The organism is Massilia putida (assembly GCF_001941825.1).
Lineage (GTDB): Bacteria > Pseudomonadota > Gammaproteobacteria > Burkholderiales > Burkholderiaceae_D > Telluria > Telluria putida.
Window position 1 is genome coordinate 4,742,884 of the sequence record NZ_CP019038.1, and the last position, 57,671, is coordinate 4,800,554.

38 protein-coding genes, 6 tRNA genes, 9 rRNA genes and 1 riboswitch (2 of these 54 only partly in view) are annotated in these 57,671 nt (G+C 62.9%); of the genes, 30 read left to right on the forward strand and 23 right to left on the reverse strand.

Annotated elements, in window-relative coordinates; all coding sequences use genetic code 11:
* The 3 genes from trpE to rpe all read right to left on the reverse strand — a co-directional run.
* Positions 1-497, reverse strand: the start of a protein-coding gene (gene trpE / locus BVG12_RS23310; protein ID WP_075794480.1) for an anthranilate synthase component I. It extends 1,000 nt beyond the left edge of the window; 497 of the gene's 1,497 nt are visible here — the first part of the coding sequence; the start codon lies at positions 495-497; its stop codon lies off the left edge, out of view.
* 206 nt (positions 498-703) lie between these two features.
* Positions 704-1,414 (reverse strand): phosphoglycolate phosphatase, encoded by a 711-nt coding sequence (locus tag BVG12_RS23315; RefSeq protein WP_179966238.1) that lies wholly within the window; start codon positions 1,412-1,414, stop codon positions 704-706.
* Entirely contained in the window at positions 1,411-2,094 is a 684-nt protein-coding gene (rpe, locus tag BVG12_RS23320) for a ribulose-phosphate 3-epimerase (protein WP_075794481.1), read from the reverse strand. Before rpe ends, BVG12_RS23315 begins: the two co-directional genes overlap by 4 nt.
* Before the next feature lie 115 nt (positions 2,095-2,209).
* On the opposite strand from rpe, the gene apaG reads away from it, so the two are divergent.
* Positions 2,210-2,584 carry a Co2+/Mg2+ efflux facilitator ApaG/CorD gene (gene apaG, locus BVG12_RS23325; RefSeq protein WP_056438113.1) on the forward strand — a complete coding sequence of 125 codons (375 nt, stop codon included), beginning with the start codon at positions 2,210-2,212 and terminating at the stop codon, positions 2,582-2,584.
* Between the two features lie 295 nt (positions 2,585-2,879).
* Positions 2,880-4,100: a murein transglycosylase A gene (gene mltA / locus BVG12_RS23330; protein ID WP_075794482.1), complete on the forward strand. Its 1,221-nt coding sequence runs from the start codon at positions 2,880-2,882 to the stop codon at positions 4,098-4,100.
* Positions 4,101-4,111: 11 nt separating this feature from the next.
* Here mltA and BVG12_RS23335 read toward each other — a convergent pair whose 3' ends face one another.
* Positions 4,112-5,374 (reverse strand): MFS transporter, encoded by a 1,263-nt coding sequence (locus tag BVG12_RS23335; protein ID WP_075794483.1) that lies wholly within the window; start codon positions 5,372-5,374, stop codon positions 4,112-4,114.
* A gap of 192 nt (positions 5,375-5,566) precedes the next feature.
* On the opposite strand from BVG12_RS23335, the gene BVG12_RS23340 reads away from it, so the two are divergent.
* The 6 genes from BVG12_RS23340 to rrf (BVG12_RS23365) all read left to right on the forward strand — a co-directional run bounded on the left by BVG12_RS23340 (position 5,567) and on the right by rrf (BVG12_RS23365) (position 11,837).
* Positions 5,567-6,343 carry an enoyl-CoA hydratase gene (locus BVG12_RS23340; RefSeq protein WP_075794484.1) on the forward strand — a complete coding sequence of 259 codons (777 nt, stop codon included), beginning with the start codon at positions 5,567-5,569 and terminating at the stop codon, positions 6,341-6,343.
* Between the two features lie 381 nt (positions 6,344-6,724).
* A 16S ribosomal RNA gene (locus BVG12_RS23345) occupies positions 6,725-8,253 on the forward strand.
* Between the two features lie 82 nt (positions 8,254-8,335).
* Positions 8,336-8,412 (forward strand) — tRNA-Ile (locus tag BVG12_RS23350).
* 11 nt (positions 8,413-8,423) lie between these two features.
* Positions 8,424-8,499, forward strand: a tRNA-Ala gene (locus tag BVG12_RS23355).
* A 225-nt stretch (positions 8,500-8,724) separates the two neighbouring features.
* Positions 8,725-11,601, forward strand: a 23S ribosomal RNA gene (locus BVG12_RS23360).
* 123 nt (positions 11,602-11,724) lie between these two features.
* Positions 11,725-11,837: ribosomal RNA gene (gene rrf / locus BVG12_RS23365) — 5S ribosomal RNA — on the forward strand.
* Together the 16S, 23S and 5S rRNA genes with 2 tRNA genes alongside form the textbook arrangement of a ribosomal RNA operon.
* Positions 11,838-12,001: 164 nt before the next feature.
* Here rrf (BVG12_RS23365) and BVG12_RS23370 read toward each other — a convergent pair.
* From BVG12_RS23370 to cobT, 13 genes are all read right to left on the reverse strand, one after another.
* Positions 12,002-13,459 carry a cobyric acid synthase gene (locus tag BVG12_RS23370; RefSeq protein ID WP_075794485.1) on the reverse strand — a complete coding sequence of 486 codons (1,458 nt, stop codon included), beginning with the start codon at positions 13,457-13,459 and terminating at the stop codon, positions 12,002-12,004.
* A complete protein-coding gene (locus tag BVG12_RS23375; protein ID WP_075794486.1) occupies positions 13,456-14,337 on the reverse strand; it encodes a cobalamin-binding protein in 882 nt (293 codons plus the stop codon). The genes BVG12_RS23370 and BVG12_RS23375 overlap by 4 nt, the downstream gene beginning before the upstream one ends.
* Positions 14,334-15,326: a threonine-phosphate decarboxylase CobD gene (gene cobD, locus BVG12_RS23380; protein ID WP_075794487.1), complete on the reverse strand. Its 993-nt coding sequence runs from the start codon at positions 15,324-15,326 to the stop codon at positions 14,334-14,336. The genes BVG12_RS23375 and cobD overlap by 4 nt, the downstream gene beginning before the upstream one ends.
* Entirely contained in the window at positions 15,319-16,260 is a 942-nt protein-coding gene (gene cbiB / locus BVG12_RS23385; RefSeq protein WP_075794488.1) for an adenosylcobinamide-phosphate synthase CbiB, read from the reverse strand. Before cbiB ends, cobD begins: the two co-directional genes overlap by 8 nt.
* A complete protein-coding gene (gene cobU, locus BVG12_RS23390; protein ID WP_075794489.1) occupies positions 16,254-16,814 on the reverse strand; it encodes a bifunctional adenosylcobinamide kinase/adenosylcobinamide-phosphate guanylyltransferase in 561 nt (186 codons plus the stop codon). Before cobU ends, cbiB begins: the two co-directional genes overlap by 7 nt.
* A complete protein-coding gene (locus BVG12_RS23395) occupies positions 16,811-18,109 on the reverse strand; it encodes a cobyrinic acid a,c-diamide synthase CobB (protein ID WP_075794490.1) in 1,299 nt (432 codons plus the stop codon). The genes cobU and BVG12_RS23395 overlap by 4 nt, the downstream gene beginning before the upstream one ends.
* Entirely contained in the window at positions 18,109-18,735 is a 627-nt protein-coding gene (cobO, locus tag BVG12_RS23400; RefSeq protein ID WP_075794491.1) for a cob(I)yrinic acid a,c-diamide adenosyltransferase, read from the reverse strand. The genes BVG12_RS23395 and cobO overlap by 1 nt, the downstream gene beginning before the upstream one ends.
* Positions 18,728-19,504, reverse strand: coding sequence for an ABC transporter ATP-binding protein (locus BVG12_RS23405; protein ID WP_075794492.1), 777 nt, complete (start codon positions 19,502-19,504; stop codon positions 18,728-18,730). The genes cobO and BVG12_RS23405 overlap by 8 nt, the downstream gene beginning before the upstream one ends.
* Positions 19,504-20,526 carry a FecCD family ABC transporter permease gene (locus tag BVG12_RS23410; protein ID WP_075794493.1) on the reverse strand — a complete coding sequence of 341 codons (1,023 nt, stop codon included), beginning with the start codon at positions 20,524-20,526 and terminating at the stop codon, positions 19,504-19,506. Before BVG12_RS23410 ends, BVG12_RS23405 begins: the two co-directional genes overlap by 1 nt.
* Positions 20,527-20,546: 20 nt before the next feature.
* Positions 20,547-22,388, reverse strand: a complete 1,842-nt coding sequence (locus tag BVG12_RS23415) for a TonB-dependent receptor domain-containing protein (RefSeq protein ID WP_075794494.1) — start codon at positions 22,386-22,388, stop codon at positions 20,547-20,549.
* A gap of 68 nt (positions 22,389-22,456) precedes the next feature.
* Positions 22,457-22,690, reverse strand: a riboswitch (cobalamin riboswitch).
* A complete protein-coding gene (locus BVG12_RS23420; protein ID WP_075794495.1) occupies positions 22,685-23,218 on the reverse strand; it encodes a histidine phosphatase family protein in 534 nt (177 codons plus the stop codon). (Overlaps the previous riboswitch by 6 nt.)
* Positions 23,215-24,000 carry an adenosylcobinamide-GDP ribazoletransferase gene (locus BVG12_RS23425; RefSeq protein ID WP_075794496.1) on the reverse strand — a complete coding sequence of 262 codons (786 nt, stop codon included), beginning with the start codon at positions 23,998-24,000 and terminating at the stop codon, positions 23,215-23,217. Before BVG12_RS23425 ends, BVG12_RS23420 begins: the two co-directional genes overlap by 4 nt.
* Entirely contained in the window at positions 24,000-25,034 is a 1,035-nt protein-coding gene (cobT, locus tag BVG12_RS23430) for a nicotinate-nucleotide--dimethylbenzimidazole phosphoribosyltransferase (protein ID WP_075794497.1), read from the reverse strand. The genes BVG12_RS23425 and cobT overlap by 1 nt, the downstream gene beginning before the upstream one ends.
* 439 nt (positions 25,035-25,473) lie before the next feature.
* Here cobT and BVG12_RS23435 point away from each other — a divergent pair.
* The 9 genes from BVG12_RS23435 to BVG12_RS23475 all read left to right on the forward strand — a co-directional run bounded on the left by BVG12_RS23435 (position 25,474) and on the right by BVG12_RS23475 (position 35,165).
* Positions 25,474-27,002: ribosomal RNA gene (locus tag BVG12_RS23435) — 16S ribosomal RNA — on the forward strand.
* A gap of 82 nt (positions 27,003-27,084) precedes the next feature.
* Positions 27,085-27,161, forward strand: a tRNA-Ile gene (locus BVG12_RS23440).
* Between the two features lie 11 nt (positions 27,162-27,172).
* A tRNA-Ala gene (locus BVG12_RS23445) sits at positions 27,173-27,248 on the forward strand.
* Positions 27,249-27,473: 225 nt separating this feature from the next.
* Positions 27,474-30,365 (forward strand): 23S ribosomal RNA (locus BVG12_RS23450).
* A gap of 122 nt (positions 30,366-30,487) precedes the next feature.
* Positions 30,488-30,600: ribosomal RNA gene (gene rrf / locus BVG12_RS23455) — 5S ribosomal RNA — on the forward strand.
* 170 nt (positions 30,601-30,770) lie between these two features.
* On the forward strand, positions 30,771-32,249 hold the full coding sequence (locus BVG12_RS23460) for a DUF2868 domain-containing protein (RefSeq protein WP_075794498.1): 1,479 nt from the start codon (positions 30,771-30,773) through the stop codon (positions 32,247-32,249).
* Positions 32,246-33,730 (forward strand): DUF3482 domain-containing protein, encoded by a 1,485-nt coding sequence (locus BVG12_RS23465; protein ID WP_075794499.1) that lies wholly within the window; start codon positions 32,246-32,248, stop codon positions 33,728-33,730. The genes BVG12_RS23460 and BVG12_RS23465 overlap by 4 nt, the downstream gene beginning before the upstream one ends.
* 114 nt (positions 33,731-33,844) lie before the next feature.
* Entirely contained in the window at positions 33,845-34,318 is a 474-nt protein-coding gene (gene pedF / locus BVG12_RS23470) for a cytochrome c-550 PedF (RefSeq protein ID WP_075794500.1), read from the forward strand.
* 7 nt (positions 34,319-34,325) lie between these two features.
* Entirely contained in the window at positions 34,326-35,165 is an 840-nt protein-coding gene (locus BVG12_RS23475; protein WP_075794501.1) for a substrate-binding periplasmic protein, read from the forward strand.
* 12 nt (positions 35,166-35,177) lie between these two features.
* On the opposite strand, the gene BVG12_RS23480 is transcribed toward BVG12_RS23475, so the two are convergent.
* The 3 genes from BVG12_RS23480 to BVG12_RS23490 form a co-directional block, all read right to left on the reverse strand.
* Entirely contained in the window at positions 35,178-35,363 is a 186-nt protein-coding gene (locus tag BVG12_RS23480) for a 4-oxalocrotonate tautomerase (protein ID WP_075794502.1), read from the reverse strand.
* Positions 35,364-35,373: 10 nt separating this feature from the next.
* Positions 35,374-36,099, reverse strand: coding sequence for a class II aldolase/adducin family protein (locus BVG12_RS23485; protein ID WP_229503694.1), 726 nt, complete (start codon positions 36,097-36,099; stop codon positions 35,374-35,376).
* Between the two features lie 87 nt (positions 36,100-36,186).
* Positions 36,187-38,298: a TonB-dependent receptor family protein gene (locus BVG12_RS23490; protein ID WP_075794504.1), complete on the reverse strand. Its 2,112-nt coding sequence runs from the start codon at positions 38,296-38,298 to the stop codon at positions 36,187-36,189.
* Between the two features lie 151 nt (positions 38,299-38,449).
* Here BVG12_RS23490 and BVG12_RS23495 point away from each other — a divergent pair, with 151 nt between their 5' ends.
* From BVG12_RS23495 to BVG12_RS23525, 7 genes are all read left to right on the forward strand, one after another.
* Positions 38,450-39,391 (forward strand): beta-propeller fold lactonase family protein, encoded by a 942-nt coding sequence (locus BVG12_RS23495; RefSeq protein ID WP_075794505.1) that lies wholly within the window; start codon positions 38,450-38,452, stop codon positions 39,389-39,391.
* Between the two features lie 168 nt (positions 39,392-39,559).
* The gene (adh, locus tag BVG12_RS23500; RefSeq protein WP_075794506.1) at positions 39,560-41,080 is read left to right on the forward strand and encodes an aldehyde dehydrogenase; all 1,521 of its coding nucleotides are present in this window, start codon (positions 39,560-39,562) and stop codon (positions 41,078-41,080) included.
* Positions 41,081-41,142: 62 nt separating this feature from the next.
* Positions 41,143-41,523, forward strand: a complete 381-nt coding sequence (locus tag BVG12_RS23505) for a DUF779 domain-containing protein (protein ID WP_075794507.1) — start codon at positions 41,143-41,145, stop codon at positions 41,521-41,523.
* Positions 41,524-41,550: 27 nt separating this feature from the next.
* Positions 41,551-43,296: a PQQ-dependent methanol/ethanol family dehydrogenase gene (locus BVG12_RS23510; RefSeq protein ID WP_075794508.1), complete on the forward strand. Its 1,746-nt coding sequence runs from the start codon at positions 41,551-41,553 to the stop codon at positions 43,294-43,296.
* A 286-nt stretch (positions 43,297-43,582) separates the two neighbouring features.
* Complete coding sequence (locus BVG12_RS23515; RefSeq protein ID WP_075794509.1) at positions 43,583-44,740, forward strand: porin; 1,158 nt, start codon at positions 43,583-43,585, stop codon at positions 44,738-44,740.
* Between the two features lie 8 nt (positions 44,741-44,748).
* A complete protein-coding gene (locus BVG12_RS23520; protein WP_075794510.1) occupies positions 44,749-46,812 on the forward strand; it encodes a 4Fe-4S binding protein in 2,064 nt (687 codons plus the stop codon).
* A complete protein-coding gene (locus BVG12_RS23525) occupies positions 46,809-47,783 on the forward strand; it encodes an FAD:protein FMN transferase (RefSeq protein WP_307189083.1) in 975 nt (324 codons plus the stop codon). Before BVG12_RS23520 ends, BVG12_RS23525 begins: the two co-directional genes overlap by 4 nt.
* On the opposite strand, the gene BVG12_RS23530 is transcribed toward BVG12_RS23525, so the two are convergent.
* On the reverse strand, positions 47,780-49,714 hold the full coding sequence (locus tag BVG12_RS23530) for a sigma-54-dependent Fis family transcriptional regulator (RefSeq protein WP_075794512.1): 1,935 nt from the start codon (positions 49,712-49,714) through the stop codon (positions 47,780-47,782). The genes BVG12_RS23525 and BVG12_RS23530 overlap by 4 nt on opposite strands.
* A gap of 586 nt (positions 49,715-50,300) precedes the next feature.
* Between BVG12_RS23530 and BVG12_RS23535 the strand changes: the two genes are divergently transcribed.
* The 5 genes from BVG12_RS23535 (at position 50,301) to rrf (BVG12_RS23555) (ending at position 55,507) form a co-directional block, all read left to right on the forward strand.
* Positions 50,301-51,829, forward strand: a 16S ribosomal RNA gene (locus BVG12_RS23535).
* An 82-nt stretch (positions 51,830-51,911) separates the two neighbouring features.
* Positions 51,912-51,988 (forward strand) — tRNA-Ile (locus BVG12_RS23540).
* Between the two features lie 104 nt (positions 51,989-52,092).
* Positions 52,093-52,168 (forward strand) — tRNA-Ala (locus tag BVG12_RS23545).
* Positions 52,169-52,394: 226 nt separating this feature from the next.
* A 23S ribosomal RNA gene (locus BVG12_RS23550) occupies positions 52,395-55,271 on the forward strand.
* Between the two features lie 123 nt (positions 55,272-55,394).
* Positions 55,395-55,507: ribosomal RNA gene (gene rrf / locus BVG12_RS23555) — 5S ribosomal RNA — on the forward strand.
* Positions 55,508-55,559: 52 nt separating this feature from the next.
* On the opposite strand, the gene BVG12_RS23560 is transcribed toward rrf (BVG12_RS23555), so the two are convergent.
* Both BVG12_RS23560 and BVG12_RS23565 read right to left on the reverse strand, forming a co-directional pair.
* On the reverse strand, positions 55,560-55,985 hold the full coding sequence (locus BVG12_RS23560) for a VOC family protein (RefSeq protein WP_075794513.1): 426 nt from the start codon (positions 55,983-55,985) through the stop codon (positions 55,560-55,562).
* A gap of 37 nt (positions 55,986-56,022) precedes the next feature.
* Positions 56,023-57,030: a YeiH family protein gene (locus tag BVG12_RS23565; RefSeq protein ID WP_075794514.1), complete on the reverse strand. Its 1,008-nt coding sequence runs from the start codon at positions 57,028-57,030 to the stop codon at positions 56,023-56,025.
* Positions 57,031-57,123: 93 nt separating this feature from the next.
* Here BVG12_RS23565 and BVG12_RS23570 point away from each other — a divergent pair, with 93 nt between their 5' ends.
* Positions 57,124-57,671, forward strand: the 5' portion of a protein-coding gene (locus BVG12_RS23570; RefSeq protein ID WP_075794515.1) for a LysR family transcriptional regulator. The gene runs 343 nt beyond the window's last position; the window shows 548 of its 891 coding nt (coding positions 1-548); the start codon lies at positions 57,124-57,126; the stop codon falls past the right edge of the window.

The following is a 57,671-nucleotide window of genomic DNA, read 5'->3' on the forward strand; positions in this document are numbered from 1 at the left end:
AGGTTGTCGATGACGGCCAGTTCCTCCGTCACCAGCAGCTGGATTTCCGGCAGGCCCAGGTCGTCCTTCGGTGCGCTGTGCGCCAGCTTCTTCTCGATGTGGCGCACGGTGTCGTAGCCGAAGTAGCCGGCCAGGCCGCCGCAGAAGCGCGGCATGCCGGGGCGCAGCGCGACCTTGAAGCGCGCTTGATAGGCCTCGACGAAGTCGAGCGGATTGCCTTCGTGCGTCTCGATGACTTCCCCGTTCTTCTCGACCGTCGTGACGTTGCCGCGCGTGCGCAGCAGCGTCTTGGCCGGCAGGCCGATGAAGGAGTAGCGACCGAAGCGTTCGCCGCCGACCACGGACTCGAGCAGGAACGTGTTCTTGCCGGCGTCCTGGCTCTGGGCCAGCTTCAGGTACAGCGTGAGCGGGGTTTCGAGATCGGCAAATGCTTCCGCGATCAGGGGGATACGGTTATAGCCTTGCGTGGCGAGCGATTTGAATTCGAGTTCGGTCATGCTTTTCTCCGGGCCGCCCGCAGGGAGGGGAACGGGCGGCGATTTCTTCAAAAAAACCTGCCGGTTTCAGTGTGCACGAGGCGTGCACCGGCAGCAATCAGCTTGGGTCAGATGGACCAGGATTGCCAGCGTCGCCACAGCCAGGCCTCATGGGCACCGGTTGGGTTGACGATGTGTTTTTTGGCGAAAAACATGGAGTAGATGGTTTAGGAGTTGGCCACGTTATGGGCGCTGATCAGTTTAGCCGCTTCGAGCAGCGAATCAACTATACCATCGGAATTAATACTTTGCACAGGTTTTCCGTGGTTGTAGCCATACGGGACCGACAACACGAAGCAACCGGCCGCGCGCGCGGCCTCGGCGTCGTTGCTGGAGTCGCCGATCGCGACCACGCGCGCCGGCTCCACGTCGAAGTCGCGGCACACCTGCAGCAGCGGCATCGGATGGGGTTTCTTGCGCGGGAACGAGTCGCCGCCGTACACCAGTTCGAAGTAGGGTGCGAGACCCTTCTTCGCCAGCAGAGGTAACGTGAACGCGACGGGTTTGTTCGTCACGCATGCGAGGCGCAGGCCCAGGTCCTTCAGGGCCTGCAAGCCTTCGATCACGTGCGGGTACAAGGTCGCGCGTTCGCCGTTGATGGCCAGGTAGTGGCGCTGGTACGCGGCCATCGCGTCGCCGAACACGGCGTCGATGCGGGCCGGGTCGAAGTCGAGGGCCAGTACGTCACGGATCAGCTTTTCCGATCCCTTGCCGACCATCGGTTCGATGATCTGCTGGGTGATCGGCGCCAGGCCGAATTGAGCGCGCATGCCGTTCAGCGCAAGCTCGAAATCCGGCACGGTGTGCAGCATCGTGCCGTCCAGGTCGATGATGGCGGCCCGGATCGCCGCCGCATTTGCCAACCCTTCGGCTTTCATCGGGCGGCCTTCTGCGCGACGGTCGCCAGCTCGGCGCGCATGGCGTCGATGACGGCCTTGTAGTCCGGCTTGCCGAAGATGGCGGAACCGGCCACGAACGTGTCGGCGCCCGCTGCGGCGGCGGCCGCGATGTTGTCGGCCTTGATGCCGCCGTCGACCTCCAGCATGATGTCGCGGCCCGACTCATCGATCATGCGGCGCGCGAGCGCGATCTTTTTCAGCGCTTCCGGAATGAACGACTGGCCGCCGAAGCCCGGATTGACGGACATAATCAGGATCATGTCGATCTTGTCCATCACGTGTTCCAGGTGGTGCAGCGGGGTGCCCGGGTTGAACACGAGGCCGGCCTTGCAGCCGTTGTCGCGGATGAGCTGCAGGGTGCGGTCGATGTGTTCCGACGCTTCCGGGTGGAACGTGATGATGTCGGCGCCGGCCTTGGCGAAATCGGGGATGATGCGGTCGACCGGCTTGACCATCAGGTGGACGTCGATCGGCACCTGCACGTGCGGACGGATGGCCTGGCACACCAGCGGGCCGATGGTCAGGTTGGGAACATAATGGTTGTCCATCACGTCGAAGTGGATGATGTCGGCGCCGGCGGCGACGACGTTGCGCACTTCCTCGCCGAGGCGGGCGAAGTCTGCGGACAGGATGCTGGGAGCGATGCGGTAGGTAGTCATGGTCAAGCTGGGGTTGCTTTGGACAAAGCCAGCATTGTACGCCGACACCGTGCTTTCGGCCGGCGTTGTATCATGTCGACCACGCGCTCTTTTGCCAATACAACAAGGAATACCCATGCCCGTCTACGATTTCGCGATCACCGTCAGGACCCAATACCTGCCGGAGCAATCCCACCCGGACCGGACGCAGCATGTGTTTACCTACACCATCACGATCAAGAACACGGGCACCGTCGCGGCCCAGCTGATCTCGCGCCATTGGGTGATCACGGACGCCAACAACCAGGTGCAGGAGGTGCGGGGCCTGGGCGTCGTCGGCCACCAGCCGCTGCTGCAGCCGGGCGAACAGTTCGAATACACGAGTGGTACCCAGATGGAAACGCCGCAGGGGTCGATGGTCGGCGAGTATTTCTTCGTGGCCGAGGACGGACACCGCTTCGAGGTCAAGATCCCGGAGTTCGTGCTGTCGCTGCCGCACGCCCTGCATTAAGCGCTTGAGCTGATCAAGCGTCGGGCGTATCGTTTTTCCTGGCCGGGGGCGGTTGCTCGGGCTTGCGGCCGGAGAACATCGTCCACCACACGATGAAGACCAGCAAGAACAGGGCCGTACCGGCTTCCAACATCAGTATCCACATCTCGCATTCCTTATGGGCACGTCGAAGAACCTGCTGCGCGTTGTCTCTTTGGTCTGCGATGCTCCGCTTCGGCGGACCGGCTGTACTCGCGTACAGCTGCGCTTCTCAACCAAATATGCTGCCGCTCGCGACGGTTTTTCAAGGTGCCCTATGTTTTCGACACGCCGCAGTGTACCCGCTTTATTGACCGTCGTCGCCTTGCTGGCCGCCTGCACCACGGCGCCGCCGCAACAGCCGCCGCAGCCGAAACCGCCGATCAAGCTGCCGCCGCCCGTCGGACCCGTGACCGTGCCGCCGACGCAGCCCGCGCCACCGCCGGCGCCTTTGTTCACGCCCGTGACGTTCGACGCGCTGCCCGGCTGGCAGCAGGACGACCTGCGCCAAGCCTGGCCCGCGTTCCAGGCATCGTGCCGCGCGCTGGGCGCGAAGCCGGACTGGAAGGTGCCGTGCGCCGCCGGCAAGCTGGTCGACCCGGACGACGGTGCGGCCATCCGCCAGTATTTCGAGACGTATTTCGTGCCGAACCTCGTGCGTGCGCCCGACGGCGCGGACGCGGGCCTGATCACCGGTTACTACGAACCGATGCTGCACGGCGCGCGCCGGCGCGGCGGGCCATACCAGACGCCGCTCTATAAAGTGCCGGACGATCTGATCACCGTGGACCTGGCCAGCGTCTACCCGAGCCTGAAAGGCATGCGGCTGCGCGGGCGCCTCGTCGGCAAGACCGTCGTCCCGTACGGCACGCGCGCCGAGATCGAACGCACGCGCATCCCGGGCAAGGAACTGGTGTGGGTCGACGACCCGGTGGAGGCGTTCTTCCTCGAAGTGCAGGGCTCGGGCCGCGTACAGCTGGACGACGGCGAGACCGTGCGCATCGCCTACGCCGACCAGAACGGCCATCCGTACAAGGCGATCGGCCGCTGGCTGATCGACCAGCACGAGCTGGCGCCCGGAGAGGCGACGGCGCAGGGTATCAAGGCGTGGATCGCCGCGCATCCGGAACGGCGCCAGGAACTCCTCGACGTCAACCCGAGCTACGTCTTCTTCCGCGAAGAGCGCCTGCTTGACCCGACCGTCGGCCCGAAAGGCGCGCTGGGCGTGCCGCTGACGCCTACGCGCTCCGTCGCCGTCGACCCGGCTTTCTTGCCGCTGGGCGCGCCGCTGTTCCTGGCGACGACGGAGCCGGCCGGCGACGCACCGATGCGGCGCCTCGTGATGGCGCAGGACACGGGCGGCGCCATCAAGGGCGCCGTGCGCGCGGACTTCTTCTTCGGCTTCGGCGGCCAGGCTGCCGACAACGCGGGCCGCATGAAGCAGCGGGGCCAGATCTGGGCGCTGTTGCCCCGGCCGGCCGAGGTGGCGACCCGCTGATCACTGCCTGCTCATTGCCGTATCCTGTGCAAGCGGGTGCCGAACAGCGTCGTCACCGTCAGCATGAAGGCGCCCGCCGCCACGACGGTCAGGCCGCCGCGTACGCCGAGCCGCTCCGCCAGCGCACCGGCGCCGGCCGCGCCGATGGGCGCCGTCGCCACCGTCATGAAGCGCATCGTCGACGTCATCCGGCCCAGCAGCGCATCGGGGGTGACGCGCTGGCGCAGCGCGAGATAGGGCAGGAAGAACAAGGTGCCGCCGCAATCGAGGCAGAACACGACGGCGGCGTAGGCGGCCGCGGTGGCGCCGCGGGTGCCGAGCAGGTCGCGCTGGATCGTCGGCATCAGCATGAAGCCCAGGCACGAGATGCACAGGCCCGTCGCGATGGCGCCGCCGGAGCCGAAGCGCCGCGTCAGGGGTTTCAACAGCAGGGAGCTCAATAGGACGCCGGCGCCACCCAGCATCTGGGAGGTGCCCATCAGGCCCGGCGACATCCCCAGCACGCGCGTGGCGAACAGCACGTACAGCGCCGTGTAGCCATAGAACAGCATGTGCCAGCAGGCCGACGTCCACGCCAGCAGGCGCAGGACCGGCTGGCCCCAGACGAACTTCAGGCCTTCCACGACGTCGCGCACGACATGCGATTGCGCCGGCTGCGGTTGCGGCTCGCGCGTGCGGATCCGGCGCAGATTCCACAGCGAGATGGAAAAGCCGGCCACATTGCACAGGATCGCGGCGGGCGCCCCCAGCGCCTGCACCAGCAGGCCGGCGATGCCGGGGCCGAGCAGGCGCGATGCGGATTCCGTCGCTCCCAGCTTCGATTGCGCATCGATCAGGCCATCGCGGCCGACGAGGAAGGTCAGGAAGATCTGCTCCGCGCTGCCGCCCACGACGAACCCGGTCCCCAGCATGAACTGCACGGCATACAACCAGTGCACGCTGAGCCATCCTTGCCACCACGCGAACGGCACGCTGGCGAGGCTCAGCGCGACCATCGCATCGCTGCCCAGCATGACCGGCAGGCGCCGGCTGCGGTCGAGCAGCACGCCTGTCGGAAGCGAGAACAACAGAAAGGGCAGCGACCCGAAGGCGGCCAGGGTGCCCATCTGGGCGGGCGTCGCGTGCAGCAGCAGGGCCGCGCAGATCGGGAGGGCCAGCAGGGTGATCTGGGCGCCGAAATTGGTGAGGACGCTGCTGAACCAGAAACGGCGAAAGTCGACGTTGCGCAGCTGCCGGTCGGCGGCAAAGCTGCGGAGGAGGGCGATGGGGGACACGGGCGGGTGGTCGGCGATGGGTTCGGGTATCGATGATAGCAAAGAGGACCTTGGAAAACCGTCGCGCGCATCCCAAAGCAACAGTGCAACGCGCAGCGGGTTTTTCAACGTCCTCAAAGGCATGATTGCCGTATACGTCATATCCGTCGTTCAGGCGCTACAATCCGGGTTCATCTTACTAAGGGGTGTCCCATGGAATATGCTGACCTGCTGATCGAACACCACGGCAAAGTGGTCGTGATTCGCCTGAACCGTCCGAAGGCGATGAACGCCCTCAACGACAACATGATGAACGAGCTGGGCGACGCGCTGTACAAGTTCGACGCCGACCCGGCCGTCAACGTGATCATCCTGACCGGCAGCGAGAAGGTGTTCGCCGCGGGCGCCGACATCGCCGCGATGGCCAATTACACGTATGCCGATACATATCCCGGCAATTACATCGGCCGCAACTGGGAGCACATCCTCAATGTGCGCAAGCCGGTGATCGGTGTCGTCTCCGGCTATGCGCTGGGCGGCGGCTGCGAACTGGCGATGATGTGCGACTTCCTGATCGCCTCCGACACGGCCAAGTTCGGCCAGCCGGAAATCAAGGTCGGCGTGACCCCGGGCGCCGGCGGCACGCAACGCCTGCCGCGCGCGATCGGCAAATCGAAGGCGATGGACATGCTGCTGACGGCACGCATGATCGACGCGGCGGAAGCGGAGCGCACGGGGCTCGTGTCGCGCGTCGTCCCGGCCGACCTCGTGATGACCGTGGCCCTGGAAGTGGCGGAGACGATCGCGGCGATGCCGGTATCGGTGGCCATGCAGATCAAGGATTCGGTCAACCGCGCGTTCGAGACGACGCTGACCGAGGGCGTCCGCTACGAGCGCCGCTACTTCCATGCCGGGTTCGGTACGCCGGCGCAAAAGGAAGGGATGGCCGCGTTCCTGGAGAAGCGCAAGCCGAATTTCGAGGGGATGTAATTTCTCCACAGTCCTTGCAAGGGCGCGGGCAGGTTTGCTATAGTTCGCGTCCTGCTTCTGCAGCGCACGAAATCGAAGAGATAGTGTGCACTGCAGGAAACGAAGAAGTTGACGAGTTAAGCGAACTGATGCATAATCTCACTTCTCTGCTGCTGACGAACACAACGATTCGCAAGCGCAGCAAGGCAGTACCGAACACGAAGTTCTTTAACAATCAACAGTCGATAAGTGTGGGCGTTTGATGAGGTGCCAGTATCGCTTCGGCGATACTGAATACTTAAATTATCAAATGTTCACGCAAAAGAAATACGTTGCTCAGCAATGAGTAACGGTCAGTATTTTGAGTGAGCGACATGACACGAAAGTGTCAAAACAGAGATTAAACTGAAGAGTTTGATCCTGGCTCAGATTGAACGCTGGCGGCATGCTTTACACATGCAAGTCGAACGGCAGCGCGGGGCAACCTGGCGGCGAGTGGCGAACGGGTGAGTAATATATCGGAACGTACCCAAGAGTGGGGGATAACGTAGCGAAAGTTACGCTAATACCGCATACGATCTACGGATGAAAGTGGGGGATCTTCGGACCTCATGCTCCTGGAGCGGCCGATATCTGATTAGCTAGTTGGTGAGGTAAAGGCTCACCAAGGCGACGATCAGTAGCTGGTCTGAGAGGACGACCAGCCACACTGGGACTGAGACACGGCCCAGACTCCTACGGGAGGCAGCAGTGGGGAATTTTGGACAATGGGCGCAAGCCTGATCCAGCAATGCCGCGTGAGTGAAGAAGGCCTTCGGGTTGTAAAGCTCTTTTGTCAGGGAAGAAACGGGGTCGGCTAATATCCGACTCTAATGACGGTACCTGAAGAATAAGCACCGGCTAACTACGTGCCAGCAGCCGCGGTAATACGTAGGGTGCAAGCGTTAATCGGAATTACTGGGCGTAAAGCGTGCGCAGGCGGTTTTGTAAGTCTGACGTGAAATCCCCGGGCTTAACCTGGGAATTGCGTTGGAGACTGCAAGGCTGGAGTCTGGCAGAGGGGGGTAGAATTCCACGTGTAGCAGTGAAATGCGTAGAGATGTGGAGGAACACCGATGGCGAAGGCAGCCCCCTGGGTCAAGACTGACGCTCATGCACGAAAGCGTGGGGAGCAAACAGGATTAGATACCCTGGTAGTCCACGCCCTAAACGATGTCTACTAGTTGTCGGGTCTTAATTGACTTGGTAACGCAGCTAACGCGTGAAGTAGACCGCCTGGGGAGTACGGTCGCAAGATTAAAACTCAAAGGAATTGACGGGGACCCGCACAAGCGGTGGATGATGTGGATTAATTCGATGCAACGCGAAAAACCTTACCTACCCTTGACATGTCAGGAACCTCCGAGAGATTGGAGGGTGCCCGAAAGGGAGCCTGAACACAGGTGCTGCATGGCTGTCGTCAGCTCGTGTCGTGAGATGTTGGGTTAAGTCCCGCAACGAGCGCAACCCTTGTCATTAGTTGCTACGAAAGGGCACTCTAATGAGACTGCCGGTGACAAACCGGAGGAAGGTGGGGATGACGTCAAGTCCTCATGGCCCTTATGGGTAGGGCTTCACACGTCATACAATGGTACATACAGAGGGCCGCCAACCCGCGAGGGGGAGCTAATCCCAGAAAGTGTATCGTAGTCCGGATCGCAGTCTGCAACTCGACTGCGTGAAGTTGGAATCGCTAGTAATCGCGGATCAGCATGCCGCGGTGAATACGTTCCCGGGTCTTGTACACACCGCCCGTCACACCATGGGAGCGGGTTTTACCAGAAGTAGGTAGCTTAACCGCAAGGAGGGCGCTTACCACGGTAGGATTCGTGACTGGGGTGAAGTCGTAACAAGGTAGCCGTATCGGAAGGTGCGGCTGGATCACCTCCTTTCTAGAGTGGCACTGCGAGCGCAAGCTCGGTCATCAAGCGCCTACGCTTATCGGCTGTTAATAAAGTTAAACGAGAACAGTTCGGGTCTGTAGCTCAGTCGGTTAGAGCACCGTGTTGATAACGCGGGGGTCGTTGGTTCGAATCCAACCAGACCCACCAGTTACCAAAATGGGGGATTAGCTCAGCTGGGAGAGCACCTGCTTTGCAAGCAGGGGGTCGTCGGTTCGATCCCGTCATCCTCCACCAACTCTCTGTTCACTGCATTTATCCAAGCTTGGCAACACTGAGTTTCGATAAGTGTAGTTCTCGTTCTTTAACAATCTGGAAGAAGTAAAGTTTTCTTTAAGCGTGTAGCTAACGAAAGTTAGATGCACACTTAGGGTAGTAATCTGTATGTATCAACAAACAAAGTAAGCTGAATCCTTGTCGATATGACGTTCCCTGACACTCATGCAGGGGCCAACGTTATAGGGACAAGCGAATAAGTGCACATGGTGGATGCCTTGGCGATTACAGGCGATGAAGGACGTAGTAGCTTGCGATAAGCTGCGGGGAGTGAGCAAACACACTTTGATCCGCAGATTTCCGAATGGGGAAACCCGGCCTTTTAGGTCATCGCATACTGAATACATAGGTATGCGAAGCGAACGCGGCGAACTGAAACATCTAAGTAGCTGCAGGAAAAGAAATCAACCGAGATTCCCAAAGTAGTGGCGAGCGAAATGGGATGAGCCTTGTACGTGATAGTCGATCGGATAGTGGAAGTCTTTGGAAACAGACGCCATAGCGGGTGATAGCCCCGTACACGAAATCCGAACGGTGGTACTAAGCGTACGACAAGTAGGGCGGGACACGAGAAATCCTGTCTGAAGATGGGGGGACCATCCTCCAAGGCTAAATACTCGTAATCGACCGATAGTGAACCAGTACCGTGAGGGAAAGGCGAAAAGAACCCCGGGAGGGGAGTGAAATAGATCCTGAAACCGTGTGCATACAAACAGTCGGAGCCTCTTCGTGGGGTGACGGCGTACCTTTTGTATAATGGGTCAGCGACTTACATTCAGTGGCGAGGTTAACCGAATAGGGGAGCCGTAGAGAAATCGAGTCCGAACAGGGCGACAGTCGCTGGGTGTAGACCCGAAACCAGGTGATCTACCCATGGCCAGGATGAAGGTGCGGTAACACGCCCTGGAGGTCCGAACCCACTAATGTTGAAAAATTAGGGGATGAGCTGTGGGTAGGGGTGAAAGGCTAAACAAACCTGGAAATAGCTGGTTCTCTCCGAAAACTATTTAGGTAGTGCCTCAAGTATCACCATCGGGGGTAGAGCACTGTTATGGCTAGGGGGTCATTGCGACTTACCAAACCATTGCAAACTCCGAATACCGATGAGTGCGAGCTTGGGAGACAGACGTCGGGTGCTAACGTCCGGCGTCAAGAGGGAAACAACCCAGACCGCCAGCTAAGGTCCCAAAGATTGGCTAAGTGGAAAACGAAGTGGGAAGGCTAAAACAGTCAGGATGTTGGCTTAGAAGCAGCCATCATTTAAAGAAAGCGTAATAGCTCACTGATCGAGTCGTCCTGCGCGGAAGATGTAACGGGGCTAAGCCAGTCACCGAAGCTGCGGATATGCGCTTGCGCATATGGTAGGAGAGCGTTCCGTAAGCCTGAGAAGGTGTCTTGTAAAGGATGCTGGAGGTATCGGAAGTGCGAATGCTGACATGAGTAGCGATAAAGAGGGTGAAAAGCCCTCTCGCCGAAAGCCCAAGGTTTCCTGTTCAACGTTCATCGGAGCAGGGTGAGTCGGCCCCTAAGGCGAGGCAGAGATGCGTAGCTGATGGGAAGCAGGTTAATATTCCTGCACCGTCGTATGATGCGATGGGGGGACGGATCGCGGAAGGTTGTCCAGCTGTTGGAATAGCTGGTTTTTGACTCATAGAAGGCGCTTAGGCAAATCCGGGCGCGTAATTCAAGGGGTCGAGACGGGTGTCCTTGTGACACGAAGCAATCGGAAGTGGTTCCAAGAAAAGCCTCTAAGCTTCAGTCATACGAGACCGTACCGCAAACCGACACAGGTGGGCGAGATGAGTATTCTAAGGCGCTTGAGAGAACTCGGGAGAAGGAACTCGGCAAATTGGTACCGTAACTTCGGGATAAGGTACGCCCCGGTAGCTTGAATGGTTTACTCCATGAGGGTGAAAGGGTTGCAATAAACTGGTGGCTGCGACTGTTTAATAAAAACACAGCACTCTGCAAACACGAAAGTGGACGTATAGGGTGTGACGCCTGCCCGGTGCTGGAAGATTAAATGATGGGGTGCAAGCTCTTGATTGAAGTCCCAGTAAACGGCGGCCGTAACTATAACGGTCCTAAGGTAGCGAAATTCCTTGTCGGGTAAGTTCCGACCTGCACGAATGGCGTAACGATGGCCACACTGTCTCCTCCCGAGACTCAGCGAAGTTGAAATGTTTGTGATGATGCAATCTACCCGCGGCTAGACGGAAAGACCCCATGAACCTTTACTGTAGCTTTGCATTGGACTTTGAACCAATCTGTGTAGGATAGGTGGGAGGCTTTGAAGCGGGGACGCCAGTTCTCGTGGAGCCAACCTTGAAATACCACCCTGGTTCGTTTGAGGTTCTAACCTTGGCCCGTGATCCGGGTCGGGGACAGTGCATGGTAGGCAGTTTGACTGGGGCGGTCTCCTCCTAAAGTGTAACGGAGGAGTTCGAAGGTACGCTAGGTACGGTCGGACATCGTGCTAATAGTGCAATGGCATAAGCGTGCTTAACTGCGAGACCGACAAGTCGAGCAGGTACGAAAGTAGGACATAGTGATCCGGTGGTTCTGTATGGAAGGGCCATCGCTCAACGGATAAAAGGTACTCTGGGGATAACAGGCTGATTCCTCCCAAGAGTTCATATCGACGGGGGAGTTTGGCACCTCGATGTCGGCTCATCACATCCTGGGGCTGTAGCCGGTCCCAAGGGTATGGCTGTTCGCCATTTAAAGTGGTACGTGAGCTGGGTTTAAAACGTCGTGAGACAGTTTGGTCCCTATCTGCCGTGGGCGTTGGAAATTTGAAGGGGGCTGCTCCTAGTACGAGAGGACCGGAGTGGACGAACCTCTGGTGTACCGGTTGTCACGCCAGTGGCATTGCCGGGTAGCTAAGTTCGGAAGAGATAACCGCTGAAAGCATCTAAGCGGGAAACTCGCCTTGAGATGAGATTTCCCGGAGCCTTGAGCTCCTTGAAGGGTCGTTCGAGACCAGGACGTTGATAGGTCGGGTGTGGAAGTGCAGTAATGCATTAAGCTAACCGATACTAATTGCCCGTACGGCTTGTCCCTATAACCTTGGCAGTCATTGCCAATACAAGGGTTCGGCTGTTTGTTGACACAACAGATTAAAACCACTTCTTCCAGATTCAGAGTGACGCATGCATTCAAGCTGCGGCGCTCGTACAAGTTATGCCTGATGACCATAGCAAGTCGGTACCACCCCTTCCCATCCCGAACAGGACCGTGAAACGACTTTGCGCCGATGATAGTGCTGCAACCAGTGTGAAAGTAGGTTATCGTCAGGCTAGTTATTCCGCAGAAGCCCGCCCAGTTCAATCTGAGCGGGCTTTTTGCTTTCGGTAACACGAAGCCCGCCCGGCCGGATCGGCACCACCCATCCTTGCCTGAGCGGGCTTTGTGCTTTTCCAGCTCCGCTGGACAGCCAGTTCGCGAAGCGCGAAACCGGCAGTCAGACGAGCGCCACCAACCGGTCGAGCAGCGGCTCGGCCGCATCCGCGATCCGATCCAGACTGGCCTCGCGCAGCGCGGCCGTGTCGACCACGTGCTCGCTGTGCAGCCCGGCCCAGCGCAACAGCGCCGCGCAGGCGCCCGCATGGTCGAACAGTCCGTGCAGATACGTACCCAGCACCTGGCCGTCGGCCGAGCAGGCACCTTCCGGCCGCCCGTCGATCTCGAACACGGGCCGCGACAGCGCGCCGCCGGTCGATACGCCCATATGGATTTCGTAACCGGCAACCGCCGCATCGGGCGCGTCGGGCGCGAACACGCAGCGGCCGCTCACCTGCGCGAGGCGCTTCTCGCGTGTCAGCGTCGTGCCGAGGTCCAGCAGGCCCAGTCCCTGCGAGTGTCCGGGCACGCCTTCCACGCCATGCGGATCGTCGACGCAGGCCCCCAGCATCTGGAAGCCGCCGCAGATGCCGATCACCTTGCCGCCGTAGCGGAGGTGGCGGCGGATGCGGTCCGGCCAGCCCTGTGCGTGCAGCCACGCGAGGTCGCCACGGGTGTTCTTGCTGCCGGGGAGGATGATGAGGTCACCGTCCGGAATCGGTTCGCCTTCGCGCACGAAGCGCAGGTCGACGTCGGGATGCACGCGCAGCGCATCGAAGTCCGTGTGATTGCTCATGCGTGGATAGCTCGGCACGATGACCCGGAAGCTGCCCGCGCCCGGCGTCACGGCCTGCACGGCGTCTTCCGCATCGAGATACAGTCCGTGCAGATAGGGCAGCACCGCCAGCACCGGCTTGCCCGTCTGCCGTTCCAGCCACTCGAGACCGGGTTCGAGCAGCTTGATGTCGCCGCGGAAGCGGTTGATGACGAAGCCGATGGTGCGCGCCCGTTCGCTGTCCGACAGGCAGGACAGCGTGCCGACGATGTGGGCGAACACGCCGCCGCGGTCGATGTCCGCGACGAGGATCACGGGACAGTCGACCGCTTCGGCGAACCCCATGTTGGCGATGTCGCGGTCGCGCAGGTTGATCTCGGCCGGACTGCCGGCGCCTTCGACGATGACGGCGTCGTACTGCGCGCTGAGGCGCGCATGCGATTCCAGCACAGCCTGCATCGCCACCGTCTTGTACCGGTGGTAGTCGCGCGCATCCATCTCGGCGCGCACGCGGCCGTGAATGATGACTTGCGCGCCGATGTCGCTCGATGGCTTCAGCAGCACCGGGTTCATGTCCGTGTGCGGGGCGACGCCCGCGGCGACGGCCTGCAGCGCCTGGGCGCGGCCGATCTCACCGCCGTCGCTCGTGACGGCACTGTTCAGCGCCATGTTCTGCGGCTTGAACGGCGCCACGCACACGCCGCGGCGGTACAACAGGCGGCATAGCGCGGCGACGAGCGTGCTCTTGCCGGCGTCCGACGTCGTGCCCTGCACCATCAGCGTGGAATAAGGAAAGCGCCTCATTTGCTGCGATGACAGCGTGCCAGTTCGAGCTTCTCGCACAACTGCGCGGCGCCGGCGATCATGCGCGGACCGGAGCGATTGAGGAGATTACCATCGATCGTGAACAGGTTGTCGTTGCGGACCGCCGTCAGGGTACCGTAGGGCTTCCACAGGCTCACGCCGCCGTAGTTCTTTTCGGCGGTCGCAAAGATCGCTTCCGGATTTTCCTGCAGCACGGCTTCGATCGACACGACCGGCGCCGTCACGGGCAGCTTGTCGAAGATGTTCTCGCCGCCGCACAGGCGCAGCGCGTCGCTGACGATGTGGCGGCCGCTCAGCGTGTACAGCGGTTTGTCCCACACCTGATAAAAGCTGCGCACGACGGGGCGCTTCGCATAACGGCTGCGCAGGCTGGCGATCTGGCTGCGCAGGCTTGTCGCAGCCGGACCGGCCACGGCATCGGTGCCCATCAGCTGCCCGAGCTTCTGCACATTGTCCGCGATGTCTTCCAGCTTTTGCGGCTCGCTGTGGAACATCGGGATGCCGAGCTTTTGCAGCATGTCGATCTGGCGCTCCGAACTGCCGTGCCGCCAGACGACGATCAGGTCGGGCTTCATGGCCATGATGCGTTCCAGGTCGACTTCGCGGTTCGAGCCGATCTCCGGGATGTTCTTCGCTTCGGGCGGAAAGTCGCTGTACGAGACGACGCCCACGACGTGGCTGCCGCCGCCGGCCGCGAACAGCAGTTCAGTCACGTGCGGCGCCAGCGAGATCACGCGCTGCGCCGGCTTCGCCACGGTGACGGTGGCGCCGGCGTCGTCCTTGACGCTGATGACGGCGTGCGCCTGCAGGCTCGCTGCGAGCAGGCTGAGTCCTGCGATGATGATCGATCGTTTCATGTGTCGTTCCATTCCCGGAGTGCTTGTTCGATGCGTTTCCATGCCGTGTCGTGCGCGGGCAGGCCGATGCGGATGCCGCGCGCCGCGCCCGGGAACAGCCGCACCCAGATCGCGCGCCGCGCCATGTGTTCATGAAAGGCCTCGGCGCGCGGCTCGGGCCACCAGTGGAACAGCGGGGTGCCATGCGCCTCGATGCCGTGGTGGGCCAGCAGCGCGTGCATGCGTGCGCCGTCGCGCGCCAGGCGGGTTTGCGTGGCCTGTTGCCAGCCGCGGTCGCGCAAGGCGGCGATGGCGACCTCCTGCGCCGGGCCGCTGACGGCCCACGGCCCGAGCAGGTCGTCCAGCGCGGCCAGCAGGGAAGTGTCCGCGCCGACGAAGCCGAGCCGCAATCCGGCCAGGCCGAAGAATTTGCCGACGGAGCGCAGCACGACGAGCCCGCGCCGGCCGGCGTGGCCCGCCACGCTGAGCGTCCGCGCCGTGTCGCCGAACGCTTCGTCGATGACGAGCCAGCCGCCGCGCGCAGCAAGCTGCTCCGCCCAGTCCAGCAGCCTTTCCGGCGCGATCGTCGCGCCGGTCGGATTGTTCGGGTTGACGACGACGACCACGTCGCTGCCGGCCACCGCGTCGTCGAGCGCACCGTATGCGACCTGGCGCATGACGTGGCCGTGCCGGCTCCAGTGATGCGCGTGTTCCGCATACGAGGGCGCGGCCACCGTCACGCTCGCCGGTCCGGCCACCTCGAGCCGCAAACGCGGCAGGGCCTGGATGGCCGCCTGCGAGCCCGCCACCGGCAGCAACTGCGGCGCGCCGTAAAAGTCGCACGCCGCGCGCACCAGGGCCGGGTCCCGCTCGGGCAGGCGGTGCCATGCATCCGGCGAGGGTGCCGGCGCAGGATAGCCATGCGGGTTGATGCCGGTGGAGAGGTCGATCCAATCCGTGCCACCGTAGCGCTGCTGCGCCGCACGTAGATTGCCGCCGTGATCAAGCATGGATCGCTCCATCGAACAGCAACAGCGCGCCGCCGGCGACGGCGACCCACAGCAACGTCGTGCGCCACACGAGGCGCCAGGCGCGCAGGATGTCGCCCGCGCTGGCGTCGGGACCGTTGCCGAGCGGGGGGCGCTGTTCCGTCACGCCGTCGTACACGGCCGCGCCGCCCAGTTGCACGCCGAGCGCGCCGGCACCGCTTGCCATCACGGGACCCGCGTTCGGGCTGCTCCACGCAGGCGCCTGGGCGCGCCAGCAGCGCCAGGCACGCAACCGTCCCCGCGTTGCCAGCAGCACGTAGGACAGGGCAGTGAAGCGCGCCGGCACATAATTCAACACGTCGTCCACACGCGCGGCCACGCGGCCGAACAGGTTGAATCTCTCGTTGCGATAGCCCCACATGGCATCCAGCGTGTTGGCGAGCCGGAACAACACGACACCCGCACCGCCGCCGACGAGGAACCAGAACAACGTGCCGAACACGGCATCGTTGCCGTTTTCGAGCAGCGATTCGGCGCCGGCCTTGGCGAGGTCCGATTCGCTGGCGTGCATCGTATCGCGGCTGACGATGCGCGCCGTGAGGCTGCGTGCCGCGTCGAGGTCGCCGCCGATCAGTGCCGCATGGATCGGCAAGGTGTGGTCGCGCAGGCTGCGCAGCCCGAGGCCCAGGTAGAGCAGCAGCGCGTGGACGGCCGCGCCGGCGTACGCGCACGCGAACCAGGCGAGCAGCGACAATGGCAGCACGGCGAGCATCCAGGCAAGCAATCCGCGCGCGACGCGAGAGGCGCCCTTGTTCAGCCGGCGTTCCAGCGCGGACGCCAGCCGGCCGAAGCCGACGAGCGGATGCCAGCGCCGCGCTTCTCCCAGCCACAGGTCCAGCAGCACGCCGGCGACGAGGGCCAGCGCGAGAGTCGTCGGTGCCAGTCCGCTCAGCATGGCGCGCCTTTCAATGCGAGCGGCAGGCCGGCGGCGACGAACAGCACGCGGCCGCAGCGCGCCGCCACGTCCTGGTTCAGGCGTCCCGCCTCGTCCACGAAGGCGCGCGACACGGCGCCGTACGGCACGATGCCCATGCCGACTTCGTTGGAGACGAATACGACGTCGCCGTGCGCTTCCTCGTCGAGCCAGTCGAGCAACGCAGCCCGCTCGCCGGTGAACAGCGGCGGCAGATCGACGGGGCCGACCTCCGGATAATCCTGGTGCGGTGCGAACATCAGGTTCGTGAGCCACAACGTCAGACAGTCGACGAGCACGATGCGCCCGGGCGCGCACAGCGTGCGCAGCATCTGCGCGAGCGCGGTCGGCTCTTCCACCGTTTGCCATTCCGCCGGCCGGCGCGCGCGATGGTGGGCGATGCGCGCTGCCATCTCGGCGTCGCCCGCATGCGACGTCGCAAGGTAGACGACCTCCTTGCCGGATTCGCGCGCGAGCCGCTCGGCCAGCGCGCTCTTGCCGGACCGTGCGCCGCCGAGGACGAGGGTGCGGGTCATGCCGGGTCTTTCCGCAGCAGGCTCGCGGCGGCCGCCGGGTTCGATGCGAAGAAGGCGTGGAAGTACGACGCCGTCAGCGAGCCGACACGGTACACCGCTTCGCCCCGGGCGCCGGACGAATGCTTCGCCGTCCAGGCGGCGGGCGCGAGCGGCGTGTCGAAGCGCGAGTAGTGGAAGGCGTGGCCGCGCAGCTCGCCGGCCTTCGTCGCCATCGCTTGCCCGCCCAGTCCGGCCAGGCGCGGCTGCATCTGCACGCGGCCCGGCAGCAGTCCCGCCATCGGCCAGCTGCGGCCTTCGACGTCGGCGATCGCTTCGGCCAGCACCATCATGCCGCCGCATTCGGCCAGGATCGTCACGCCGGCGGCATGCGCCGCCCGGATCGAGTCCTGCCAGCGCCGCGCCTGCGCCAGCGTTTCGCCATGCAGCTCCGGATAGCCGCCCGTGAGGTAGACGGCATCGGCATCTTCCGGCACCGGCTCGTCCGCGAGCGGCGAGAAAAAGCGCACCCGCGCGCCCAGCGCTTCCAACGTGTCGACGTTGGCGGGGTACAGGAAGCAGAACGCGGCGTCGCGCGCGATCGCCACCGTTTTCCCGGCCAGCAGCGGCCGGACCGGTTCTTCCGGCAAGGCCTCAGCGGGCAGTTGCGGCGCCAGCGCGCTCCACGCCGCCTCGTCCAGTTTGAGTTGGTCGGCCAGTTCGTCGAGGATGAGGTCGATGTCGTCGACTTCGCCCGGCACGACGAGGCCGAGATGGCGTTCCGGCAGCTGGCGTGTCTGTTTGGGCAGAGTCGCGAGCAGCGGGATGTCGCGCAGCGACGCCGCGACCATGCGGGCGTGGCCTTCGCTCGCGACGCGGTTGGCGACGACGCCGGCCATCCGCACGGGCCCGTAGTCGCGCAGACCCATGACGACGGCGCCGGCGGTCTGCGCCATCGCGGACGCGTCGATCACGGCCAGCACGGGCAGGTCGAATGCGCGCGCGAGGTCGGCGGCGGACGGATCGCCGTCGTACAGGCCCATCACGCCTTCGACCAGCACGACGTCCGCGTCGCGCGCGGCGCGGGCCAGGCGTTGGCGGCTTTGCTCCAGTCCCACCATCCACAGGTCGAGCGTGTGGACTTTCGCGCGGCTCGCGTGTTCGAGGACCATCGGGTCGATGAAGTCGGGGCCGCATTTGAACACGTGCACCCGCTGGCCCATGCGGCGCAGCCGGCGCGCCAGCGCGGCCGTCACCGTCGTCTTGCCCTGGCCGGACGCGATGGCCGCGACCAGCAGCATGCGTGCGCCGGCGGCCATCACCACTCCGTCCCGGCCTGCGCCGTGATGCCCGCCCGGAAGGCGTGCTTGACGTCCTTCATTTCCGAGACCGTGTCCGCGATGGCGATCAGTTCCGGCGGCGCCGCGCGGCCCGTCACCACGACGTGCTGCATCTCGGGCCGGTCGAGCAGGTCGGCGATCACCGTGTGCACGTCGAGGTAGCGGTATTTGAGCGCGATGTTCAATTCGTCCAGCACGACGAGGCCGTAGGCCGGATCGGTCAGGAAGCGGCGCGCCTGTTCCCAGGCTTGTTCCGCCTTGGCGATGTCGCGCTCGCGGTTCTGCGTCTCCCACGTATAGCCTTCGCCCATCGCGTGGAAGCTGACCTCGTCGGGAAAGCGGCGCAGGAACAGTTCGTCGCCGGTGGACATCGCGCCCTTGATGAACTGGACGACGCCGACCTTCATACCGTGGCCGAGCGCGCGCCCGACCATGCCGAACGCGCTCGAGCTCTTGCCCTTGCCGTTGCCGGTGTTGACGATGATGATGCCGATCTTCTTGTCGGCCGCGGCGATCTTGGCGTCGATGATCGCCTTCTTGCGTTCCATGCGCGCGCGATGGCGCTCGTTCAGTTCCGCCGTCTGTTCCGGCGTCAGGTTAGTCATGGGATGCCTCCAAAGGGATGAAGAGTCGCCGGCCCTTGTTCTCGATCGCGTCGATCGGGTGGCCGAGATAGCTGCTCAGCAGCGGGGCCTGCATCGCGTCGTCGACGGTGCCCGCATGCCAGCGGCCGTCGCCCATCAGCAGCAGGGCATGTGTGGAAATACTGTGCGCCAGATTCAGGTCGTGGCCGATCATGACGACCGTCTTGCCGCTTTGGCGGCACAGGCGCGACAGCAGCGACATCGTGCGCACCTGGTGCGCCAGGTCGAGCGCATTGGCCGGTTCGTCGAGCAGCAGCAACGGCGTGTCCTGGGCCAGCAGCGCGGCGATGGCCACGCGCTGGCGCTCGCCGCCGGACAAGGTGCGCACGTCGCGCCCGGCGAGGTGGTCGACTTCCATCGCGGCCAGTGACGCTGTCGCCGCGCGATGGTCGTCGCTCTGTTCCCAGTAATGGTTCGCGTGGTACGGGTGGCGCGCCGACAGCACGGTCTCCATCACGCTGTAGGCGAAGGCGTCGCTGCGCGCCTGCGGCAGGTAAGCCCGTTCGCGCGCCAGCGCTTCCAGCGGCCAATCTCCTAGCTGCCGTCCGTGCAGCTCGACGGTGCCGGCGTCGGGTGCGCGCAGGCCGGCCACGGTGCGCAGCAGCGTGCTCTTGCCGGCGCCGTTGCGGCCGATGATCGACCAGCATTCGCCGGCTTTTACGATCCAGTCGAGATCACGCACCAGCGTGCACCCGCCGGCCCGCAGTGCCAATTGTCGGGTCGCGATCATCATTTGTGCAGGCGGTGCAGCTGATAAAGGAAGACGGGCGCGCCGATCAGCGCCGTGATGGCGCCGACGGGCAGCTGCGTCGGCGCGACCACGGTGCGCGCGACGGTATCGCACAGCACGAGCAGGCTGCCGCCGCCCAGCACGGCGGCCGGCACCAGCACGCGGTGGTCCGGGCCGAACGCGAAGCGGCAGGCGTGCGGCACGATCAGGCCGACGAAGCCGATGGCCCCGCCGCTCGTCACGGCGCTGGCCGTCAGCACGGCCGACACGAAGAACAGACCCTTGCGCACGGCGCCGACGCGCACGCCCAGCGTGGCGGCGGCTTCCGCATGCAGCGCGAGCATGTTCATGGCGCGCGCACTGCGCAGCGCGTACGCGAGCGCCGCGCCCAGCACGAGCCAGGGCAGGATGCGCAGCGGCGCGCCGGCCAGGTCGCCGATCATCCAGAACACCATGCTGCGCAGCCGGCCTTCCGGCGCGATCGACAGCATCAGCGTGACGAGCGCCATGCTGGCCGACGCCATGATCACGCCGGTCAGCAGCAGCATCGACGTGCCGCCTTCCGCCGCGGCGCCACTGCGCATGTCGCGCCGCGCCAGCACATACAGCAGCAGCGCGACCGTTACCGCGCCGCCCATCGCCGCGACGTCGACGGTGGCGGCCGCGCACATCATCAACAGCGCGAACAGCGCGCCGACCGACGCGCCGGCCGAGATGCCGAGCACGTACGGATCGGCCAGCGGATTGCGCAGCAGCGCCTGCATCATGACGCCGGCCAGCGCGAGCGCGCCGCCGGTGACGAAGGCCATCAGCGCGCGGCCGGCGCGCAGCTCGACGAGCGATGCGGCCAGCGATTCCGGCCGACCGCGCAGCACCTGCGCCACCGCGTCCGGCAGGTCGGACGGCGCGACGGCGATCGATCCGGTCATGCCGGCGATGAGCAGGCAGGCGATCGCAACGCACAGCAGCGCTGCGATGATCGGAACGGCGCGCTGGCGCAGGGGCGGTGGAACAGGTTGCATGGCTCGTCGGTACATGGTGTTTAGCGGAGACCGTAGCGGATGCCCGCGAACCAGGTGCGCCCGGCCGTGCCGTAGTTGCGCGCCAGCTCGTAGTGCTTGTCGGCCGCGTTGTCGACGCGGACCAGCAGCGACCAGTCGCGCGTCATGTGCCAGGTAGTGTACAGGTTCAGCAAACCGTAGCCGCCAAGGACGTTCTTGTTCGCGGCGTCGTCGAAGCGGCGGCCGGACGCCTGCAGCTCGACGCCGGCGTCCACCTGGCCCAGGTTGTAGTCGGCAGTGACGCTGGCATGGCGGCGCGCGCGGCGGGCCAGCTGCTTGCCCGTCGTCTCGTCGCGCGGATCCTGCAGGTCGGCGCTGGCGCGCAGATCGAGGTTGCCGAGGCGCGTGTCCGCGGCCAGGGTCAAGCCCTCCAGCAGCGCGTGATTGACGTTATAGGCGCAGCTGCCGGTGCGGGTCGGGCATGGGGTGACGGTCACGATCATGTCGGTCAGGCGGTTGCGGTAGTAATTCGCCTGCAGGTCGACGCCGGCCACGCGATACTGCACGCCCGCTTCCGCGTTGCGGCCCCGTTCCGGCTGATTCGATACCAGCCCGTAGCCCGGATAGAACAGTTCGTTGAACGTGGGCGCGCGGAAGCTCGTACCGAAGCTGGCCGTGGCGCGCAGGTCCTTCGTGAACTCGTAGCCGTAGCCGGCGGCGCCCGTCGTCTTCGACCCGTATTCGGAACGGTCGTTGCGCGCGCTGATGTCCAGCAGGTGGCTGCCGCGGCGCAGGTCGTACGCGGCCGCGACGGCATTCGTGATGCGCGTGCGGTTGACCTCCTTGACGGAGCTGGACAGGACCTGCTCCTTGCGGTGGCCGGCCAGCACCTGCAGCGTGTCGCCGTTCAGGTCGAACGTGTTCTGCCACGTGAACTCGTCCTGGCGCGTGTTTAGCTGGGCGTTGCCGGACGGCGCCGTGCTCGTGAAGCTCCCCAGTTTATCTTCCGAGCGCGCCACCTGGACGCTGCTGCGCCACATGGGGAGGATGCGGTCGTTCAGGAACACGGCATAGCTGTCGACTTCCTGGATGTTGTGGGCGTCGAAGGCCGAGCTGCCGTTGTCGTATTGCGCATTCAACCGGCTCTGCAGGAATTGCGCCCCGATCTCGTGGCCCTCCGCCAGGCGCAGCGCGACGCGGCCATTGACGCTGTTGCGCGTGTAGCCGTCGTCGTCGCCGTTGTAGCCGAACGCGCCGGGACGCGTGGCCGAGAAGCCGTCCGATTCTTCGTGCGCACCGGAAAGCGCATACGTCACGCTGTGCTCACCGCCCGTCGAGCCGCGCACGCTGGCGTCGTACTGGTTCGTGCCATACGTGCCGCCGCCCGCGCCGGCGCTGAAGGCGGGACGGCCTGCGCTCTTTTTCGTGAAGATCTGCACGACGCCGCCGATGGCGTCCGCGCCGTACAGGGAGCTCAGGGGACCGTAGACGATCTCGATGTGGTCGACGGACGACAGCGGAATCGCGTTCCAGGCGGCCGCGCCGGTGGTCGCGGAACCGATGCGCACGCCGTCGACGAGCACGACGACCTGATTGCTGTTGGCGCCGCGCAGGAAGACGGAGGTGTTGGTGCCGGCGCCGCCGTTGCGTGCGATTTCGATGCCGCGCTGGCGGCGCAGCACGTCGGCGACGGAACCCGCGCCGGCGCGGGCGATTTCCTCGCTGCTGATGACGACGGTGTCGGGGATTACCTCATCGGCGCGTTGCGGCGTGCGGTTGGCGGTGACGACCACGGTATCGGGAACGGGGGCGGCGTGGACGGAAGTGGAAGCGGCAAGGACGAGCGAAAGCGCGGCGGCCTGCCGGGAAACGGAAACTGACATGATGTGTTCGTAATGGGCAACCGGCCGACGTCCCCGTCAGCCAGGTGAACAGAAGCGCGTGACGAATCGCGCGCTTCCACCTTTTGGCCGGTATCCGGGCTGGCAAGTATGGCCGTCCGACCTTCCCATGCGGATGCACAGTGGTATGTGGAGACGGTTGCCGCGCGTGCGTCGAACGCGGGCGGCACTTGCTTACCGTTGCGGGGGCAGCACACGTTGGCGCTTGTTCGTAAAGCGCTTCGTGTTTCCCGTTTAACTGCGCCCGAGAGACGGGCGCGAGCACCAAAACGCAGACATTATACGCCCAGCACGACGAGTTGCCCGTAGTCGATGCGATGCGGCGTCTGCGCCGCCTGCAGCGCGGCCTGTTCGAGCGGCGTCCCGTCGTGCAGCGCTGTCAGCAGGCGGATGGTGCCGGCGTGGCAGACGATCAGCGCGGACGGTTGCCGCAGGTCGTCGACGAACGACTGCACGCGGCGCGCGACGTCGAGCACGTTCTCCGCGCCGCCGGGGCGGTAGTGGAGGAGATCGGCGGCCCAGGCGTCGACGTCGCTGCGCGGGATCGCGGACCACGGACGCAGTTCCCACGCGCCGAAATCCATCTCGGCCAGGCGCGCATCGAGCGTCACGCGGCCCGGGGCCAGGCGTTCGGCCAGCAGGGCACAGCGTTGCAACGGGCTTGCGTAGACGGGCAGGTGAGGTATGTCTTGCTTCGCCAGCGCCGCGTGCACGCGGGCGAGTTCCGCGTCAGGCACCGGGACGTCGCTGGCGCCATAACACAGGCCAGGTGCCACGTCCGGTCGCGGATGGCGCACCAGGTACAGCGTCATGCCGCAGTCCAGGCGGCGTGGCCGAGCGTGGCGAGCACGGCGACGTAGGCCAGCGCTTCCGCCAGTTGCTGCACGGCGCCGAGGCAGTCGCCCGTGTAGCCGCCGAGGCGGCGCACGAAGAGGCGGCCCAGCCACAGCGCGGCGGCTGTCGACGCAAGCACCGCGGCCAGCATCGCGGCCGGGGTGATCCAGCCGGCGGCGAGCATGCACGCGGCCGGCACCGCGCACGTGAGCGCCGCGATCGCGAATTCGTGATTCGTCATCTGCTGCGCCAGCGGCTTGGCCTTGCCCTCGCCGCGCACATAGTCCAGTTTCCAGATCAGCGCCGTCGCGGCGAGACGCGAGACAGGATGCGCGACGAACAGCGCAGCCACGGCCACGCGCGGCGGCAGCAGCGCCAGCGCGGACAGCTTGGTCGCGAGCATGCATACGATGCCGATCGCGCCGTAGGCACCGACGCGCGAATCCTTCATGATCTCGAGCGCCCGCTCCTTCGTCATGCCGCCGCCCAGGCCGTCGCACGTGTCGGCAAAGCCGTCTTCGTGAAAGGCGCCCGTGATATAGATCGACGTCGCGGTCGACAACACCGCCGCCATGGGCGCGGGCAGTACGTGCGCGGCCGCGTAATAGATGCCGGCCGCGATCGCCGCGACCACGCAGCCAACGAGCGGGAAGTAGCGCGACGCGTGCTGCAGCCAGCTGGCTTCGAAGCCGACCCAGGCCGGGACCGGCAGCCGCGTGAAGAACTGCAGGGCGATGAAGAACAGTCTGATTTGATGCATCAAGCCGACTTTTCGCTGACGCTGGCCGACTCGAACGTGGCCATCTCGTTCAGGAAGTTTACGGCCGCGTGCAGCAGCGGCAGGGCCAGCGCGGCGCCCGTGCCTTCGCCCAGGCGCAGATTCAGCTGCAGCAGCGGCTCGGCGCCGAGCGCGTCGAGCATGCGGCGGTGACCGGATTCGTCGGAACAGTGCGCGAACACGCAGTAATCCAGAATCGCGGGCTCGATACCCACCGCCACCAGCAGGGCGCTCGTCACGATGAATCCGTCGATCAGCAGCACCTTGCGCAGCGCGGCCGCCTTGAGCATGGCGCCGGCCATCATCGCGATCTCGAAGCCGCCGAACGTGGCCAGCACCGCAAGGGTATCGTCGACGCCGGCGTGGTGCAGCGCGGCTGCTTCGATCACGCGCCGTTTGCGCAGTACGCCTTCCGGCGACAGGCCCGTGCCGGCGCCGACGCACTCGGCGACGGGGATGCCGGTCAGCTTGTGCATCAGGCTTGCTGCCGCCGTCGTGTTCCCGATGCCCATCTCGCCGAAGCCGACGACGTTGCCGGGCAGGTTGGCCGCGAGGGCGGCGCCGTGTTCCAGCGCGGCCGCGCACTGCTCGGGCGTCATCGCCGGCTCGAGCGCGAAGTTGCGCGTGCCGTACGCCACCTTGCGGTCGATGAGACCCGCGCGGACGCCGAAATCGTGATTGACGCCGGCATCCACCACATGCAGATCGATATCGTTCTGGCGCGCGAACACATTGATGGCGGCGCCCTGGGCCAGGAAGTTTTCGACCATCTGCCACGTGACGTCCTGGGGATAGGCGGACACGCCTTCCGCGACGATGCCGTGGTCGCCCGCAAACACAAGGATGGCCGGCTGCCGGATCGTGGGCGCGACGGTCTCCTGGATCAGGCCAAGGCGGTTGGCCAGCCGTTCGAGCGCGCCGAGACTGCCGAGCGGTTTTGTTTTGTTATTGATGGCGGCAGACAACAGCGAGGTGAGATCGGGATTGGCCGTGGGGGCGATGTGCGGGAGGCGCATGAGAGCTCCATGGGTGATGAAGGCGGGAACGATAGCACACAAGCAACTGGAGAATTCTTACCATAGCCCCCCTTGCGCACCTCCGATGCGATTTGCTATAGTTCGCCTCCTGTTTTGCAGCGCATGAAATGAGTCGGAAACGACGGCGCGACAAAACAGACGAGGGGTTGACGAGTTAAGCGAAACACTGCATAATCTCATTCCTCTGCTGCTGACGAACAAAACGATTCGCAAGCGCAGCAAGGCAGTACCGAACACGAAGTTCTTTAACAATCAACAGTCGATAAGTGTGGGCGTTTGATGAGGTGCCAGTATCGCTTCGGCGATATTGAATACTTAAATTATCAAATGTTCACGCAAAAAAATACGTTGCTCAGCAATGAGTAACGGTCAGTATTTTGAGTGAGCGACATGACACGAAAGTGTCAAAACAGAGATTAAACTGAAGAGTTTGATCCTGGCTCAGATTGAACGCTGGCGGCATGCTTTACACATGCAAGTCGAACGGCAGCGCGGGGCAACCTGGCGGCGAGTGGCGAACGGGTGAGTAATATATCGGAACGTACCCAAGAGTGGGGGATAACGTAGCGAAAGTTACGCTAATACCGCATACGATCTACGGATGAAAGTGGGGGATCTTCGGACCTCATGCTCCTGGAGCGGCCGATATCTGATTAGCTAGTTGGTGAGGTAAAGGCTCACCAAGGCGACGATCAGTAGCTGGTCTGAGAGGACGACCAGCCACACTGGGACTGAGACACGGCCCAGACTCCTACGGGAGGCAGCAGTGGGGAATTTTGGACAATGGGCGCAAGCCTGATCCAGCAATGCCGCGTGAGTGAAGAAGGCCTTCGGGTTGTAAAGCTCTTTTGTCAGGGAAGAAACGGGGTTGGCTAATATCCGACTCTAATGACGGTACCTGAAGAATAAGCACCGGCTAACTACGTGCCAGCAGCCGCGGTAATACGTAGGGTGCAAGCGTTAATCGGAATTACTGGGCGTAAAGCGTGCGCAGGCGGTTTTGTAAGTCTGACGTGAAATCCCCGGGCTTAACCTGGGAATTGCGTTGGAGACTGCAAGGCTGGAGTCTGGCAGAGGGGGGTAGAATTCCACGTGTAGCAGTGAAATGCGTAGAGATGTGGAGGAACACCGATGGCGAAGGCAGCCCCCTGGGTCAAGACTGACGCTCATGCACGAAAGCGTGGGGAGCAAACAGGATTAGATACCCTGGTAGTCCACGCCCTAAACGATGTCTACTAGTTGTCGGGTCTTAATTGACTTGGTAACGCAGCTAACGCGTGAAGTAGACCGCCTGGGGAGTACGGTCGCAAGATTAAAACTCAAAGGAATTGACGGGGACCCGCACAAGCGGTGGATGATGTGGATTAATTCGATGCAACGCGAAAAACCTTACCTACCCTTGACATGTCAGGAACCCTCGAGAGATTGAGGGGTGCCCGAAAGGGAGCCTGAACACAGGTGCTGCATGGCTGTCGTCAGCTCGTGTCGTGAGATGTTGGGTTAAGTCCCGCAACGAGCGCAACCCTTGTCATTAGTTGCTACGAAAGGGCACTCTAATGAGACTGCCGGTGACAAACCGGAGGAAGGTGGGGATGACGTCAAGTCCTCATGGCCCTTATGGGTAGGGCTTCACACGTCATACAATGGTACATACAGAGGGCCGCCAACCCGCGAGGGGGAGCTAATCCCAGAAAGTGTATCGTAGTCCGGATCGCAGTCTGCAACTCGACTGCGTGAAGTTGGAATCGCTAGTAATCGCGGATCAGCATGCCGCGGTGAATACGTTCCCGGGTCTTGTACACACCGCCCGTCACACCATGGGAGCGGGTTTTACCAGAAGTAGGTAGCTTAACCGCAAGGAGGGCGCTTACCACGGTAGGATTCGTGACTGGGGTGAAGTCGTAACAAGGTAGCCGTATCGGAAGGTGCGGCTGGATCACCTCCTTTCTAGAGTGGCACCACGAGCGCAAGCTCGGTCATCAAGCGCCTACGCTTATCGGCTGTTAATAAAGTTAAACGAGAACAGTTCGGGTCTGTAGCTCAGTCGGTTAGAGCACCGTGTTGATAACGCGGGGGTCGTTGGTTCGAATCCAACCAGACCCACCAGTTACCAAAATGGGGGATTAGCTCAGCTGGGAGAGCACCTGCTTTGCAAGCAGGGGGTCGTCGGTTCGATCCCGTCATCCTCCACCAACTCTCTGTTCACTGCATTTATCCAAGCTTGGCAACACTGAGTTTCGATAAGTGTAGTTCTCGTTCTTTAACAATCTGGAAGAAGTAAAGTTTTCTTTAAGCGTGTAGCTAACGAAAGTTAGATGCACACTTAGGGTAGTAATCTGTATGTATCAACAAACAAAGTAAGCTGAATCCTTGTCGATATGACGTTCCCTGACACTCATGCAGGGGCCAACGTTATAGGGACAAGCGAATAAGTGCACATGGTGGATGCCTTGGCGATTACAGGCGATGAAGGACGTAGTAGCTTGCGATAAGCTGCGGGGAGTGAGCAAACACACTTTGATCCGCAGATTTCCGAATGGGGAAACCCGGCCTTTTAGGTCATCGCATACTGAATACATAGGTATGCGAAGCGAACGCGGCGAACTGAAACATCTAAGTAGCTGCAGGAAAAGAAATCAACCGAGATTCCCAAAGTAGTGGCGAGCGAAATGGGATGAGCCTTGTACGTGATAGTCGATCGGATAGTGGAAGTCTTTGGAAACAGACGCCATAGCGGGTGATAGCCCCGTACACGAAATCCGAACGGTGGTACTAAGCGTACGACAAGTAGGGCGGGACACGAGAAATCCTGTCTGAAGATGGGGGACCATCCTCCAAGGCTAAATACTCGTAATCGACCGATAGTGAACCAGTACCGTGAGGGAAAGGCGAAAAGAACCCCGGGAGGGGAGTGAAATAGATCCTGAAACCGTGTGCATACAAACAGTCGGAGCCTCTTCGTGGGGTGACGGCGTACCTTTTGTATAATGGGTCAGCGACTTACATTCAGTGGCGAGGTTAACCGAATAGGGGAGCCGTAGAGAAATCGAGTCCGAACAGGGCGACAGTCGCTGGGTGTAGACCCGAAACCAGGTGATCTACCCATGGCCAGGATGAAGGTGCGGTAACACGCCCTGGAGGTCCGAACCCACTAATGTTGAAAAATTAGGGGATGAGCTGTGGGTAGGGGTGAAAGGCTAAACAAACCTGGAAATAGCTGGTTCTCTCCGAAAACTATTTAGGTAGTGCCTCAAGTATCACCATCGGGGGTAGAGCACTGTTATGGCTAGGGGGTCATTGCGACTTACCAAACCATTGCAAACTCCGAATACCGATGAGTGCGAGCTTGGGAGACAGACGTCGGGTGCTAACGTCCGGCGTCAAGAGGGAAACAACCCAGACCGCCAGCTAAGGTCCCAAAGATTGGCTAAGTGGAAAACGAAGTGGGAAGGCTAAAACAGTCAGGATGTTGGCTTAGAAGCAGCCATCATTTAAAGAAAGCGTAATAGCTCACTGATCGAGTCGTCCTGCGCGGAAGATGTAACGGGGCTAAGCCAGTCACCGAAGCTGCGGATATGTTTCTTAGTATTTATACTTTGATCCATATGGTAGGAGAGCGTTCCGTAAGCCTGAGAAGGTGTCTTGTAAAGGATGCTGGAGGTATCGGAAGTGCGAATGCTGACATGAGTAGCGATAAAGAGGGTGAAAAGCCCTCTCGCCGAAAGCCCAAGGTTTCCTGTTCAACGTTCATCGGAGCAGGGTGAGTCGGCCCCTAAGGCGAGGCAGAGATGCGTAGCTGATGGGAAGCAGGTTAATATTCCTGCACCGTCGTATGATGCGATGGGGGGACGGATCGCGGAAGGTTGTCCAGCTGTTGGAATAGCTGGTTTTTGACTCATAGAAGGCGCTTAGGCAAATCCGGGCGCGTAATTCAAGGGGTCGAGACGGGTGTCCTTGCGACACGAAGCAATCGGAAGTGGTTCCAAGAAAAGCCTCTAAGCTTCAGTCATACGAGACCGTACCGCAAACCGACACAGGTGGGCGAGATGAGTATTCTAAGGCGCTTGAGAGAACTCGGGAGAAGGAACTCGGCAAATTGGTACCGTAACTTCGGGATAAGGTACGCCCCGGTAGCTTGAATGGTTTACTCCATGAGGGTGAAAGGGTTGCAATAAACTGGTGGCTGCGACTGTTTAATAAAAACACAGCACTCTGCAAACACGAAAGTGGACGTATAGGGTGTGACGCCTGCCCGGTGCTGGAAGATTAAATGATGGGGTGCAAGCTCTTGATTGAAGTCCCAGTAAACGGCGGCCGTAACTATAACGGTCCTAAGGTAGCGAAATTCCTTGTCGGGTAAGTTCCGACCTGCACGAATGGCGTAACGATGGCCACACTGTCTCCTCCCGAGACTCAGCGAAGTTGAAATGTTTGTGATGATGCAATCTACCCGCGGCTAGACGGAAAGACCCCATGAACCTTTACTGTAGCTTTGCATTGGACTTTGAACCAATCTGTGTAGGATAGGTGGGAGGCTTTGAAGCGGGGACGCCAGTTCTCGTGGAGCCAACCTTGAAATACCACCCTGGTTCGTTTGAGGTTCTAACCTTGGCCCGTGATCCGGGTCGGGGACAGTGCATGGTAGGCAGTTTGACTGGGGCGGTCTCCTCCTAAAGTGTAACGGAGGAGTTCGAAGGTACGCTAGGTACGGTCGGACATCGTGCTAATAGTGCAATGGCATAAGCGTGCTTAACTGCGAGACCGACAAGTCGAGCAGGTACGAAAGTAGGACATAGTGATCCGGTGGTTCTGTATGGAAGGGCCATCGCTCAACGGATAAAAGGTACTCTGGGGATAACAGGCTGATTCCTCCCAAGAGTTCATATCGACGGGGGAGTTTGGCACCTCGATGTCGGCTCATCACATCCTGGGGCTGTAGCCGGTCCCAAGGGTATGGCTGTTCGCCATTTAAAGTGGTACGTGAGCTGGGTTTAAAACGTCGTGAGACAGTTTGGTCCCTATCTGCCGTGGGCGTTGGAAATTTGAAGGGGGCTGCTCCTAGTACGAGAGGACCGGAGTGGACGAACCTCTGGTGTACCGGTTGTCACGCCAGTGGCATTGCCGGGTAGCTAAGTTCGGAAGAGATAACCGCTGAAAGCATCTAAGCGGGAAACTCGCCTTGAGATGAGATTTCCCGGAGCCTTGAGCTCCTTGAAGGGTCGTTCGAGACCAGGACGTTGATAGGTCGGGTGTGGAAGTGCAGTAATGCATTAAGCTAACCGATACTAATTGCCCGTACGGCTTGTCCCTATAACCTTGGCAGTCATTGCCAATGCAAGGGTTCGGCTGTTTGTTGACACAACAGATAAAACCACTTCTTCCAGATTCAGAGTGACGCATGCATTCAAGCTGCGGCGCTCGTACAAGTTATGCCTGATGACCATAGCAAGTCGGTACCACCCCTTCCCATCCCGAACAGGACCGTGAAACGACTTTGCGCCGATGATAGTGCTGCAACCAGTGTGAAAGTAGGTTATCGTCAGGCTAGTTATTCCGCAGAAGCCCGCTCAGTTCAATCTGAGCGGGCTTTTTGCTTTCGGTAACACGAAGCCCGCCCGGCCGGATCGGCACCACCCATCCTTGCCTGAGCGGGCTTTGTGCTTTTTCAGGCACAATGCCCCTGCAAGCTTGTTAAATCAACCAGACAGGGGACCCATGAACGAGCGGACCGCACGCGATGTCGTCCTGATGCGCGCTATCGAAACCGCCGACGCCAAGCGCGAGATCCTTTCCGAAGACGACCGCGTGTACGCCAGCCGCAGCGCGCGCGAGCTGGCGCATTGGCAGGCCGCCGAAGGCAAGAGCGAGCCCAGGCTCGATCATTTCCTCGGCCAACGCGCGGAACTCATCCTCAAACGTCTGGCCGAGCGCACGCCGGCCTTTGCCGCCTTCCGCCAGCGGCGCAGCGTGCTGCCCCTGCTGGCGGTGCTGCTGCCCATCGTCGGTTTCGTGGCCGGGGCGGGGCTCGACCGCATCGGCAATCCGCACCGCGTCGACCTGTTGTCGGCGCCGCTGCTCTTGATCCTCGGTTGGAACCTGCTCGTGTATCTCGCCCTGATCGTGTGGGCGCTCGTGCCGTCGAAGACCACCGGCTGGGCGAGCCCGCGCCTGCTGCGGCGGCTGTCCGTCGGCAAGGCCGCGCTGCCGCGCAAGCTCCCGGCGCCGCTCGCCGCCGGCATCGCGCAATACGTTACGGACTGGTCGCAGCTGACGGCCAAGCTCACGCATCTGCGCCTCGCGCGCACGATCCACTTCGCCGCAGCCACGTTCGCGCTCGGTGCGATCGCGTCGCTGTACGCGCGCGGCGTGCTGACCCAATATGCTGCCGGGTGGGAAAGCACCTTCCTGGCCGCGCCGCAGGTGCATGCGCTGCTGTCCTTCCTGTTCGCGCCCGCGCTGGCCGTGTTCCCGCTGCAGGGTTTTTCGCTGGCCGACGTCCAGGCCCTTCACTTCGTGCAGGAACCGTCGCCCGCCGGCGGCGCGCGCTGGGTGCACCTGTATGCTGCGACGCTGTTGCTGCTCGTCGTGCTGCCGCGCCTCGTGCTGGCCGTCGTGTCCGCGCTGCGTGCGCGCCGTATCGCACATCGGTTTCCCCTCGACCTGGGCCAACCCTATTATCGGCTGCTGGCCGACCGCGTCGGGGCGTCCGGTCCGGCCGTGCTGCGCGTGATCCCGTACAGCTTCACGGTCGACGAAGCGCGCCATAAAGGTCTCGCGGCCGTCGCGACGATGGTCCTCGGCGAACAAGCGCAGTTGATGCTGCGCCCGTCCTGCGCGTATGGCGAAGAACCGAAGGAACTGCTGCGCGACGCGCGCCTGGACGATCCCGATGTCGCCATCACGGCCGTTCTCTTCAATCTCGCGGCGACGCCTGAACGCGAGAACCACGGCGCCTTTCTCGACTATCTGGCGCGCAATACGCCGCGCGGCATCGCCGTGCTGCTCGACGAATCCGGCCTCGTCGAACGCGGCGCCGGCCAGGGTGGCTTCGACAATCGCGTGGTGGAGCGCGTCGCGCTGTGGCACGAGTTCTGCAGGTACCACCACACCCGCGCGACCGTCGTCGACCTGCTGCATCCCGAGCGCCATCCGCTCGACCTCGGGAACGGCCTTGCCGTCTCGGGTGCGGCATGAGCGCGCAACCCGTCGACATCCAGTTCGCACTCGTCTCGCACACGAACAACGGCAAGACGACCTTGGCGCGCACGCTCATCGGCATGGACGTGGGCGAGGTGCGCGATGCCGCCCACGTGACCGTGTTCGCCGAAGCGCACACGCTGCAGACCACTCACACGGGCGATCGCCTGTTGTTGTGGGACACGCCCGGCTTCGGCGACTCGGTCCGCTTGCTCAAGCGGCTCGCGCAAGCCGGCAATCCGATCGGCTGGTTTCTGCGCGAAGTGTTCGACCGCTACCGCGACCGGCCGTTCTGGCTCAGCCAGCAGGCGCTGCGCGCGGCGAAGGATGCGGCCGACGTCGTCCTGTACCTCGTGAATTCGTCCGAGGATCCGCGCGACGCGGGCTATTTGCCGGCCGAGATGCGGATCCTGGAATGGCTGGGCAAACCGGTCGTCGTGCTGCTCAACCAACTGGGACCACCGCGGCCCGACGAGCAGGAACAGGCGGAGCAGACGCGCTGGAAGGCGCATCTCGACCGGTTCGCGATCGTGCGCGACGTGCTCGCGCTGGACGCGTTCGCCCGCTGCTGGGTGCACGAGGATGTGTTCTACGAGCGCGTCGGCAAGTTGATCGACGAGGCCAAGCGCGACGGCTATGCGCGCCTGCTCGCGGCCTGGCAGGCGAACAATGTGCAGCGCTTCCGCGCGTCCGTCGAACTCGGCGCGCAGATGCTGGCCGGCGCAGCGCGCGACAGCGAGGCGATCGCGCAGGAGGGCAAGGCGGGCCTGCTCAAGTCCGCATTGAAGGCAGTCGGTCTCGGCAAGGACGAACAAAAGCGCCAGGACGCGGCGATGGCCGGCCTCGTCGAGCGGCTCGAGCGGCGCATCGGCGATACGACCGTCGGCCTGCTGCGCCTGCACCGGCTCGACCCGGGCGACGCGGGCCGCATCAATGCCCGCGTGCGCGAGAACTTTGCCGTGCGCGCGCCCATCGACAAGGCGCCGGCCGGACTGCTGGGCGCCGTCGTCTCCGGCGCCGCGACCGGGCTGTCGGCGGACCTGATGGCCGGCGGCCTCACGTTGGGCGGCGGCGCGCTGCTCGGCGCGATCGTCGGGGCGCTCACGATGGCCGGCGCGGCCTGGGGTTTCAACACGACGACGGACCGCGACCGGCCTACCGTGCAGTTCGCGGATCCGTTCCTGCGCACGCTCCTCGTCGGCAGTGTGTTGCGCTACCTGGCCGTCGCCCACTTCGGACGGGGACGGGGCAACTTCGTCGAAGGCGAGGCGCCGCCGTTCTGGCAGGCAGAGGTCGAACGCAGCGTCGCGCGGCACGAGGCGGAACTGGCGCCGCTGTGGAAGGCCGTACGCGCCGCGCCCGATGCCGCGGCGGCGACTGCATCCGTGCAGGCGCTGCTCGGCCGCGTGATCGTGGAAACGCTCGAACATCTGTATCCGGAGACGGCGGCGCGCGCGCTGGCACGCGCGGCGATGTGACACCTGTTGCAAATTGGGACAGGCGCGGACCGCGTACGCCTTCATCAAGGGCGTCGAACGCATGGCACGCCGATTGCTCATGTAGGGATAGACCGATAACCTACAGGAGACATCATGAAGCACACCATCCGCATCGCCGCCGGCGCATTGGCGCTCAGCGCCGCCGCACTCACCTCGCTCTGGGCCAACGCGCACGGCAACGTGGTCCCGCAAGGCGTCGACACGACGGGCCTGCCGACGCTGGGCGACAAGTGGCGCGACGAGAATCCCTACCGCGCCAATAAGCTCGCGCTGAAGATCGGCTCGTCGGCCTACAACCAGAACTGCGCGCGCTGCCACGGCCTGGAAGCGGAATCCGGCGGCATCGCGCCGGACCTGCGCCTGCTCGACCGCGACTGCACCGGCATCAAGAACGAGACCAAGAAACAGGCCTGCTACAAGGAGACCGACAAGTACTTCCTGACCAGCATCCGCCACGGCAAGGTGCGCAACGGCGCCGTCTACATGCCGCCGTTCGAGGGCGTGTTCAACCAGGAAGCGATGTGGGCCATCAAGACCTACCTCGAGTCCCGCCGCGCCGCGGACTGAGGCGACCATGTCGACCCCGATATCGCCGTCGCGCCGCCGCGTGCTCGCCGCCGGCCTGCTGCTGGGTGCGGGCATCGCCGCACCCGCTCTCGCGGCAGACGCCCCCGTGCTGCGCGAAGCGGGCTTCCTCAAGGTGGCCGTCTACAACGATCTTGCGCCGTTCTCCGATCACGGCCAGGGCATCGACGCCGACCTCGGCGCCGCACTGGCCGGCAAGCTTGGACTGAAGCTGACGCTGTTGCCGTTCAATGCCGGCGACGACCTCGGCGACGATCTGCGCAATATGGTGTGGAAGGGCCACTACCTCGGCTACGGACCGGCCGACGTGATGCTGCACGTGCCTGTCGACCGCATGCTGATGAATGCGAATCCGCAGGTCGAGGTTTTCGCGCCGTACTATGTGGAGACCGTGCGGCTCGTGCGCAGCGCGCGGTCGATGCCGCGGTTCGACGGCGTGGAGGCGCTGGCGGGCAAGCGCATCGGCGTCGAGAAGGTGTCGATCTCGGGGATGGTCATGCTGGGCGAGGGCGGGGGACGCTTCCGCGAGCAGGTGCACATTTATCCGACCGCGATCGAGGCGCTGGAGCGGCTGAAGGCAGGCGACCTGGATGCGGTGCTGGCCACGCGCGCCCAGATCGAATCCGTGATGAAGGGCGATCCCGCGTTCCCGCTGGAGGACGTGCCGTTCGACCGTCTACCGCGCAGCGGCTGGGCGATCGGCATGGCGGTGAAAAAGGATAATCTCGGCCTCGCGCGCCGGTTGCAGGCCGCGCTGAACGACCTGGCAGCCAGCGGTGAACTGAAGACGATCTTTGCGAAGTACGGCGTGCAGGCCGTCAGGCCGTGAGCGGGCGGAGGTCTATTCTTCCGACCACAGCTTGCCGCCGGTGGCCCAATGCTCGCGCTTGACTTCCTGGATCAGGATGTCCACGGATTCGGGCGCGCACTCCAGCGTCTTGACGGTGGCTTCCGTGACGGCTCGCACGAAGGCACGCTTTTGTTCCGGCGTGCGGCCTTCGAACAGTTGAACGTTTATGGTCGGCATAGAGGCTCCTTTAAGTACGGTATTTGGGACTGGCCGCGTCCAGGCGGCGCAGCAGGGAAGGCCATTCGAGCGCGCCTTCGGGCGAACTGTCGCCCACCAGCTGCGCGTGCGCGGTCGAGCACATCGCCTCAGCAGGCTGGCGCAGCGGCACGCCGGCCGCCTGCGCGCGCAGCTGCGCATCGCAGGCGCGGTCCAGCGTTTCCATCAGCACGAACGCTTCGGGGATCGTCCGGCCCACGGTGAGGCTGCCGTGATTCCGCAGCAGCATGGCGGGCCTCGCGCCCAGGTTGCGCACGAGGCGCGCCTGTTCGTCGGGCGTCATCGCGATGCCTTCATAGTCGTGATACGCGAGTTCCCCGTAGAAGCGCAGTGCATACGGCGACAGCGGCAGCAGGCCATCTTGCTGCATGCCGACGGCGATGCCGGACGGGTTATGCAGGTGCATGACGCAGGCGGCATCCGGCCGCGCCTTGTGCACGGCCGCGTGCAGGCGGAAGCCCGACTGGTTCACCCGGGCCGGCAGCGCCCCGACGACGTTGCCGTCGCCGTCGACCTTCACCAGGTTCGACGCCGTCACTTCATCGAAGCACATGCCGAACGCGTTGATCAGGTAGTGGCCCGGTTCACCGGGGATCGCGGCAGAGATGTGGGTATAGATGCCGTCGGCCCAGCCGTACAGCGCGCATAACTGGTAGCACGCGGCGAGGTCGACGCGCGTTTGCCATTCTGAAGTCATCGGGAGTTTGTCCATCACGCCAGCGTAGCAGGCAATATGCACGTTGGTCATACGCCTGCTTGCATAAACGCTATGCGTGCCGCGTATTCAGAACTGGTACTGGACGCCGGCGCCGAGCACCCAGTTGCGTCCCGGCGCCGCTTCATAATAACGCTTGTTGCTGTCGCCGACGATGACCGAGCCGACGTACGTGCGGTCGAACACGTTGTTCACGCGCGCGTACTCGCGCACGCGCCACGCGCCCAGCGTCTGGTTGGCCTGCACGCGCGCATTGACGATCGCATAGCCCGGTGCCGGCGTCGCCGCGTTGGCGTCGTCCGGATAGACTTTGCCGCTGGCGATCGCCTCCAGCGCCGCCTGCAGGCGACCGTCCGCATCCTTCCACGCCAGCTCGCCGAACAGACTCGTTCGCGGCACGCCCGGCAGGCGATTGCCCTCCGCAACGCCGGTGAAGGCCTCGTCGTAGATCGCGCGCAGCAGCGTGGCCGCCAGGCGGGCGGAGAAGCCCGCGCGCAGGTCGGCATCAAGCGCCAGCTCCAGGCCCTGACGCAAGGTGGCGCTCGCATTGCGGTAGCTGGTGCGGCCGCCGCTGGAACTGTCGACCACCAGCTCGTCCTGTGTGCGCACCTGGAAGAGGGCGGCGTTCACGCGCACGTCAGGGCCGATCATGGCCTTGGCACCCGCCTCCAACTGCGTGCTGGTGGCTGCGCCAAGATGGTAATTGAAGCCGCCGCCCGTGCCCGAGTAGAACACCTCGTTGAGCGTAGGCGTCTCGAAACCCCGCGCCGCGCTGGCGTAGACGTTGAGCGTGGGCGTGACCTTGTACAGCGCACCGAGCAGCGGCGTCGTGTGGCGGTAGTCGACGCTGCCGCCGTCGTTGCCGTTCGAGAGATAGTGGTCGTCCACGTCGAAGCTCACGCGGCTGTGGCGCAGGCCGGCCGTGAACACCCACGGTCCGCGCTCCCATTCCATCTGCAGGTAGGGGTCGACGTTGCGCACGTCGTCTTCCTCGTCGCGGCGCAGGCGGCCCTTCACGCCGAAGGCCGTGCCGACGTAGTTCTCGTACCCCTTGCGCGCATCGTTCGATTTGCCGGCTTCCAGGCCCACGGTCGTGCGCAGGGTGCCGTCGCCGAGCGGGCGCACCATCAGCCAGTTCGCGTCGACGCCGTAGAAATCGCGGTCGAAATCGACCACGCCGCCGGAATGGCTGGCCGGCGCCTGGAACGCTTTTGAAAACGACTGGTACTGGATCACGCTGCGGTTGCCGCCGTAGACCGTCATATGCAGGCGGTCGGTGCCGAATTTTTCATCCCAGGCCACGCCGATCTGCTGGTGGTGGATGGTCTTGCGCGTGTCGTAGCGGTCGGCCAGCGTGCGCCTGGGCGTTTGCGTGTCCGTCGTGTCGATCTCGCCGGTGCGCGGGTCGCGCTGGAACGTGGCCCACGTCACGCCGAGCGGATCCTGTGTGTCGTCCTGGCGCAGGCTGCTCCCCGTCACCGTCAGCTTGCCAGTGGTAGACGTGTCGAAGGTCAGCTTCGCATAGGCCTGGTCGCGCGTGGCGGCGCTGTGGGCGCGGTAGCCGTCCGTCTCGAAGCGCGACCCGTCGAGCAGCCAGCCGAAGCTGCCCTGCTTGCCGCCCGTGTTGACGTCCGTCTTGCGCATGCCGTCGCTGCCGGCGGAGACGTTCGTTTCGACATAGGGCGCGCCGCGCGGATCGCGCGTGAACAGCTGGATCACGCCGCCCGCGTGGTTGCCGTACAGCGTGGAGAACGGGCCGCGCAAGACTTCGATGCGCTCGGCCATGTCGAGGTTGAACGTCGCGGCCTGGCCCTGGCCGTCGGGCATGGTGGCCGGGATGCCGTCCGCGATGAGGCGCACGCCGCGCACGCCGAACGCGGAGCGCGCGCCGAAGCCGCGCGACGAGATCTGCAGGTCCTGCGCATAGTTCTGGCGGTTCTGCACATTGATCCCCGGTACCGCGGCCAGCGCCTCGGATGCGTTCACGCGCGGCTGGGCAGCGCCGATGCGGTCCGCGTCGACGACGTCGATGGCGGCCGGCAGGTCGAAGCTCGTGTGCTCGGCGCGCGTGGCGCTGACGACGACCACGCTCATGGGCGCATCCGGCGCATCGGGCGCGGCGGTGCAGGCCAGCGGTGCGGCGGCGAACAGCGCCGCCACAAAATTCAAACGGTATTCCATCTTGTCTCCATGCTCAATGTCGAATAGTCCGCCCTGTCGTCCGGGCGCCGACCATCAGCGCATGCAATATACCTGCCAGCCCGGAAACGTGCTGTGCGCATGGCATGGCGCTTGCAGTCCCGAGAGTACCGCTCACTCTTGAAGGACCATCATGTTACTCGTTCGTTCCCTCATCGTCCTGCTGGCCTGCGGCTGCGGCGCCGCGCAGGCCGCGCCCTTCGCCTACGTCCCCAACGAAAAATCCGGCACGGTCAGCGTGATCGACACGGCCAGCGGCGCCGCCGTGCACCAGATCGCGGCCGGCAAGCGTCCGCGCGGCATCGCGGCCGATCCGGCGGGCACGCGGCTGTACGTGACGGATGCGGCCGCCAATGCGCTGCTCGTGCTGGATGCGGCCAGCGGCGCGACGTTGAATACGATCCCGCTCGGCAGCTCGCCGGAGGGCGTGAACGCATCGCGCGACGGCCGCTGGGTCGCCGTCGCGGTGGAAGACACCAACAGCGTGGCGTTGATCGACGCGGCCGCGCGCATGCTCGCCGCCGATATCCCCGTTCAGGGCCGCAATCCCGAGCACGCCGTGTTCAGCCCGGACGGGCGCTGGCTGCTCGTCTCGGCCGAGAACGCGGAACAGGTCGACGTGATCGACGTGGCCGCGCGCCGCCAGGTCGGCTCGATCGCCGTGGGTCTGCGTCCGCGCGGCATCGGCTTCTCGCCGGACGGCGCGCGGGCCTACGTCGCGTGCGAGCTGGCGGGCGCGGTGTACGTGCTGGACATCGAACAGCGGCGCAGCATCGCAATCATCCCGGCGGGGAAGAACCCGGCCGGCATCGCCGTATCTCCGGACGGGAAGACCGTGTTCGTGTCGAACGGCGCGGACGGCAGCGTGATGCGCATCGACGCCGCACGCAACGCGGTGGACGCCACCATCGCGGTCGGCAAGCGGCCCTGGAACATGGCGCTGACGAGCGACGGCAGCCGGCTGTACGTGGCGAACGGCCGCTCGGACAGCGTGTCCGTGATCGACACGGCGGCGGGCCGCAAGACGGCCGACATCGCCGTGGGCCAGCTGCCGTGGGGTGTGGTGATCCGCTGAGTTGTTCAAGTTTGGGACACCTGTACCAGAAACAGCCGGCGCCAGGCCGTCCGGCACGGCCAAAACAGGGGAAACCGGGCTGGCACGGGGTTTGCGAAAGAAGAGGAGTACGAACCAACAACCGGTGCCGGCAACGGCCAATTCCAACTCATAGAGAAAGAGGATGACATGAATCTCGCGGACATCAGCAAACTCGGCGTCGCCAATCCGTTCCGCCAACGCTACGACAACTACATCGGCGGTGAATTCGTCGCGCCGGCCAAGGGCGAGTATTTCGCCAACGTCACGCCGATCAGCGGCCAGCCGTTCTGCGAAATCGCGCGTTCGACGGCGGAAGACGTGGAGCTGGCGCTGGACGCCGCCCACGCCGCCAAGGATGCGTGGGCCAAGACGTCGCCGGCCGATCGCGCCAACATCCTGAACCGCATCGCCGACCGCATGGAGCAGAACCTGCGGCTGCTGGCGACCGCCGAGACCATCGACAACGGCAAGCCGATCCGCGAAACGATGGCGGCCGACATCCCGCTGGCGATCGACCACTTCCGCTATTTCGCCAGCTGCATCCGCACGCAGGAAGGCGCCATCTCGACCATCGACGACCAGACCTACGCCTACCATTTCCACGAGCCGCTGGGCGTCGTCGGCCAGATCATCCCGTGGAACTTCCCGATCCTGATGGCCGTGTGGAAGCTGGCCCCCGCGCTCGCCGCCGGCAACTGCGTCGTGCTGAAACCGGCCGAGCAGACGCCGGCCTCGATCATGGTGCTGGTCGAGCTGATCGCCGACCTGCTGCCGGCGGGCGTCCTGAACGTCGTCAACGGCTTCGGCCTGGAAGCGGGCAAGCCGCTCGCGTCGAGCAAGCGCATCGCCAAGATCGCGTTCACCGGCGAGACGGGCACCGGCCGCCTGATCATGCAATACGCCGCGCAGAACCTGATTCCCGTGACGCTGGAATTGGGCGGCAAGTCGCCCAACATCTTCTTCGCCGACGTGATGGATGCGGACGACGACTTCTTCGACAAATGCCTCGAAGGTTTCGCGATGTTCGCGCTGAACCAGGGCGAGGTGTGCACCTGCCCGTCGCGCGTGCTGATCCAGGAATCGATCTACGAAAAATTCATCGAGCGCGCGCTGGCGCGCGTCGCGCAGATCAAGGCCGGCAATCCGCTCGACGAGGGCACGATGATCGGCGCCCAGGCATCGAAGGAACAGCTGGAGAAAATCCTGTCCTACCTCGACATCGGCCGCCAGGAAGGCGCGCAGGTGTTGGCCGGCGGCGAGCAGGCGACGCACGACGGCGACCTGGCCGGCGGTTACTACGTGCGTCCGACCGTGTTCAAGGGTGACAACAGCATGCGCATCTTCCAGGAAGAGATCTTTGGCCCGGTCGTGTCGGTGACGACGTTCAAGGACGAAGCGGACGCGCTGCGCATCGCCAACGATACGCTGTACGGTCTCGGCGCCGGCCTGTGGACGCGCGACGGCAGCCGCGCCTTCCGCGTCGGCCGCGCGATCCAGGCGGGCCGCGTGTGGACCAACTGCTACCACCTGTACCCGGCCCACGCCGCGTTCGGCGGCTACAAGCAATCGGGCATCGGCCGCGAGAATCACAAGATGATGCTCGACCACTATCAGCAGACCAAGAATCTGCTGGTGAGCTACAGCCAGAAAGCGCTGGGCTTCTTCTGATGCAGCATCGCCCCGCGCCAAGCCGCGGGGCAAGGCTTGAAAAATGCGAATCGAAGGACGCCATGACACCCAATATCGAACGCGTGACCGCGACCCCCGCGGCGCTGACCTTCATCGGCGAATTGCGGCAGCGCCACGGGCCGCTGATGTTTTTTCAGTCCGGCGGCTGCTGCGACGGCAGTACGCCGATGTGCTACGCCGCCGGGGAGTTCGACCTCTCCGACACCGACGTCTACCTGGGCAACCTGGACGGCGCCCCGTTCTACATCGGGCTGGAGCAGTTCGGATACTGGGAGCACACCCAGTTGATCATCGATGTGGTGGACGGCAACGGCGGCATGTTCTCGCTCGATAACGGAACGGGGCGGCGCTTCCTCACGCGCTCGCGCCTGTTCACGGACGAGGAATGCAGCCAGTTGCGCATGCGGGCGCCCGGACCGTAGACGTACAACGACAACAAGGAGACAAGCATGAAAAAGACAATGACCGTCCTGCTCGCAGGACTCGCTCCCCTGGCGTTTCTCGCCCAGGCGGCCGACATCACCAACGCGATGCTCGAGAATGCATCGAAGGACACGAAGAACGTGCTGTCCTTCGGCATGGGCTCGCAGGGCCAGCGCTATTCGACGCTCACCCAGATCAACACGAAGACCGTTGGCCAGCTCGTGCCCGCGTGGTCGTTCTCGTTCGGCGGCGAAAAGCAGCGCGGCCAGGAATCGCAGCCCATCATCGCCAACGGCAAGATGTTCGTCACCGCGTCGTACTCGCGCATCTTCGCCATCGACCTCAAGACGGGCAACAAGCTGTGGAAGTACGAGCACCGCCTGCCGGAAGCGATCATGCCGTGCTGCGACGTCGTCAACCGCGGCGCTGCCGTGTACGGCAACCTGGTCATCTTCGGCACGCTGGATGCGCAGCTGGTCGCCCTCGACCAGAACACCGGCAAGATCGCGTGGAAGGAAAAGGTCGACGATTATGCGGCCGGCTACTCGATCACGGCCGCGCCCCTGATCGCGAAGGGCGTGCTGATCACGGGCGTGTCGGGCGGCGAGTTCGGCATCGTGGGCCGGGTGGAAGGCCGCAATCCGCTGACGGGCGACTTGTTGTGGACGCGTCCCACCGTCGAAGGCCACATGGGGTACCGCTACGACAAGGACGGCAAGGCGTTTGATGCCGGCATCACCGGCACCGTCAACAAGAGCTGGCCGGGCGAGTTGTGGAAGACGGGCGGCGCGTCGACGTGGATGGGCGGCACGTACGACCCGGCCACGGGCCTCGCGTACTTCGGCACCGGCAACCCTGCGCCGTGGAACAGCCACCTGCGTCCGGGCGACAACCTGTATTCGTCGTCGACCGTCGCGCTGGATCCGGAAACGGGCCAGATCAAATGGGCCTACCAGAACACGCCGAACGATTCCTGGGACTTCGACGGCGCCAACGAATTTGTCACGTTCGACATGAACGGCAAGCGCTACGGCGGCAAGGCCGACCGCAACGGCTTCTTCTACGTGATCGACGCGAAGACCGGTCAGCTGCAGAACGCGTTCCCGTTCGTCCGCAAGATCACGTGGGCGAGCGGCATCGATCTGAAAACGGGGCGTCCGAACTTCATCGCGGCCAACCGCCCGAGCGATCCGACCAAGGGCGACGGCAAGAAGGGTTCGACCGTCTTCGCGGCCCCGGCCTTCCTGGGCGCGAAAAACCAGATGCCGATGGCGTACAGTCCGCAGACCGGCTTGTTCTACGTGCCGGCCAACGAGTGGGGCATGGAAATCTGGAACGAGCCGATCTCGTACAAGAAGGGCGGCGCCTATCTCGGCGCGGGCTTCACCATCAAGCCGCTGAACGACGACTACATCGGCGCGCTGCGCGCGATCGATCCGAAGACCGGCAAGATCGTTTGGGAAGACAAGAACACGGCACCGCTGTGGGGCGGCGTGATGACGACGGCCGGTGGCCTCGTCTTCTACGGCACGCCGGAAGGCTTCCTCAAGGCCGTCGACGCCAAATCCGGCAAGGAGTTGTGGAAGTTCCAGACGGGTTCCGGCGTCGTCGCGCCGCCGGTGACGTGGGAAGACGGCGGCACGCAATACGTGGCCGTCGTGTCGGGCTGGGGCGGTGCCGTGCCGCTGTGGGGCGGCGAGGTCGCGAAGAAGGTCAACTTCCTCGAGCAGGGCGGCTCCGTCTGGGTATTCAAGCTCGCCTCGAAGATCTGAAGCCTAACGTGTGAGTGGTCAGGGAGGGTTATGCATCGGCTGCGGCGGCGGCCGGCGTCAAGACCCTGTTTTGCCGCGGCTTCGGCCGCGGTTTTTTTTATTTATATCGTTTATTCGGTTTTTGTGTACGGGCGATCAAAACTGCAACACCTGATCCGATTCGTCACAGAAAAATGGCTTCTTCTCTTCGTCCTCCCCTGTAAAACGACCGGGCACGCAACTTGCCATCACTGTCGGGTACATCTCAACGATGTATCCCACTACAAACTAGAAAGCGAGGAGACAAATGAAGAAGGTTCACGCAATGGCCGTCCTGGCCTCGATCGGCGCCTGCACGCAGGCCTCCGCCGTCGACCTGAAGGCCGGCGACTGGACGGTCAACGTCGGCGGCATCGTCAACGCCTATTACACGGGCGTCTCGTGCAGCGGTGACGCCGTCGGCGGGCTGGCGCTGGGCGGCCGAGCGCTCGGCTGCGGCGGCGAGGATCACCGCACCACCATCGGCAACGGCCTGCTGCCCAGCGGCCTCGTGACGTCCGTGTCGTCGACGCAGGGCGGCATTGAGGTCACGGCCAAGATCGGCATCTACGCGGCCACGGCGACGGACAGCGCCATCGCGCAGAACAGCACGGTCGACGTGCGCCAGGCGTTTTTCACGTTCGGCCGTGGGGACCTCGGCACGTTCAAGCTGGGCCGCGACTACGGCATCTTCGGCGCCAATGCGATCTTGAAAGACATGACGCTGGTCGGCGCCGGCGCACCGGTGCAAGCCACGCAGCGCGGCCGCGTCACGCTCGGCCACATCGGCGCCGGCTACAGCTACCTGGGCACGTATGGCCAGATCGTCTACAGCGCGCCCAAGAACGACGCGGGCATCGGCTTCGACTTCGGCGTGATGAGTCCCGTGTCCGACACGCCCGTGATCGCCGGTCCGCGCTATTCGACCCGGTCGAGCCCCCAGGTGCAGGCGCGCCTCTCCTTCGAACAGGACGGCTTCAAGGCCTGGCTCGGCGCCAAGACCCAGCGCTTCGAGTCGCAGACGGCAGGCGCCGGCGACCTCACGATGAACGGCTTCGAAGCCGGCGCGTCGTACCAGCTGGGCGCCGCGGGCCTGCTGATCAACGCGCAAACGGGGCGCGCGCTGGGCATCCTGTCCGACGCCGATCAGGGCGACGTCCGTTCGAAAAACTTCCTCGTGCAGGGCACGTTCAAGACGACCGATGCGCTCAAGCTGGGCCTGTCCTGGGGCCGCAGCGCCAATGACGACAACACTGCCGGCACGGCCGGCCTGAAGTCGAATGCCAACCTCACGGCCGGCGCCTACTATGCGCTGAACAGCGCGGTCACGCTGGTGGCGGAAGTCGGGCAGACGCGCTCGAAAGCCTTCGGTGGCGCGACCGCGCGCATGAACGGCGGTTCCGTCGGCGGCATCATCTTCTTCTGACGACGGCCATGCGCCTGCTCCGCCTGTTGATCTGCTGCTGGATACTGGCTTGCGTGTCCGCGCACGCCGGCACGCTGACGCAGGCGGAGTTGGCGCGACGCTTCCCCGCGCCGCTCACTGTCGGCGTAAAAGCGAGCGACGTTCCCGCCTGGCCGCTGTTCAAGCAGAACGGCACGGTGACGGAGCTGGTCGGCTATGCGTTCGAATCGGCCGACCTGGCGCCGGTGCCGGGCTTCGCCGGCGTGCCGCCGAACCTGCTCGTCGTGATCGACCCGAAAGGCACCTTCCTCGACGTCGCCGTGCTGTCGCAGCACGAGCCGGTGTTCCTGGAAGGGTTGGGCGAGGCGCCGCTGCGCGAGTTCCTGAACCAGTATCGCGGCCGGTCGCTGGGGCGGGGGATCACGGTCGGCGGGCCGGGGCAACTGGACGGCGTCTCGAAGGCGACGGCGTCGGTACGCATCATTAACCAGAGCATCCTGTCGGCCGCGCTGAAGGTGGCACGCGCCAAGCTCGGGTTTGCGCAGGGACGCGACCCGGGCCGCATCGGACGCATCCGCAATGACGTGGTCGAATCGATGTCGCTGCCGGCACTGGTGGATGCGGGCCTCGTGCGCCATGTGCGGATGTCCAACCGCGACGTCGAGCGCCTGTTCGCGGGCAGTGCCGGCGCCGGACTGGATGCGCCGGCGCTCGCGCATCCCGATGATGTCTATGTCGACGTCTGGGTGGCCTGGGCCTCCGTGCCCGCGGTCGGCCGCAACCTGCTGGCGCCGCGCACGTGGAACCGGCTGCAGGAACGGCTGGAACCGGGCGACCACGCGCTGCTCGTGATGACGGCCGGTCCGCACACGATCACGGGCGCGGACTTCGTGCGCGGCAGCGTCCCGCGCGGCATCGTGCTGCGCCAGGACCACTTGCCGCTCGAGATGCGCGACCTCGATCTCGAGCCGCGGCTGGCGCACGATGTGCACTTGCCGGTGGACGAGGTGCTGCTGTTGCGCGTGATCGCCCAGGCGGGGCTGGACCCGGCGCGTACGCTCGACTTCGCGCTGCCGGTCACGCGCAGCAAGGGCATCGTCTACCCCGAGCGCATCACGCGGGAGATCGCGTTCGACTATCGTCTTCCGGCCGCGTACTACATGGCGCCTAGCGGGGGCGCCCCGGCGTGGCAGGCCGGCTGGAAGGCGCGCCGCGGGCAGTTGCTCGTGCTCGTCGCCGCGCTGGCGCTGCTCGGCGTCGCGCTGTGGCAGCAGCGCCGGCTCGTGGCGCGTGCGCGCCGCTTTGCCTGGCTGCGCCGCGCGTGGCTGCTGTTCGTCGTCGGGTTCATCGGCTACGCGGCCCAGGCCCAGCTTTCCATCGTCAACCTCACCGGCATCGTGCAGGCGCTGCGCGCGGGACGCGGCCTGGATTACTTGCTGTTCGATCCGATGACGGTGGCGCTGTGGGCGTTCGTGCTCGTCTCGCTGTTCATCTGGGGACGCGGCACGTTCTGCGGCTGGTTGTGTCCTTTCGGCGCGTTGCAGGAACTCGCGGGCCTCGCCGGACAGGCGTTTAGGCTGCCGCAGCTGGCCGTGCGGCGTGCGCTCGACGTGCGCCTCAAGCGCGTGAAGTACGCGGTGCTGGCGGCGATCCTGCTGGCGGCCGTGTGGGCGCCGGCGCAGGCGGACAAGCTCGTCGAGCTGGAACCGTTCAAGACGGCGCTCACCCTGAATTTTGTGCGCGCATGGCCGTTCGTCGCGTATGCCGCCGGCTTGCTGCTGCTCGCCATGGTCGTCAACAAGGGGTTCTGCCGATATCTCTGTCCGCTCGGTGCGGCGCTGGCGCTGCTGGGCCGCGTGCGCCTGTTCGACTGGATCCCGCGCCGCGCCGAATGCGGCACGCCGTGCCAGACCTGTCGCCACCGCTGCGGCTACAACGCGATCGCCCCAAGCGGCGCGGTCGACTACGAGGAGTGTTTTCAATGTATGGAATGTGTCGTTATCCACGCAAGCGACGCGCAATGCGCGCCGCGGATACTGGAACGCAAGCGGGAGCGGTCGATTCCGATCGTGTCCATCGACAGGAGAGCATGATGCACAGAAGGACCTTTATCGCCGCCACGCTGGGCGGCATGGCCGGCACCGCCGTCGTCGACGCTGCCGAAGCCGACCGGCTGCCGCTGCACAGCGGCGCCGCGCTGGCGTTCGGCACGACGATCAGCATCGCCGTGCGCCATGCGGACCCGGAAGCCGCGCAGCAAGCCATCGCCGCCGCGCTGGGCGAGGCGCGCCGTGTCGATGCACTCATGAGCCTCCACCAGCCGCCCAGCCAGGTGTTCCGGCTGAACCGCGACAAGGTGCTGCACGGCCCCGATCCGCATCTGTTGACGGTGCTGGAGCATGCGCGCACGCTGTCGCGCCTGACGCAGGGTGCGTTCGACATCACGGTGCAGCCACTGTGGTGCGCCTTCGATGCGGCGCACGGCGTGCCGCCAGAGCTTGAACGCATGCGCGCGCGGAATCTCGTCGGCTGGACGCAGGTGCAGGCGGGGCTTGATCGCGTCGTGCTGGCGCGGCCGGGTATGGCGATCACGCTGAACGGCCTGGCGCAGGGCTATGCGACCGACCTCGCGCTTGCGGCGCTGCGCCGGCACGGCATCCGCCATGCGCTGGTCGATACCGGAGAATATGGTGCGCTCGGGCGCTCGGACGGGCGGCCCTGGCATCTGGGGATCCGCGATCCTCGCCGGGAGGATGCGATGGCCGCGGGCGTCGTGCTGGACGGACGCTGCGTCGCCACGTCCGGCGATTATGCCTCGGCGTTCACGTCCGACCTGCGCTATCACCACATCTTCGATCCGGCCCGCGGCGATTCGCCGACAGAGCTGGCGAGCGTCACGGTGGTCGCGCCCACCGGGCTGGAAGCGGACGGGTTGTCGACCGCGTTCATGGTGATGGGCGCCCGGCGCGCGCATGCGCTGGCGGCGCACTTGCCGGGCGTGGACCTGCTCACGATCGGCAAGGATGGCGCGCGCTGGAAGTCGTCCGGTTTCCCGGCGGCTTAAGGAGAGGTTTTCAAATGCGGCAGCTTGCGATAAATGGTGTTGCGCGAGACACCCAGCGCGCGTGCCGTGGCCGACACGTTGCCGCCGTTCGCTTCCAGGGACTTGAGGATCGCGGCCAGTTCCATCTCTTCGAGGTTGGCGCCGGTCGCGATCATCTGCTGGGCGACGGGCGCATTCGCCGGTGCCTCGGCGACGTCGTCGAGGAAGTCGTCGGGCATGTGGCGCAGGCCGATTTCCTCTTCATCGCCCGCCATGATCGCCGCCGTGCGCAACAGATTGGTCAGCTGGCGGAAGTTGCCGGGCCATTTGTGGCGCCTGAACAGCCGCAGCACTTCGTCCGAGATCGTATGGGTGCCGCCGGTTTCGGTTTCTGCGGAGAGGATCTTCTTCACGACCGTCTCGAGGTCCGTGCGCTCGCGCAGCGGCGGCAGTTTGACGACGAGGCCGTTCAGCCGGTAATACAGGTCTTCGCGGAACAGGCCTTCGGCGATGCGCTGGCGCAGGTTGTGGTTCGTCGCGCAGATCAGTTCCACGTTCACGGGAATCGACTTGCCGCTGCCGAGCGGCGTGACCATCCGCTCCTGCAGCACGCGCAGCAGGCGCGCCTGCAGGGAGTAGGGCATGTCGCCGATCTCGTCGAGGAACAGCGTGCCGCCGTTCGCCTGCAGGATCCGGCCGACGGCGCCCTTCTTGCGCGCGCCGGTAAATGCGCCGTCCTCGTAGCCGAACAGTTCCGATTCGATCAGCGTTTCCGGGATCGACGCGCAGTTGACCGCGACGAACGGCCCTTGCGCGCGCGGCGAATCGTTGTGGATGGCCTGGGCCAGCAGCTCCTTGCCGGTGCCGGTTTCGCCCATGATCAGGATCGGCACGTCGCGTCCGAGCACGCGGTTGACCTTGTCGATGACCTGTTCCAGTTGCGGGTCGCCCGTGTTCAGGTAGCGCAGGCCGGACAGGCGCCGCGTCGCGGCCTTCGCCGGCGGCTGGGGGAGGGCGGCGGCCTGCGAGGCATCGTCGAACGCGCCGGTCAGCACGTGCACGCCGTTCGTCAGGCGCAGCTCCGCGCGGCCGCGCACGCGCACGCCGTTGTGCATGCACAGGTCGAGCAGGCCGGGCGCCGCCGTGCGGTAGTGGTCATACAGCGCGGAGACGGGAAGGCCGAACAGGGAACTGAACGTATGGGCCTGCAGCGCGGGATACGAAAGGCCGAGCTGGAACAGGCCGTTGCGGTTGGCGGCGAGGAAGCGGCCGCCCGGACTGAACGACGCGATCCCTTCCATCAGCGTGCCGATGAACTCCGGCCGGGTGTGGAAGTGCAGCGTGATCGCGTTTTCGAACGTCGCCGTGAACATCTGGTTCTCGATCATCAGCGCCGACATGCGCACGAGGGCCATCGTGTGCTTGTGGAAGCTGCGGCGGTCGCCGCTGACGTCCAGGACGCCGACCACGTTGCCGCGGTGGTCCGTGATCGGCGCCGCGGAGCAGGTGAGGAAGTGGTTCGCGGAGAGGAAGTGCTGGTCGGCGTGGACCGTCGTCGGGGCCCGTTCGGCGATCGCGGTGCCGATCGCGTTCGTGCCCTTGCTTTCTTCGGACCAGGCCACGCCGGGTGTCAGCGCGACGCGGTTGGCCTTTTCCAGGAAGTCGGCATCGCCCAGCGAATGCACGATCACGCCTTGGGCGTCCGTCAGCAGCACCATATTGTGCGTGTTGGCGATCTGCTGGTACAGCGTTTCCATCGCGGGCACCGCATGGCTGTACAGGAGGCGATTCTGTTCGACCAGGTGCGACAGGTCGGCGCCGGACATAGGATTGAAATCGGGGCGCGAATCGGGACACAAGCCGAATTCTTCCGAGCGGCGGTGCGAGATGGCGATCATCGAGGCCAGGTCGTCGCCGGGGACGAGCAGGCCTGCTGCGTGTTGATAAGTCATTCCATGTCTCCTGTTTGGCCCTGGACCGCGGCTCTGTGCTGGGAATCGACTGTTCACAAATGTAGCACCTGTACCAGAATGGAACAATCAACGCCGTAAATATGTTCCGTTTTCCAGGGCCTTTGTTATATGCAACATAGAGTAAGCAAGCTGGATGCCAGCTTTTCGGGCATGCGAAACGGGTCTTGCGCAGGTGGGGGCGGGTTTGCTATAGTTCGCGTCCTGCTTCTGCGGCGCACAAAAAGTTTAACTGAATCAACTAGTTAAGCTTGTCAGATCGATTACATCGAGTGTGTTGCAGAAAAACGAGGGGTTGACGAGTTAAGCGAAACACTGCATAATCTCATTCCTCTGCTGCTGACGAACAAAACGATTCGCAAGCGCAGCAAGGCAGTACCGAACACGAAGTTCTTTAACAATCAACAGTCGATAAGTGTGGGCGTTTGATGAGGTGCCAGTATCGCTTCGGCGATATTGAATACTTAAATTATCAAATGTTCACGCAAAAGAAATACGTTGCTCAGCAATGAGTAACGGTCAGTATTTTGAGTGAGCGACATGACACGAAAGTGTCAAAACAGAGATTAAACTGAAGAGTTTGATCCTGGCTCAGATTGAACGCTGGCGGCATGCTTTACACATGCAAGTCGAACGGCAGCGCGGGGCAACCTGGCGGCGAGTGGCGAACGGGTGAGTAATATATCGGAACGTACCCAAGAGTGGGGGATAACGTAGCGAAAGTTACGCTAATACCGCATACGATCTACGGATGAAAGTGGGGGATCTTCGGACCTCATGCTCCTGGAGCGGCCGATATCTGATTAGCTAGTTGGTGAGGTAAAGGCTCACCAAGGCGACGATCAGTAGCTGGTCTGAGAGGACGACCAGCCACACTGGGACTGAGACACGGCCCAGACTCCTACGGGAGGCAGCAGTGGGGAATTTTGGACAATGGGCGCAAGCCTGATCCAGCAATGCCGCGTGAGTGAAGAAGGCCTTCGGGTTGTAAAGCTCTTTTGTCAGGGAAGAAACGGGGTCGGCTAATATCCGACTCTAATGACGGTACCTGAAGAATAAGCACCGGCTAACTACGTGCCAGCAGCCGCGGTAATACGTAGGGTGCAAGCGTTAATCGGAATTACTGGGCGTAAAGCGTGCGCAGGCGGTTTTGTAAGTCTGACGTGAAATCCCCGGGCTTAACCTGGGAATTGCGTTGGAGACTGCAAGGCTGGAGTCTGGCAGAGGGGGGTAGAATTCCACGTGTAGCAGTGAAATGCGTAGAGATGTGGAGGAACACCGATGGCGAAGGCAGCCCCCTGGGTCAAGACTGACGCTCATGCACGAAAGCGTGGGGAGCAAACAGGATTAGATACCCTGGTAGTCCACGCCCTAAACGATGTCTACTAGTTGTCGGGTCTTAATTGACTTGGTAACGCAGCTAACGCGTGAAGTAGACCGCCTGGGGAGTACGGTCGCAAGATTAAAACTCAAAGGAATTGACGGGGACCCGCACAAGCGGTGGATGATGTGGATTAATTCGATGCAACGCGAAAAACCTTACCTACCCTTGACATGTCAGGAACCCTCGAGAGATTGAGGGGTGCCCGAAAGGGAGCCTGAACACAGGTGCTGCATGGCTGTCGTCAGCTCGTGTCGTGAGATGTTGGGTTAAGTCCCGCAACGAGCGCAACCCTTGTCATTAGTTGCTACGAAAGGGCACTCTAATGAGACTGCCGGTGACAAACCGGAGGAAGGTGGGGATGACGTCAAGTCCTCATGGCCCTTATGGGTAGGGCTTCACACGTCATACAATGGTACATACAGAGGGCCGCCAACCCGCGAGGGGGAGCTAATCCCAGAAAGTGTATCGTAGTCCGGATCGCAGTCTGCAACTCGACTGCGTGAAGTTGGAATCGCTAGTAATCGCGGATCAGCATGCCGCGGTGAATACGTTCCCGGGTCTTGTACACACCGCCCGTCACACCATGGGAGCGGGTTTTACCAGAAGTAGGTAGCTTAACCGCAAGGAGGGCGCTTACCACGGTAGGATTCGTGACTGGGGTGAAGTCGTAACAAGGTAGCCGTATCGGAAGGTGCGGCTGGATCACCTCCTTTCTAGAGTGGCACCACGAGCGCAAGCTCGGTCATCAAGCGCCTACGCTTATCGGCTGTTAATAAAGTTAAACGAGAACAGTTCGGGTCTGTAGCTCAGTCGGTTAGAGCACCGTGTTGATAACGCGGGGGTCGTTGGTTCGAATCCAACCAGACCCACCATGGTTATCATCGTCGGGTTTAGTCTGTAAAAATCATCTGGCTCTGCCAGGGATTTTTACCTCGATCCACAAAAAAGTAGATGTGTACTTTTTTGTGATGATTCTGGGGGATTAGCTCAGCTGGGAGAGCACCTGCTTTGCAAGCAGGGGGTCGTCGGTTCGATCCCGTCATCCTCCACCACTCTCTGTTCACTGCATTTATTCAAGCTTGGCAACACTGAGTTTCGATAAGTGTAGTTCTCGTTCTTTAACAATCTGGAAGAAGTAAAGTTTTCTTTAAGCGTTCAATACGTTGAAAAATGTATCGAACACTTAGGGTAGTAATCTGTATGTATCAACAAACAAAGTAAGCTGAATCCTTGTCGATATGACGTTCCCTGACACTCATGCAGGGGCCAACGTTATAGGGACAAGCGAATAAGTGCACATGGTGGATGCCTTGGCGATTACAGGCGATGAAGGACGTAGTAGCTTGCGATAAGCTGCGGGGAGTGAGCAAACACACTTTGATCCGCAGATTTCCGAATGGGGAAACCCGGCCTTTTAGGTCATCGCATACTGAATACATAGGTATGCGAAGCGAACGCGGCGAACTGAAACATCTAAGTAGCTGCAGGAAAAGAAATCAACCGAGATTCCCAAAGTAGTGGCGAGCGAAATGGGATGAGCCTTGTACGTGATAGTCGATCGGATAGTGGAAGTCTTTGGAAACAGACGCCATAGCGGGTGATAGCCCCGTACACGAAATCCGAACGGTGGTACTAAGCGTACGACAAGTAGGGCGGGACACGAGAAATCCTGTCTGAAGATGGGGGGACCATCCTCCAAGGCTAAATACTCGTAATCGACCGATAGTGAACCAGTACCGTGAGGGAAAGGCGAAAAGAACCCCGGGAGGGGAGTGAAATAGATCCTGAAACCGTGTGCATACAAACAGTCGGAGCCTCTTCGTGGGGTGACGGCGTACCTTTTGTATAATGGGTCAGCGACTTACATTCAGTGGCGAGGTTAACCGAATAGGGGAGCCGTAGAGAAATCGAGTCCGAACAGGGCGACAGTCGCTGGGTGTAGACCCGAAACCAGGTGATCTACCCATGGCCAGGATGAAGGTGCGGTAACACGCCCTGGAGGTCCGAACCCACTAATGTTGAAAAATTAGGGGATGAGCTGTGGGTAGGGGTGAAAGGCTAAACAAACCTGGAAATAGCTGGTTCTCTCCGAAAACTATTTAGGTAGTGCCTCAAGTATCACCATCGGGGGTAGAGCACTGTTATGGCTAGGGGGTCATTGCGACTTACCAAACCATTGCAAACTCCGAATACCGATGAGTGCGAGCTTGGGAGACAGACGTCGGGTGCTAACGTCCGGCGTCAAGAGGGAAACAACCCAGACCGCCAGCTAAGGTCCCAAAGATTGGCTAAGTGGAAAACGAAGTGGGAAGGCTAAAACAGTCAGGATGTTGGCTTAGAAGCAGCCATCATTTAAAGAAAGCGTAATAGCTCACTGATCGAGTCGTCCTGCGCGGAAGATGTAACGGGGCTAAGCCAGTCACCGAAGCTGCGGATATGCGCTTGCGCATATGGTAGGAGAGCGTTCCGTAAGCCTGAGAAGGTGTCTTGTAAAGGATGCTGGAGGTATCGGAAGTGCGAATGCTGACATGAGTAGCGATAAAGAGGGTGAAAAGCCCTCTCGCCGAAAGCCCAAGGTTTCCTGTTCAACGTTCATCGGAGCAGGGTGAGTCGGCCCCTAAGGCGAGGCAGAGATGCGTAGCTGATGGGAAGCAGGTTAATATTCCTGCACCGTCGTATGATGCGATGGGGGGACGGATCGCGGAAGGTTGTCCAGCTGTTGGAATAGCTGGTTTTTGACTCATAGAAGGCGCTTAGGCAAATCCGGGCGCGTAATTCAAGGGGTCGAGACGGGTGTCCTTGTGACACGAAGCAATCGGAAGTGGTTCCAAGAAAAGCCTCTAAGCTTCAGTCATACGAGACCGTACCGCAAACCGACACAGGTGGGCGAGATGAGTATTCTAAGGCGCTTGAGAGAACTCGGGAGAAGGAACTCGGCAAATTGGTACCGTAACTTCGGGATAAGGTACGCCCCGGTAGCTTGAATGGTTTACTCCATGAGGGTGAAAGGGTTGCAATAAACTGGTGGCTGCGACTGTTTAATAAAAACACAGCACTCTGCAAACACGAAAGTGGACGTATAGGGTGTGACGCCTGCCCGGTGCTGGAAGATTAAATGATGGGGTGCAAGCTCTTGATTGAAGTCCCAGTAAACGGCGGCCGTAACTATAACGGTCCTAAGGTAGCGAAATTCCTTGTCGGGTAAGTTCCGACCTGCACGAATGGCGTAACGATGGCCACACTGTCTCCTCCCGAGACTCAGCGAAGTTGAAATGTTTGTGATGATGCAATCTACCCGCGGCTAGACGGAAAGACCCCATGAACCTTTACTGTAGCTTTGCATTGGACTTTGAACCAATCTGTGTAGGATAGGTGGGAGGCTTTGAAGCGGGGACGCCAGTTCTCGTGGAGCCAACCTTGAAATACCACCCTGGTTCGTTTGAGGTTCTAACCTTGGCCCGTGATCCGGGTCGGGGACAGTGCATGGTAGGCAGTTTGACTGGGGCGGTCTCCTCCTAAAGTGTAACGGAGGAGTTCGAAGGTACGCTAGGTACGGTCGGACATCGTGCTAATAGTGCAATGGCATAAGCGTGCTTAACTGCGAGACCGACAAGTCGAGCAGGTACGAAAGTAGGACATAGTGATCCGGTGGTTCTGTATGGAAGGGCCATCGCTCAACGGATAAAAGGTACTCTGGGGATAACAGGCTGATTCCTCCCAAGAGTTCATATCGACGGGGGAGTTTGGCACCTCGATGTCGGCTCATCACATCCTGGGGCTGTAGCCGGTCCCAAGGGTATGGCTGTTCGCCATTTAAAGTGGTACGTGAGCTGGGTTTAAAACGTCGTGAGACAGTTTGGTCCCTATCTGCCGTGGGCGTTGGAAATTTGAAGGGGGCTGCTCCTAGTACGAGAGGACCGGAGTGGACGAACCTCTGGTGTACCGGTTGTCACGCCAGTGGCATTGCCGGGTAGCTAAGTTCGGAAGAGATAACCGCTGAAAGCATCTAAGCGGGAAACTCGCCTTGAGATGAGATTTCCCGGAGCCTTGAGCTCCTTGAAGGGTCGTTCGAGACCAGGACGTTGATAGGTCGGGTGTGGAAGTGCAGTAATGCATTAAGCTAACCGATACTAATTGCCCGTACGGCTTGTCCCTATAACCTTGGCAGTCATTGCCAATACAAGGGTTCGGCTGTTTGTTGACACAACAGATTAAAACCACTTCTTCCAGATTCAGAGTGACGCATGCATTCAAGCTGCGGCGCTCGTACAAGTTATGCCTGATGACCATAGCAAGTCGGTACCACCCCTTCCCATCCCGAACAGGACCGTGAAACGACTTTGCGCCGATGATAGTGCTGCAACCAGTGTGAAAGTAGGTTATCGTCAGGCTAGTTATTCCGCAGAAGCCCGCCCAGTTCAGTCTGAGCGGGCTTTTTGCTTTCTACATCCCCGCGCGCTGCGCAGTCGGATGCCCCGCCCGCAACTGCAGCAGATCCCACAAATTCCCGTACAGGTCCTCGAACACGGCCACCGTACCGTACTCTTCCTCTTTCGGATCGCGCACGAACGTCACGCCGTTGCTGCGCAAACGCTCGTAATCGCGCCAGAAATCGTCCGTGTTCAAGAACAGGAATACGCGGCCGCCGGCCTGGTTGCCGATGAACGGTTGTTGTTCCGGCTTCGATGCCTTGGCCAGCAGGAGCGTGGTGCCGGTCCCGCCTGGCGGCGCGACGACGACCCAGCGCTTGTCCTGCGCCGGCTGGTACGTATCGTCCAATAATTCGAAACCGAGTTTGCCGACGTAGAAGCCGATCGCTTCGTCGTAGTCACGCACGACAAGTGCGATGTGGACGATGGATTGCTGCATGGACGCTCCTTGTGATGGATAAAAGGAGGCCAGTGTATCAACGTATCCCCAGCAGCGCGATCAGCCCCCAGCTGATCAGTCCCAGCCCGATCAGCGATACGACGACGGTCGCTGTCACTTTGCCGCCGGCCCGCACGACGGCGCGCGCGTCGACCCCGAGACCCAGCGCCGCCATCGACATGCTGGTCAACCATCCGGAGGCCGCGTGCGCAGGTTCGAGCACCGCGGCCGGTAACGCGCCGGCGGACCGCAGCGTCATCAGGACGAGAAAGCCGACGATGAACCAGGGGACGAGCTGCGCGATAGGCAGCGCTCGACGCCGGCCTCCGTCGCGTCGGAACACCGATAACCCGAGCACGACGGGGCCGAGCATCAGCACCCGCACCAGCTTGACGAGCGTGCCGATGTGCAGGCTCGCCTGCGATACCGGCGCCGCCGCGGCCAGCACCTGTGGCACGGCATACACCGTCATGCCGGTGAAGATGCCGTATTGGAGAGGCGTCAACGCGAACACGCGATCGAGCAGCGGCAGCACAAGCACGACGACGACACTCAGCACCGCGGTGAAGGCGATCGATGATGCGACATCCTTGCCGTCGGCATCGATGACCGGCGCGACGGCGGCGATGGCCGAGTTCCCGCAGATCGAATTCCCGCACGCGACCAGCACGGCCATCTCGTGGGGCAGCCGCAGCAGCCTCCCGACGGCATAACTGAAGACGATCGCGAGGACCACCGCGAGCGCGATCCCGCCCAGCAGCGGCAAGCCGTGCGCGACGATCGCGGCGGCGCTGACGGACGCGCCCAGCAGCATTACCGCCAGTTCGAGGACGGCCTTGGCCGCAAACCGCACGCCGGCGTCGCACGCGGCGGGCACCGGGACGACGGTGCGCACGAGGCTTCCCAGCAGGATGGCCAGCACGAGGCTTTCAAGCCATGCGCGGCCGAACAGTGCGATCTCTCCGCGTTCCAATACCACGGCGGCGCCAGTGACGGCGGCACCGAGAACGAGGCCGGGCACCAGCCGGAGGATTGTATTGTTCATGTTGTATTCCTTGATCGAGCCCGCAGTATCGGCTCGACAGTATCGTTCGGTCCATCTTAAAATTTCGTACAAACCATGTAGAAGAATCGAACAATGACTCTCGACCAGCTCCGCATTTTCGTCGCCGTCGCCGAACGCCAGCACCTGACGCAGGCGGCGGATGTCCTCGCGCTGACGCCGTCCGCCGTCAGCGCATCGATCCGCGCGCTGGAGGAGCGTTACGGCACACCCCTGTTCGACCGGGTGGGAAGGCGCATCGAAGTCAATGCGGCAGGGCGGATCTTTCTCGACGAGGCGCGCGCGACCCTGGCCCGCGCCGCCGGCGCCGAGCGCGTGCTGGTCGAACTGGCGGGACTGGCGCGCGGTGCACTCGCGCTGCAGGCCAGCCAGACCATCGCCAGTTATTGGCTGCCGCCGCTTCTCGTGCGCTTTCGCGCGACGCATCCCCAAATCGACGTGCGGCTGGATATCGGCAATACGCAGTCCGTGGCCGATGCGGTGCGCGACGGGCAGGCCGATCTCGGCCTCGTGGAGGGCGGCGTCGACGACGCGGCGCTCGTCGTCGACAGTGTCGGGCAGGACCGCATGGCCATCGTCGTCGCGCCCGGTCATCCGTGGACACGCAAGCGCAAGTTGACCGT

What these genes read in the sequence shown, in the direction of transcription:
- BVG12_RS23315 (WP_179966238.1), bottom strand. Translation starts at nt 1,414, where the DNA reads ATGAAAGCCGAAGGGTTGGCAAATGCGGCGGCGATCCGGGCCGCCATC.
- rpe (WP_075794481.1), bottom strand. Translation starts at nt 2,094, where the DNA reads ATGACTACCTACCGCATCGCTCCCAGCATCCTGTCCGCAGACTTCGCC.
- apaG (WP_056438113.1), top strand. Translation starts at nt 2,210, where the DNA reads ATGCCCGTCTACGATTTCGCGATCACCGTCAGGACCCAATACCTGCCG.
- mltA (WP_075794482.1), top strand. Translation starts at nt 2,880, where the DNA reads ATGTTTTCGACACGCCGCAGTGTACCCGCTTTATTGACCGTCGTCGCC.
- BVG12_RS23340 (WP_075794484.1), top strand. Translation starts at nt 5,567, where the DNA reads ATGGAATATGCTGACCTGCTGATCGAACACCACGGCAAAGTGGTCGTG.
- BVG12_RS23370 (WP_075794485.1), bottom strand. Translation starts at nt 13,459, where the DNA reads ATGAGGCGCTTTCCTTATTCCACGCTGATGGTGCAGGGCACGACGTCG.
- BVG12_RS23375 (WP_075794486.1), bottom strand. Translation starts at nt 14,337, where the DNA reads ATGAAACGATCGATCATCATCGCAGGACTCAGCCTGCTCGCAGCGAGC.
- cobD (WP_075794487.1), bottom strand. Translation starts at nt 15,326, where the DNA reads ATGCTTGATCACGGCGGCAATCTACGTGCGGCGCAGCAGCGCTACGGT.
- cbiB (WP_075794488.1), bottom strand. Translation starts at nt 16,260, where the DNA reads ATGCTGAGCGGACTGGCACCGACGACTCTCGCGCTGGCCCTCGTCGCC.
- cobU (WP_075794489.1), bottom strand. Translation starts at nt 16,814, where the DNA reads ATGACCCGCACCCTCGTCCTCGGCGGCGCACGGTCCGGCAAGAGCGCG.
- BVG12_RS23395 (WP_075794490.1), bottom strand. Translation starts at nt 18,109, where the DNA reads ATGGCCGCCGGCGCACGCATGCTGCTGGTCGCGGCCATCGCGTCCGGC.
- cobO (WP_075794491.1), bottom strand. Translation starts at nt 18,735, where the DNA reads ATGACTAACCTGACGCCGGAACAGACGGCGGAACTGAACGAGCGCCAT.
- BVG12_RS23405 (WP_075794492.1), bottom strand. Translation starts at nt 19,504, where the DNA reads ATGATCGCGACCCGACAATTGGCACTGCGGGCCGGCGGGTGCACGCTG.
- BVG12_RS23410 (WP_075794493.1), bottom strand. Translation starts at nt 20,526, where the DNA reads ATGCAACCTGTTCCACCGCCCCTGCGCCAGCGCGCCGTTCCGATCATC.
- BVG12_RS23415 (WP_075794494.1), bottom strand. Translation starts at nt 22,388, where the DNA reads ATGTCAGTTTCCGTTTCCCGGCAGGCCGCCGCGCTTTCGCTCGTCCTT.
- BVG12_RS23420 (WP_075794495.1), bottom strand. Translation starts at nt 23,218, where the DNA reads ATGACGCTGTACCTGGTGCGCCATCCGCGACCGGACGTGGCACCTGGC.
- BVG12_RS23425 (WP_075794496.1), bottom strand. Translation starts at nt 24,000, where the DNA reads ATGCATCAAATCAGACTGTTCTTCATCGCCCTGCAGTTCTTCACGCGG.
- cobT (WP_075794497.1), bottom strand. Translation starts at nt 25,034, where the DNA reads ATGCGCCTCCCGCACATCGCCCCCACGGCCAATCCCGATCTCACCTCG.
- BVG12_RS23460 (WP_075794498.1), top strand. Translation starts at nt 30,771, where the DNA reads ATGAACGAGCGGACCGCACGCGATGTCGTCCTGATGCGCGCTATCGAA.
- BVG12_RS23465 (WP_075794499.1), top strand. Translation starts at nt 32,246, where the DNA reads ATGAGCGCGCAACCCGTCGACATCCAGTTCGCACTCGTCTCGCACACG.
- pedF (WP_075794500.1), top strand. Translation starts at nt 33,845, where the DNA reads ATGAAGCACACCATCCGCATCGCCGCCGGCGCATTGGCGCTCAGCGCC.
- BVG12_RS23475 (WP_075794501.1), top strand. Translation starts at nt 34,326, where the DNA reads ATGTCGACCCCGATATCGCCGTCGCGCCGCCGCGTGCTCGCCGCCGGC.
- BVG12_RS23480 (WP_075794502.1), bottom strand. Translation starts at nt 35,363, where the DNA reads ATGCCGACCATAAACGTTCAACTGTTCGAAGGCCGCACGCCGGAACAA.
- BVG12_RS23485 (WP_229503694.1), bottom strand. Translation starts at nt 36,099, where the DNA reads ATGACTTCAGAATGGCAAACGCGCGTCGACCTCGCCGCGTGCTACCAG.
- BVG12_RS23490 (WP_075794504.1), bottom strand. Translation starts at nt 38,298, where the DNA reads ATGGAATACCGTTTGAATTTTGTGGCGGCGCTGTTCGCCGCCGCACCG.
- BVG12_RS23495 (WP_075794505.1), top strand. Translation starts at nt 38,450, where the DNA reads ATGTTACTCGTTCGTTCCCTCATCGTCCTGCTGGCCTGCGGCTGCGGC.
- adh (WP_075794506.1), top strand. Translation starts at nt 39,560, where the DNA reads ATGAATCTCGCGGACATCAGCAAACTCGGCGTCGCCAATCCGTTCCGC.
- BVG12_RS23505 (WP_075794507.1), top strand. Translation starts at nt 41,143, where the DNA reads ATGACACCCAATATCGAACGCGTGACCGCGACCCCCGCGGCGCTGACC.
- BVG12_RS23510 (WP_075794508.1), top strand. Translation starts at nt 41,551, where the DNA reads ATGAAAAAGACAATGACCGTCCTGCTCGCAGGACTCGCTCCCCTGGCG.
- BVG12_RS23515 (WP_075794509.1), top strand. Translation starts at nt 43,583, where the DNA reads ATGAAGAAGGTTCACGCAATGGCCGTCCTGGCCTCGATCGGCGCCTGC.
- BVG12_RS23520 (WP_075794510.1), top strand. Translation starts at nt 44,749, where the DNA reads ATGCGCCTGCTCCGCCTGTTGATCTGCTGCTGGATACTGGCTTGCGTG.
- BVG12_RS23525 (WP_307189083.1), top strand. Translation starts at nt 46,809, where the DNA reads ATGATGCACAGAAGGACCTTTATCGCCGCCACGCTGGGCGGCATGGCC.
- BVG12_RS23530 (WP_075794512.1), bottom strand. Translation starts at nt 49,714, where the DNA reads ATGACTTATCAACACGCAGCAGGCCTGCTCGTCCCCGGCGACGACCTG.
- BVG12_RS23560 (WP_075794513.1), bottom strand. Translation starts at nt 55,985, where the DNA reads ATGCAGCAATCCATCGTCCACATCGCACTTGTCGTGCGTGACTACGAC.
- BVG12_RS23565 (WP_075794514.1), bottom strand. Translation starts at nt 57,030, where the DNA reads ATGAACAATACAATCCTCCGGCTGGTGCCCGGCCTCGTTCTCGGTGCC.